Source organism: Paenibacillus sacheonensis (assembly GCF_009909195.1).
GTDB classification, from domain to species: domain Bacteria; phylum Bacillota; class Bacilli; order Paenibacillales; family Paenibacillaceae; genus Paenibacillus_Z; species Paenibacillus_Z sacheonensis.
Map to the genome: position 1 here is coordinate 1 of NZ_JAAAMU010000016.1, position 57671 is coordinate 57671.

Annotated in this window: 42 protein-coding genes; 35 read left to right on the forward strand and 7 right to left on the reverse strand. The window is 60.6% G+C overall.

Features of this window, described 5'->3' with window-relative positions:
- The 3 genes from GT003_RS23915 to GT003_RS23925 all read left to right on the forward strand — a co-directional run.
- Positions 1–428, forward strand: a 428-nt coding sequence (locus GT003_RS23915) for a family 4 glycosyl hydrolase (protein WP_487247395.1), incomplete at its 5' end; no start/stop codon positions are given.
- A gap of 15 nt (positions 429–443) precedes the next feature.
- The gene (locus tag GT003_RS23920) at positions 444–1472 is read left to right on the forward strand and encodes a Gfo/Idh/MocA family protein (RefSeq protein WP_161702657.1); all 1029 of its coding nucleotides are present in this window, start codon (positions 444–446) and stop codon (positions 1470–1472) included.
- A gap of 15 nt (positions 1473–1487) precedes the next feature.
- Positions 1488–2252, forward strand: a complete 765-nt coding sequence (locus tag GT003_RS23925; protein WP_161702659.1) for a hypothetical protein — start codon at positions 1488–1490, stop codon at positions 2250–2252.
- Between the two features lie 16 nt (positions 2253–2268).
- Here GT003_RS23925 and GT003_RS23930 read toward each other — a convergent pair whose 3' ends face one another.
- Entirely contained in the window at positions 2269–2970 is a 702-nt protein-coding gene (locus GT003_RS23930; protein WP_161702661.1) for a GntR family transcriptional regulator, read from the reverse strand.
- A 165-nt stretch (positions 2971–3135) separates the two neighbouring features.
- Between GT003_RS23930 and GT003_RS23935 the strand changes: the two genes are divergently transcribed.
- The 6 genes from GT003_RS23935 (at position 3136) to GT003_RS23960 (ending at position 9808) form a co-directional block, all read left to right on the forward strand.
- On the forward strand, positions 3136–3870 hold the full coding sequence (locus tag GT003_RS23935) for an SDR family oxidoreductase (protein ID WP_161702663.1): 735 nt from the start codon (positions 3136–3138) through the stop codon (positions 3868–3870).
- A gap of 15 nt (positions 3871–3885) precedes the next feature.
- Complete coding sequence (locus GT003_RS23940; protein ID WP_161702665.1) at positions 3886–4755, forward strand: transketolase; 870 nt, start codon at positions 3886–3888, stop codon at positions 4753–4755.
- Positions 4752–5831, forward strand: a complete 1080-nt coding sequence (locus tag GT003_RS23945) for a transketolase family protein (protein WP_161702666.1) — start codon at positions 4752–4754, stop codon at positions 5829–5831. Before GT003_RS23940 ends, GT003_RS23945 begins: the two co-directional genes overlap by 4 nt.
- Positions 5832–5929: 98 nt before the next feature.
- Positions 5930–7165, forward strand: a complete 1236-nt coding sequence (locus GT003_RS23950; protein WP_161702668.1) for a mandelate racemase/muconate lactonizing enzyme family protein — start codon at positions 5930–5932, stop codon at positions 7163–7165.
- The gene (locus GT003_RS23955; protein WP_161702670.1) at positions 7162–8178 is read left to right on the forward strand and encodes a serine hydrolase domain-containing protein; all 1017 of its coding nucleotides are present in this window, start codon (positions 7162–7164) and stop codon (positions 8176–8178) included. Before GT003_RS23950 ends, GT003_RS23955 begins: the two co-directional genes overlap by 4 nt.
- 13 nt (positions 8179–8191) lie before the next feature.
- Positions 8192–9808: a sialate O-acetylesterase gene (locus GT003_RS23960; RefSeq protein ID WP_161702672.1), complete on the forward strand. Its 1617-nt coding sequence runs from the start codon at positions 8192–8194 to the stop codon at positions 9806–9808.
- 180 nt (positions 9809–9988) lie between these two features.
- Here GT003_RS23960 and GT003_RS23965 read toward each other — a convergent pair whose 3' ends face one another.
- Positions 9989–10843 (reverse strand): helix-turn-helix transcriptional regulator, encoded by an 855-nt coding sequence (locus GT003_RS23965; protein ID WP_161702674.1) that lies wholly within the window; start codon positions 10841–10843, stop codon positions 9989–9991.
- A gap of 136 nt (positions 10844–10979) precedes the next feature.
- On the opposite strand from GT003_RS23965, the gene GT003_RS23970 reads away from it, so the two are divergent.
- The 23 genes from GT003_RS23970 (at position 10980) to GT003_RS24080 (ending at position 50973) form a co-directional block, all read left to right on the forward strand.
- Positions 10980–12809: a glycoside hydrolase family 127 protein gene (locus tag GT003_RS23970; RefSeq protein ID WP_161702676.1), complete on the forward strand. Its 1830-nt coding sequence runs from the start codon at positions 10980–10982 to the stop codon at positions 12807–12809.
- Between the two features lie 177 nt (positions 12810–12986).
- Entirely contained in the window at positions 12987–14372 is a 1386-nt protein-coding gene (locus GT003_RS23975; protein WP_161702678.1) for a hypothetical protein, read from the forward strand.
- A 203-nt stretch (positions 14373–14575) separates the two neighbouring features.
- Complete coding sequence (locus tag GT003_RS23980) at positions 14576–16051, forward strand: extracellular solute-binding protein (RefSeq protein WP_239566091.1); 1476 nt, start codon at positions 14576–14578, stop codon at positions 16049–16051.
- A 96-nt stretch (positions 16052–16147) separates the two neighbouring features.
- Positions 16148–17266, forward strand: coding sequence for an ABC transporter ATP-binding protein (locus tag GT003_RS23985; protein ID WP_161702682.1), 1119 nt, complete (start codon positions 16148–16150; stop codon positions 17264–17266).
- Positions 17260–20280, forward strand: a complete 3021-nt coding sequence (locus tag GT003_RS23990) for an extracellular solute-binding protein (protein WP_161702684.1) — start codon at positions 17260–17262, stop codon at positions 20278–20280. The genes GT003_RS23985 and GT003_RS23990 overlap by 7 nt, the downstream gene beginning before the upstream one ends.
- Complete coding sequence (locus GT003_RS23995; protein WP_239566086.1) at positions 20277–21263, forward strand: carbohydrate ABC transporter permease; 987 nt, start codon at positions 20277–20279, stop codon at positions 21261–21263. Before GT003_RS23990 ends, GT003_RS23995 begins: the two co-directional genes overlap by 4 nt.
- Position 21264: 1 nt before the next feature.
- Positions 21265–22161, forward strand: a complete 897-nt coding sequence (locus tag GT003_RS24000; protein ID WP_239566087.1) for a carbohydrate ABC transporter permease — start codon at positions 21265–21267, stop codon at positions 22159–22161.
- A gap of 15 nt (positions 22162–22176) precedes the next feature.
- Positions 22177–24399 carry a YIP1 family protein gene (locus tag GT003_RS24005; RefSeq protein WP_161702688.1) on the forward strand — a complete coding sequence of 741 codons (2223 nt, stop codon included), beginning with the start codon at positions 22177–22179 and terminating at the stop codon, positions 24397–24399.
- On the forward strand, positions 24392–26737 hold the full coding sequence (locus GT003_RS24010) for a DUF5696 domain-containing protein (RefSeq protein WP_161702690.1): 2346 nt from the start codon (positions 24392–24394) through the stop codon (positions 26735–26737). Before GT003_RS24005 ends, GT003_RS24010 begins: the two co-directional genes overlap by 8 nt.
- Positions 26734–27789, forward strand: a complete 1056-nt coding sequence (locus GT003_RS24015) for a carbohydrate ABC transporter permease (protein ID WP_239566088.1) — start codon at positions 26734–26736, stop codon at positions 27787–27789. The genes GT003_RS24010 and GT003_RS24015 overlap by 4 nt, the downstream gene beginning before the upstream one ends.
- 5 nt (positions 27790–27794) lie before the next feature.
- Positions 27795–28844: a carbohydrate ABC transporter permease gene (locus GT003_RS24020; RefSeq protein ID WP_161702692.1), complete on the forward strand. Its 1050-nt coding sequence runs from the start codon at positions 27795–27797 to the stop codon at positions 28842–28844.
- Between the two features lie 79 nt (positions 28845–28923).
- The gene (locus GT003_RS24025; RefSeq protein ID WP_161702694.1) at positions 28924–31065 is read left to right on the forward strand and encodes an ADP-ribosylglycohydrolase family protein; all 2142 of its coding nucleotides are present in this window, start codon (positions 28924–28926) and stop codon (positions 31063–31065) included.
- A gap of 280 nt (positions 31066–31345) precedes the next feature.
- Complete coding sequence (locus GT003_RS24030) at positions 31346–32086, forward strand: ThuA domain-containing protein (RefSeq protein ID WP_161702696.1); 741 nt, start codon at positions 31346–31348, stop codon at positions 32084–32086.
- Positions 32087–32354: 268 nt separating this feature from the next.
- Positions 32355–35606 carry a fibronectin type III domain-containing protein gene (locus GT003_RS24035; RefSeq protein WP_161702698.1) on the forward strand — a complete coding sequence of 1084 codons (3252 nt, stop codon included), beginning with the start codon at positions 32355–32357 and terminating at the stop codon, positions 35604–35606.
- 135 nt (positions 35607–35741) lie between these two features.
- Entirely contained in the window at positions 35742–38300 is a 2559-nt protein-coding gene (locus GT003_RS24040) for a GDSL-type esterase/lipase family protein (protein WP_161702700.1), read from the forward strand.
- A gap of 100 nt (positions 38301–38400) precedes the next feature.
- Positions 38401–40134, forward strand: a complete 1734-nt coding sequence (gene ilvD, locus GT003_RS24045; RefSeq protein ID WP_204798964.1) for a dihydroxy-acid dehydratase — start codon at positions 38401–38403, stop codon at positions 40132–40134.
- Between the two features lie 222 nt (positions 40135–40356).
- Positions 40357–41670 (forward strand): aspartate aminotransferase family protein, encoded by a 1314-nt coding sequence (locus GT003_RS24050; protein WP_161702702.1) that lies wholly within the window; start codon positions 40357–40359, stop codon positions 41668–41670.
- Between the two features lie 460 nt (positions 41671–42130).
- The gene (locus tag GT003_RS24055; RefSeq protein ID WP_161702704.1) at positions 42131–43174 is read left to right on the forward strand and encodes a Gfo/Idh/MocA family protein; all 1044 of its coding nucleotides are present in this window, start codon (positions 42131–42133) and stop codon (positions 43172–43174) included.
- Positions 43175–43208: 34 nt separating this feature from the next.
- Positions 43209–44708 (forward strand): M81 family metallopeptidase, encoded by a 1500-nt coding sequence (locus GT003_RS24060; RefSeq protein ID WP_161702707.1) that lies wholly within the window; start codon positions 43209–43211, stop codon positions 44706–44708.
- A complete protein-coding gene (locus GT003_RS24065; RefSeq protein WP_161702709.1) occupies positions 44698–46098 on the forward strand; it encodes a GH39 family glycosyl hydrolase in 1401 nt (466 codons plus the stop codon). Before GT003_RS24060 ends, GT003_RS24065 begins: the two co-directional genes overlap by 11 nt.
- A 158-nt stretch (positions 46099–46256) precedes the next feature.
- The gene (locus GT003_RS24070; protein ID WP_161702711.1) at positions 46257–47027 is read left to right on the forward strand and encodes an AAC(3) family N-acetyltransferase; all 771 of its coding nucleotides are present in this window, start codon (positions 46257–46259) and stop codon (positions 47025–47027) included.
- Positions 47028–47057: 30 nt separating this feature from the next.
- Positions 47058–49724: a CehA/McbA family metallohydrolase gene (locus tag GT003_RS24075; protein ID WP_161702713.1), complete on the forward strand. Its 2667-nt coding sequence runs from the start codon at positions 47058–47060 to the stop codon at positions 49722–49724.
- A gap of 16 nt (positions 49725–49740) precedes the next feature.
- Positions 49741–50973, forward strand: coding sequence for an amidohydrolase family protein (locus GT003_RS24080; protein ID WP_161702715.1), 1233 nt, complete (start codon positions 49741–49743; stop codon positions 50971–50973).
- Here GT003_RS24080 and GT003_RS24085 read toward each other — a convergent pair.
- Positions 50956–51744, reverse strand: coding sequence for an SDR family NAD(P)-dependent oxidoreductase (locus GT003_RS24085; protein WP_161702717.1), 789 nt, complete (start codon positions 51742–51744; stop codon positions 50956–50958). The two genes, GT003_RS24080 and GT003_RS24085, sit on opposite strands and share 18 nt — an antisense overlap.
- Positions 51745–52083: 339 nt before the next feature.
- On the opposite strand from GT003_RS24085, the gene GT003_RS24090 reads away from it, so the two are divergent.
- Positions 52084–52677: a nucleotidyltransferase family protein gene (locus GT003_RS24090; protein WP_161702890.1), complete on the forward strand. Its 594-nt coding sequence runs from the start codon at positions 52084–52086 to the stop codon at positions 52675–52677.
- 68 nt (positions 52678–52745) lie between these two features.
- Here GT003_RS24090 and GT003_RS24095 read toward each other — a convergent pair whose 3' ends face one another.
- Entirely contained in the window at positions 52746–53348 is a 603-nt protein-coding gene (locus GT003_RS24095; protein ID WP_239566089.1) for a hypothetical protein, read from the reverse strand.
- Positions 53349–53669: 321 nt separating this feature from the next.
- Here GT003_RS24095 and GT003_RS24100 point away from each other — a divergent pair, with 321 nt between their 5' ends.
- Positions 53670–54575, forward strand: a complete 906-nt coding sequence (locus GT003_RS24100; RefSeq protein WP_161702720.1) for an AraC family transcriptional regulator — start codon at positions 53670–53672, stop codon at positions 54573–54575.
- 114 nt (positions 54576–54689) lie between these two features.
- On the opposite strand, the gene GT003_RS24105 is transcribed toward GT003_RS24100, so the two are convergent.
- Positions 54690–54905, reverse strand: coding sequence for a hypothetical protein (locus GT003_RS24105; protein ID WP_161702722.1), 216 nt, complete (start codon positions 54903–54905; stop codon positions 54690–54692).
- Between the two features lie 35 nt (positions 54906–54940).
- Positions 54941–55531 carry a DUF3238 domain-containing protein gene (locus GT003_RS24110; RefSeq protein WP_161702725.1) on the reverse strand — a complete coding sequence of 197 codons (591 nt, stop codon included), beginning with the start codon at positions 55529–55531 and terminating at the stop codon, positions 54941–54943.
- Between the two features lie 128 nt (positions 55532–55659).
- Here GT003_RS24110 and pdaA point away from each other — a divergent pair, with 128 nt between their 5' ends.
- Positions 55660–56484 carry a delta-lactam-biosynthetic de-N-acetylase gene (pdaA, locus tag GT003_RS24115; protein ID WP_161702727.1) on the forward strand — a complete coding sequence of 275 codons (825 nt, stop codon included), beginning with the start codon at positions 55660–55662 and terminating at the stop codon, positions 56482–56484.
- 207 nt (positions 56485–56691) lie between these two features.
- On the opposite strand, the gene GT003_RS24120 is transcribed toward pdaA, so the two are convergent.
- Positions 56692–57243 (reverse strand): MerR family transcriptional regulator, encoded by a 552-nt coding sequence (locus GT003_RS24120; RefSeq protein WP_161702729.1) that lies wholly within the window; start codon positions 57241–57243, stop codon positions 56692–56694.
- Between the last annotated feature and the right edge of the window lie 428 nt (positions 57244–57671).

A 57671-nucleotide genomic window follows, 5' to 3' on the forward strand; every position in this document is an offset into this window, starting at 1 on the left:
ACCTGCGCAATAACGGCATGATCAAGAACCTGCCGGACGACTGCTGCGCGGAAGGCCTCGTCTACGCGGACCGCACCGGCATCCACCGGACGATCGTCGGCGAGCTGCCGGCGCAGTGCGCGGCCTTGAACATGACGAACATCAACGTTCAGCGGCTGGCCGTCATGGCGGCGAAGTCCGGCAATCCGGAGACGGTCGTGCAGGCGATCGCGCTCGACCCGCTGACCTCCTCCGTGCTGACGCTGAAGGAAATCCGCGATATGGTGACGGAGATGCTGGACGCCGAGAGCGAATGGCTGCCGCAGTTCGGCAACCGCCGTCCGCGCCCGACGCCGACGATCCAGATCCCGCAGGACGTCAAGCGCGCCGACGTGCCGATCGACCCGGCGCTCGCCATCTTCGCCCGCCTCGGCGAGCTGGCGCAGTAAAGGAGACTATGGACAATGACAACGTTCAAGATCGCGCTGGCCGGCTGCGGCGGCATGGCCAATCACTGGGTGGAGTACGCGCTGCAGCGACCGGATACGGAGATCGTAGCGCTGATGGATATTTTCCCCGAGCAGGCAACCCGAATGGCGGAACGCCACGGACTGACCTGCGGTACCTACACGGACCTCGCGGAGGCAATCCGCGAATCGAAGGCGAACCTCGTTTTCGACGTAACCATCCCCGCGGCCCGTTACGACGTCTGCATGACGGCGCTCGCGAACGGCTGCGACGTGCTGTCGGAGAAACCGATGGCCGTCAGCCTGACGGAAGCGCAGGATATGATCCGCGCCGCGGATGCGAATGCCCGTGCCTACGCGGTGATGCAGAATCGGCGCTTCCATCCGAGCATTCGCGCTTATCGGGATTTGATCGCGGAGGGCAAGATCGGAAAGGTCGGCCATTTGCAGGCGGATTTTTATATCGGCGCCCATTTCGGCGGCTTCCGGGATACGATGGACAGCCCGCTTCTGCTGGACATGGCCATTCACACCTTCGATCAGGCGAGATTTATCCTTGGCGCGGATCCGGTGTCGGTCTACTGCCACGAGTTCAATCCGCCGGGATCCTGGTACGCGGGCAATGCTTCGGCGATCTGCATCTACGAAATGTCGGACGGCTCCGTGTTCTGTTACCAAGGCTCTTGGTGCGCGGAAGGCGCGAATACGTCGTGGGAGGCCAACTGGCGCGCAGTGGGATCGCAGGGAACGGCGCTGTGGGACGGCTCGGATGGACCGCCTGCGGCGGATATCGTCGCCGCGGGGCAGGAACCGAACTTCACGCTCCGAACGGAGCGCGAGACGCCCGGGCTAACCTATGCCGGGAAAACGGGCCATTATGGCTGCTTTGACGAGATGTTCGCGGCGCTCCAAGAAGGACGCCGGGCGGAAACCGACTGCCACGATAATATCAAGAGCATCGCGATGGTGCTGGGCGCCCTGGAGAGCGCGCGAACAGGTACGAAAATCGACCTGAGCCGCATCTAGGCCCGGACGAAGCCGATGAATCCGTGGGACGTCCTGTTGATTGCCGTCGTGTCGGCGCAGGCGCTGGCCGCCTCGTATTTGTTTCATCCGAAGTGGAAGGCGCTCGTCTTCGGGCTGCCTTTCCCGTTCACGTTCGCTTACTTGGCCGTGGGCCAGCAGGTGAATATTTTGAATATCCTGTCGCTTGCCCTCATGTTTCTGTTCATGCAGGCGGTGCGTGGGCTGCATGTCGGCTGGCGGGTGCCGATCATCGCCGCCGTCGCGGCATCCGCAGCCGGGTATTGCCTCTGCGGTTATCTCATGGCTCAGGCCGTTCCGATCCGAGGCGAGCTCTTCTGGATCGGGGCGGCGGCAGCGTTCCTGCTGGCGCTGGCGCTGCTGCGCTGGATGCCCCCTCGGGAGGAGCCGGGCGAGCGAACGGCGCTGCCGCCGTGGGTGAAGGTGCCGCTCACCGTCTGTCTGGTCACGCTGCTCGTGCTGGGGAAGCAGGAACTGCAAGGCTTTATCACTTTTTTTCCGTTCGTCGGGGTATTCGTGGCTTACGAGGCGCGGCGGAGCCTCTGGACGATGGGGCGTCAGAATGCCGTCGTCATGGTGACCGTGCTCCCGATGCTGGCGGTCATGCGGCTGGTATTTCCATCGCTGGGCGCAGGCGGGGCTGTACTCGCCGGCTGGTGCGCGTTCATGCCTTCCCTGCTGCTGGTCACGCGCATGAGACGGCAGGGACGGATCGCGCCTGACATGAAGAAGCCTCCGGCGGAAAGTTCCGCCGGAGGCTAAATTGAAAAACTGACTCTTATTGCGCCGATGACTTCGCCGTCGTTTCTTCGGCTGCACGCTGCCGGTACCAGTCTGCGATGAGCTGGCGGGGAAGCTTGATTTGCTCCTCCACCAGCTGCAGCAGAACATTCAGCTTCCGATCCTCGATGGCCTTCAGAATCAGCGCGTGATTGTCCGGAATCAGCTCGTTCGCCGTATTCAGCCGGTTCGACAGCGTGAGCATGTCGGTGATGATGGGACGAAGCGTTCCCCACAGCTGCAGAAGCGCCCAGTTGTCGGCCAGCTTCATGAATTCGTAGTGAAACTCGATGTCGAGCTGCTCGAGCTCTTGCAGCGAAATCCCGTTCCTAAGCATATTCGCGATGATGCCCTGCAGCGGCTGGGTATCGATCGATTCGTTCCGCATGATCTCGCTGGCGGCCATCCGCTCCAGATTCTCGCGCATGTCGAACAAATCATTGGCATGCTTCTCCGTAAACCCGACGACCTCGGATCCGCCGTTCGGAAGCGTTTGCACGAGACCCTGTTGTTCCAGCGCGTGAATGGCGCTGCGCACGGGGCCGCGGCTGACGCCGTATTCCTCGGCCAGCTGGCCTTCGACGAGGCGGAATTTGGCAGGCAGCTCGCCGGACAGAATTTGCAGGCGCAAATGATGCAAAATATCTTTGGCAAAGACGCTGCGGGAAAATCGATCGTGTTTGCGATTCACTTTGATCATCGAAGATTCTCCTTATCATGGTACATATAAAATGTGAGTATTTACTCTTATTGACAATTATAAGCCCTCCTCCTAGAATAGTAAATAGTAAATGGTATACGGTTAACCAAATGACAGTTAACCATATTACGCAACGATTCCTGAACTCAAGAAGGAGGAAATGCAGTGATTTTCAAGGATGCAGTCGTCGTCGTTACGGGCGCGGGAGGCGGAATGGGCAGAACCGTCGCGCTCGCTTTCGAACGGGAAGGCGCTAAGTTGGCACTCATGGATGCTTCGTCTACAGGATTAATGGAAACGGTTTCAAAACTGCAAAACGGAAATGTGCCTCATGAAACGGTCGATATTCGGGACGTCTCCGCGATCCGTCTCTTCATGGGCCGGATCAGGGAAGAGCTCGGTCCCGCAAGCGTGCTCGCCAACTGCGCGGGCGTCTGGCATGAAGCGGCGTTCGACGAGGTGACGGAAGACAATTGGAATTTCGTCGTGGACGTGAATTTGAAGGGCAACTTCTTCTTGTGCCAGGAAGCGATGAAGCAGATGAAGGAGGCCGGGGGCGGATCGGTGGTCAACATCGCGTCGACGGCGGGAGAATACGGCAGCATACGTCCCGCGGCCCACTACGCCGCATCCAAGGGCGGCATCATCGCGATGAGCAAGTCGCTGGCCCGGGAAGGAGCGCCGTCGATCCGCGTCAACGTCATTTCCCCCGGACCGACGGATACGCCCATGCTGGCCAACACGGAAGAGGAGAAGAAGGAGATCGCGAAGCGTCCGCTCGTCGGCCGCTTGGGAACGGCGCATGACATGGCCTCGGCGATTCTATATTTGAGCGATCCCGGCAAAGCGGGCTATATAACGGGCGAGGTGCTGCGCATCAACGGCGGCAGCCTGATCTAACGGGGAGGGCTGGCGATGAATGCCTATATCGACATCGCGCCGGGCGGATGCGCCGCGGAGCAGCCGCTGGACGGACTCGTAAAGGATCTGAAGAAAACGGTCGTCCGCATGACGGAAGCGGCCGGCGGCGGGTACATCGCGCAGGGGCTTGGATCGGCGGAAATGATCGCGCATCTGTTCTACCGCGTGCTGCGGCTTGATCCCGCGGAGCCGGAATGGGCGCTGCGCGACCGGTTCCTGTTATCCGTCGGGCATTATGCGATCGGCGTGTATGCCGCGATGGCGCGGCTGGGATACTTTCCGGACGAACTTCTGAACACGTACAGCGCGGACGGCAGCGTTATCGAGATGATCGGCAGCGAGACGACCCCCGGCTTCGAGATTACGGGCGGCTCGCTGGCGCAGGGCCTGTCGCAGGGCGTCGGTCTCGCGCTCGCGGCGAAGCTTCGGCAGCATCCATGGCGCACGGTCGTGTACATGAGCGACGGCGAGCTGGAGGAAGGGCAGACGTGGGAAGCCGCGATGGTAGCGAAGCACCACGGGCTGGATAATCTGCTGGCGATCGTCGACGTCAACGGCATGCAGGCGGACGGCCGCATTCAGGAAGTGACGGGCATCCTGCCCATTGCCGAGAAATGGCGGGCGTTCGGCTGGGATGTCGCGGAGATCGACGGGAACGATCCGGCGGCGGTGGAGCAGGCGCTTGGCGAGGCGTTCCGAAAAGAAGACAAACCCATGATCATCGTCGCGCACACGGTTCCCGGCAACGGCGTCTCCGAGCTGCACGGCAAGCATGACGTCCATTACGTGCGATGGACCAAGGAACAGTCCGAAACCGCCCTGCGGGAGCTGGATTTCGGCATGGGAGGAGGAACGGCGCCATGATCGACGTCACGCAATCGGTTATTTACGGGGGCAAAGGGTTGCCGGAGACGCGGCTCAAGGCTTACGGCCACGCGCTCGCGGCCCTCGGGCATGCGCGTCCGGACGTGCTCTGCCTGAGCGCGGACCTGACGTCGCAGACGGAAGCGGACCTCTTCCGCGGCGAACATCCCGGCAGATTCTTCAGCATGGGCATGGCCGAGCAGAACATGGTCGGCGTCGCGGCCGGCTTGGCCCGCGCGGGCGAGATTCCGTTCGCGCACAGCTTCGCCTGCTTCATTACCCGGCGCTGCTTCGACCAGATCGCGATGTCGGTCGCTTATCCGCGGCTGAACGTCAAGCTGGTCGGCATGATGCCGGGCATCTCGAGCCCGGGCGGCGCCTCGCATCAGGCGATCGACGATCTGGCCATGATGCGGGCGACGCCGAACATGCGCATCCTCGACATCGGCGAGGCGTCCGAAGCCGAGCAGGCGCCCGAACTGGCGGCAGCCGCGGACGGACCGGTCTATCTCCGCCTTCGCCGGGGGCTGCTCCCCGCGATGTTCGACGGAAGCGCATACCGGCTGCAGTGGGGAGAAAGCTATCTGCTTCGCCGCGGCGCCGATGTCGCGCTCGTCACCTCGGGGCTGATGACCGAGCGCGCCCTTCAGGCGGCAGCGCTGCTGGAAGAGAACGGCATCGGCACGACCGTGCTGCACGTGCCCAGCATCAAGCCGCTGGACGAAGAAGGCATCGCGGCCGTCGCTTCCTCGTGCAGGGCCGTGCTGACGCTCGATAATCATTCCGTTATCGGCGGTCTCGGCAGCGCCGTCAGCGAAGTGCTCGCGGAGCGGCGGATCGCCGTTTCTTTCCGGCGGCTGGGCTTGCGCGACGTATTCGGGAAGGCGGCGTCGAACGCGTATATTTTCCGCCATTTCGAGCTCGATCCCGACCAGATCGCGCGCGCGGCGCTGGAGCTGCTGGAACATGGAACCGAGCTGCGCGGCGCCGGTAACTGGAGCCAGGCCGGCAGCGGCGATTCGGGCTGGGGCGAGGCTTGGAAGCAGGGCGGGGACGGCCGTGCACAGGGCCGTTGAATGACGAACCAGCGTTAAACGATCGGATGGCGCGCCTCGGCTCTTGGACGGGCGCAAACCCATCCGCAACCCATACAATTCGCGGAAGAGGTGTAGAGATGATCAAGCAGAATCCGGCGGCATCGCCCGGCAACGACAAAATCGTGCACATCGAAACGTACCGGTGGAAAGAGCAGCCGAACATCATTTGGGTCGAAATCACGACGGAGAACGGTTTCGTCGGGCTGGGCGAGACGTATTACGTGCCCGGCGCGGTGGAGGCGGTCATTCACGAGATGGCGGCACCGCTCATCCTCGGCAAGAACCCGTTTCATATCGAGGATATTTGGAATACGCTGTTCGTCTGCGCGAACTTCTACGGCTATGCCGGCGCCGAGATGCGCGCATTCTCGGCGATCGACATCGCGCTGTGGGATATCTTGGGGCAGGCAACCGGACTTCCGATCTACGCGCTGCTCGGCGGCAAGACGCGGGACAGCATTCCGATCTACAATACCTGCATCAATTTCGGCAAGTACCGCGATATGGATGATTCCCTGGAGCGTCCCGGCGATCTAGCGGAGCATCTGCTGTCGCAGGGCATCAAGGCGATGAAGTTCTGGCCATGGGACCGTTTCGCGCCGCAGCTCAAGGTCGAAGCGATCACGGGGCCGGCGGGCTGGGCCGCGGTCGGTCCGGCAGGCAGCTACCTCAGCCTGGAAGATTTGAAGAAAGGACTTTGGTGCGTGGAAGAAATCCGCAAGCGGGTCGGCGACAAGATCGAAATCATGATCGAGGGCCACTCCCGGTGGGATCTCAACTGCGCGATCAAGATCGGCCGGGCGCTCGAGCCGCTGCAGCCGTTCTGGATGGAAGACATCATGCAGCCCGACAGTCCCGACGATCTGGCTCGTCTGGCGGACAGCGTCCGGCTCCCGCAATGCGTCAGCGAACGGCTCTTCACGCGCTACGCCTTCCGCCAGATTCTCGAGAAGAAGGCTGCCCATATCGTTATCCTCGACCTCGTCTGGACGGGCGGCATTACCGAAGGCAAGAAAATCGCCGCGCTCGCCGACACCTATCATCTCCCAGTCGCCCCTCACGACGGCACCGGCCCCGTCACCATCATTTCCAGCATGCATCTATGCGCCAGCGTCACCAACGCCCTCACCATCGAAACCGAACGCGCCTTCTACGACGGCGGTTATTATACGCAAGTCGTCACCAATAATCTGCCGATTAAAGACGGCCACATGTGGATTTGGGATAAACCGGGCCTCGGCACGGAGCTGCTTCCGGAATTCAAATCCAGAGAAGACGTCACGAGCCGCAAATCCAAGGTTGAAATCGTATGATTTCCGAATTGCCGGATGATCGATTAAGGTCGTATATCGTTAACGGGATTACACCAAGCTTGTCCATTGCCGTCGGCAGCAAGGACGAGGAGCTCTTTACGTTCCAGGAAGGGACGATGTCCTTCGTTCAAGAGGCGCCCGTGCAGCGGGAGACCCTGTTCAACGTCGGCTCGACGACCAAAATGTTCACGGCCGCGCTTATCGTCAAGCTGGTGGAAGAAGGGGAAGTGACGCTGAACGATCTCGTGCGGCGGTTTATCCCGGAATTTCCGGTGCCGCAGATTACGATCGGCCATCTGCTGACGCATACCTCCGGACTGCGCGAGGTGAAGCTCGGCTGGCCGGGGCTCGGCGGCATCAAGGCTTACTTCGAGGCGCTCTACGGCCGGACCGGGTGGAACGCGCTGCCGGAGACGCAGTTCGCTTATTATACGGCCGGTTACTCCATTCTGATGGACGTTATCGAGCGTATCACGGGCGGAACGATCGAAGCTTATGCCAGGGCAAGCCTGTTCGATCCGCTCGGCATGACCCGGACGACCTACGACACCGCATCGCTCGTGAACGGCGAATTCACGGTGCCATGCCATAAGGACCGGCCGGGCGATGAGAGCGGCGAGTTCCGCTTGGCCACGACCGGCGACAGCGGACTGCATTCGACCGCGGCGGAGCTTATCCGCTTCGGCCGGCTGCTGCTGAACAGGGGGATATGGGAGGGACGGCGAATCTTTACCGAAGCTTCCGTGGATCTGATGTTCCGCGAGCGCACGGGCGGCCGGCACGCCTTCTCGGCGATCGGCATGATGAAGGCGGCGAACAACCCCCATGGCTGCTTCAGCGATTTGAATTCGCCGGAGACGATCGGTCATCCCGGCTACAGCGGATGCATGCTCTGGATCGATCCCGTCTACGGCTTGACGGGCGCAGTAGTCACGAACAGCGAGAATTTGCACGAGGATTGGCGAAATTACCGGACGCTGCTCGCGCTGTCGATGAAGCGGGCGCTCCACTAAAGGGGAAATCAGCATGCTGAACATAGCGCCTATTCTCGGCGACGGGATGGTTCTGCAGCGGGGCAAGACCGTGCCGCTGTGGGGCAAAGGCAATGAAGGGGCTACGGTGAGCATCTGGTGCCGCCGGGCGGAAGCTCCTGGTGCCAGGGTTACGGATGCCGGGATTACGGACACTCAGGCGCTTGCTCATGGGGCCGTATCGGATGCGCTTGCCGAGGAAGCTTGGGCCGATGGGGCAGGGATGGCATCGGCCCAGGCCGTAGGCGAGGATGTCGCTGCGGCCGGAACGGTCGTACGCGGGGGGCGATGGTCGCTCGCGCTGCCGGCTATGGAGGCGGGCGGACCGTTCGAACTCACGGTCGAATCGGAGGGCGAGCGAATGACGATTCGCGATATCTGGTTCGGCGAGGTTTGGCTGGCCGGCGGCCAATCGAACATGGAGATGCGGCTGAAGGATACCCTCGGCGGCAGGGCCGAGGCGGCACAGGCCAATGAGCCGATGCTTCGCTATTACGAAGTGCCGCCGATCAATTACGACGACGGCCGGGAGCATCGGGGGGAATGGCGGCAGGCGATTCCGGAGCATGCCGGACAGTTCTCGGCGGTGGCGTATTATTTTGCGCTGGAGATTCTGCGGACGCAGGGCGTCCCCGTGGGCATTATCGGCTGCAGCAAAGGCGCCACGTACGCGAATTGCTGGGTATCCCGGGAGACGCTGTCGGACGACGAGGACCTCTGCGTCTACCTCGACGAGTTCGAGGAGCAGACGAAGGATCTGGATCTGGAGGCGTATTACGAGGCGGATCGCCATTTTAATGCCGCGGCGATCGAATATTACGCCCGCTTGGACGAGGGCGTGCCGGCCGAACAGCTCGTCGCGCCCGAGTGGCCGCCGCCTATCGGCCCGCGGTATTTCCTGCGGCCATGCGGCATGTACGACGTCATGCTGAGCCATGCGGCGCCCTATGGGCTGAGAGGCTTTCTCTATTACCAAGGGGAAGCGGACACGGCGCGTTCGGACCTGTATCCGCGCATGATGGAGGCGCTCGTGGATAATTGGCGCGCCGATTGGGGCGACCGGGAGCTGCCGTTTCTGTTCGTTCAGCTGTCCAACTTCGGCTGCATGGGCAACGAGAACGGCGAGGACTGGGCGCTGCAGCGGGAGGCGCAGCTGATCGCTTCGCGGCGCATCCCCGGGGCGGGCATGGCGGTCTCCATCGACTGCGGCGATTTCGGGGATATCCACCCGCCGAACAAGCGGCCCGTCGGCGAACGGCTGGCCTTGATCGCCCGGGAGCAGGTATACCGGGAGCCGGTGAACAGCAATGGCCCCGTGCCGCTCGTATGCGTCGCTAGCGAGGACGGCGCTGCCGAGCTGACCTTCGGTTATGCCGAAGGCAGGCTGGCAAGCGGCGGCGGCGGTCTCCGCGGCTTCGAGATCGCCGGCAGCGACGGGCTGTTCGTCCCGGCAACCGCCGAGATCGCGGACGTGGCAACGGTCGTGCTTCGCGCCGCCGGCGTGGATGCCCCTGCGCATGTCCGCTACGGCTGGCGCAACTGGACGGACGCCAACCTGTTCGGCGGCTCCGGGCTGCCGGCCTCGCCGTTCCGGCTGAACGTCGAAGCGTAGTCGCAGCGCGGACGTGTTCGCGGAGCGAACGCGCGGCGCAAGCCTGGCGCTGGCTGAGCCTCAATCCAGCCCCATGCCATCCTCATTCCAGCCTCAATCCAGCAGGCATCCATTTATCGGCAGTTCAGCGAAGGCTCGGCGAAACCACGGCATTTTCTGTCGCTTGCCGCTTGCGTCTTCCTAACGGAACCGGCCCCGATATTCCCTCGGCGTCTGCCCCTGCAGCTTGGCGAAGCTGCGGATATAGTACGTGGCGCTGGAGAAGCCGACGTCGACGGCGATCTGCGAGATCGGCATCCCGGTGTTGATAAGCAGCAGCTTGGACTGATCCACGCGGTGTTTGGTCAAGTACTCGAGGGGGGTCATCTGATAGACCTGCTTCATGCAGCGGGCGACGTAAGTAGGGTGATAATGCAGCTGGTCGCGGTACTGCTCGTAGCAGTCGGGCTCGCGGTAGTTCTGGCGCAGGTACTGCTCGACGGCCTCGGCGATCTGCTGGGCCGGGGAGCGCAGGCTGCGATGATTCTCGTTCATGTCGAACAGCAGCGCTTGGAAGATCGTCTGCTGCTTCCACCGCGAAGAGGCGCTCGGCTCCTTCTCCGCCTCGATCAGCGCCAGTACATTGTCGTAGAAGCTCAGCGCATCGGAGAAGCCGCAGTACCGGGGCAGGTAGATCGTGAAATGCTCGATTCGCTGGTAGCGGCGGTCTTTGTCCGGATCCGTCATGGGCACGGCTTCGGACGCCTCCGACCACTCGCCCGTGCTTTGAAAGTGCAGCCAGTAGAAGTGGGTCCGCTCCGTGCAGGCCCGATAGGAGCCGTGCTGCCGCTGGGGATGCAGGATGAGCGCTTCGCCTTCCTTGACCTCCCAGCGCTGTTCCTCTTCCTCCATATAGAGGCAGCCCTCGGTGACGATGATCATATCGAAGAGGCTGATGTTTCGGCGGGTCGCGTGAACTTCGCCGGCTTGATACACGGCTTCGCCGCCGACGATATAATGCGGCAGCGGCGGTGCGGTAAACCGATAGTAGTTCATCGGAAAACTCCCTTCGATCGAGAAGTTCATATCGTACGATTATATCGTTCGTTTACAGGCTGTTTGAAACTCATTATAGCATCTATCATGGGAATAGAAACCAACCTGCGATAAGAGGTGATGAGAAGGAATGAGCATGGCCAAACAAAGCGCGGCGACCCCGGCCGATTTGGGGAAAACGTTCGCGCAGGTACCTTTTCAGCAAGTGATGTTCACGGATGCCTTCTGGGCGCCGCGGCTGGCGGCGCACAAGACGAACACGATTCCGGCCTGCCTCGGTTTCTCCGAAAGCCGCATCGACAATTTCGCGAAGGCGGCAGGGCTGAAGGAAGGCGGACACGAGGGCATCTTCTTCGACGATTCGGATCTGTACAAGATTCTCGAGGGCGCCGCTTACTCGCTCGCGCTTCAGCCGGATCCCGAGCTCGACAGGCGGGTCGACGATATTATCGCGCTGATCGCCGCCGCGCAAGAGGAAAGCGGCTACATCAACACGTACTACCAGTTGGAAAAGCCGAACGAGAAATACACCGACATGGGCAAGCATGAGCTCTATTGCGGCGGACATCTCATCGAAGCCGCGGTCGCGCACAAGCAGGCTACAGGCAAGACGAATTTCCTCGACGTCGCGATCAAGCTTGCCGACCATTGGGACCGGTATTTCGGCCCGAATCCCGATCAGCATCTGTGGGTAGAGGGGCATCAAGAGCCGGAGATGGCCTTGATCAGGCTGTACCGGGAAACGGGAGACGAGCGATACTTCGAGCATGCCAAGTGGATGCTGGAGGAACGCGGCAGCCGGCACGGCGAAGGACAGGGCTGGCATCATGAGGACCAGGAGTACTGCCAGGGCAATGTGCCGTTATTGGAGCAGACCGAACTGGTGGGTCACGCGGTTCGCACGGCGTACATGTTCTCGGCCATGGCGGACGTTGCGTACAAGACGAACGATGAACGGTACAAAACGACGCTGGACCGCATGTGGGACCGGCTGATCAACCGCAACATGTTCGTCACGGGCGGCATCGGGTCCACGCACGATAACGAAGGCTTCACGCACGACTTCGACCTGAACAACGAGAAGGCCTACTGCGAGACTTGCGCGTCGATCGGCATGGTGTTCTTCAACCACCGGATGAACCTGCTGCATGGCGATGCCAAGTACGCCGACGTCATGGAGCGCTCGCTCTACAACGCCGCGCTGGCGGGCGTCAATCTGGCGGGCGACAAGTATTTCTACATTAATCCCTTGAATGCCGACGGCCTGCATCATCGCTTCGAATGGATCGGCTGCGCATGCTGTCCGTCCAACGTGGCGAGATTCATTCCTTCCATCGGCAGCTACGTGTACGCGACGGGCGACAGGGAAGCGGTCGTGAATCTGTACGCGCAGAGCGAAGGCCGACTGGCGCTGGGCAACGGCGAGCACGTGAAGCTGACGCAGACGACCGAGCATCCGTGGGAAGACCGGGTCAGCCTGAAGGTCGAACCGGAGAGCGGCGAGTCGGAGTTTACGCTGAAGCTGCGATACCCAGGCTGGTGCCGCGACCTCCGGCTGCAAGTGAACGGCAAGGAAGTCGACCAACTTAACCTGGAGAAAGGCTACATTCGCCTGAACCGGGTATGGAAAGCCGGCGACACCGTGCAACTGACGTTCGCGATGCCGGTCGAGCATGTCCATGCCGATCCGCGCGTCGAAGCCAATATCGGCAAAGTCGCGCTGCAGCGGGGGCCGCTCGTCTACTGCTTCGAGGAAACCGATCAGCCGATCGACATCGAGAAGCTGACGATCGCCCCGGATACGACGTTCACGCTAAGCCGTAACGAACGGATCCTGAATGCGGTGCAACTAAATGAAGCAACGGTCGACGGCAGTCCCGGCGTGGTGGCCGTGCCGTACTTCGCTTGGGATAATCGCGAGCCGGGGAAAATGAAAACCTGGGTGCCGGAGCGGAACGGCTCCTAGAGCGGATGAAGGCAGCGGGATAGGTCATGGCTTTAGTATCCCGCTCTCGCCGCTCGCCAGGCGCCGCATTCCATCGCATGCCGCATGGGACATTCCGCAATATGCGGCTTGCGAACGCCTTGCATGGCATGAAATCAGATTCGGCGCTTCCAAGCGCTTATAAAGGAGGAATTTATTATGGGCGGTCTAAGCATCGGTTGGGCATCCGGCGATATTACGCCGGCGCGTCCGGTTTACTTATGCGGTCAAATGTTCGAACGTCTCTCGCAGTATGTCCGGGACCCGCTGACGGCGACCGCGCTGGCGCTCGAAGGCGCCGACGGCGACCAGGCGATTATCGTATCCGTGGATCTGGTCGTCGTCACGCGCGAGCTGCAGGACGGGCTTGCGAAGCGCCTTCGCCGCTCGATTCCCGACTTTGATGCAGCCAAACTCGTCATCTGCGCGACGCATACGCATAACGCGCCGTTCGAGGACTACGAGCAGTTCTCGCGGCTCTCCGGCGGCACGAACGTCTACGATTTCAGCGATCCCGGAGCCATGCATCCGCCGGAGTACATGGAGCAGCTGCTCGATACGCTCGATACGCTCGCTGCGGGGGCATGGCGCACAAGGGCGGCGGGGGCGGTAAGCCCGGCTTTCGGTTACGCCGTCGTCGGGCACAACCGCCGTTCCACTTACGTGGACGGACGGGCGATGCTGTACGGGGCCGTGCACCACGATATCTTTAAGGCCATTGAAGGACCAAGCGACCATGGGGTGGAAATGCTCTATCTATGGGATGCCGAGGAGCGGCTGACGGGCATCGTCATGAACGTTGCCTGCCCGGCGCAGGTCATGGAGGGCGAGCATTTCATAACCGCCGACTTCTGGGCGGAAGCGCGGGAGCAGCTGAGGGAACGGTTCGGCGCCGGGCTATTCGTTCTGCCGCTCGTCGGCGCTGCCGGCGATGCGGCGCCGCATGGCGATCTCATTCGCGCAGGCAAGGGCGCGGAGCCGGACATGTTCAAGGCCGAAGGAATGGTGGAGCTCGGCAGGCGGCTGGCCGATCTCGCCTGGAGTCAATTCGAGCGCGCGCAGTCTCGCCGGGAACGCGAACCTGAATTTCGCCACGAGGTGCACGCCATCCGGCTGCCGCTCAGCTATCCGCGCGAAGAAGAGACGGAAGCGATCGTGCGGGATTATATTGAGGATTTGTTCCGGGAGCCCGAGCGCGCGGAACGAATCAGGCGCAAGGTCGCGCAGCGGATCGCCGAAGGCGCCGAGTTTCCGTACTTCGACGCGGAGGTGCATGTCATGCGGCTGGGCGGCATCGCCATCGCGACGAACCCGTTCGAGCTGTTCGCGGAATTCGGCCTGCGGCTGAAGGCGCTAAGCCGCGCGAGGCAGACGTTCGTCGTCCAGCTGGCCTGCGATTTCGCGGCTTATCTGCCGACGGAGAAGGCAAGAGAAGGCAAAGGCTTCAGCGCGTTCGCGCTTGACGGCCTGGTCGGTCCCGAGGGGGGACATGAGCTCGTCGACCGCACGGCGGAGCTGCTGAACGACCTGTTCGAACCGAAGTAAAGACATAGAAATAATAGCTAGAAGTGTTAATATTTTGCTTGCAAAGCCTATTGGGCTGTCATATGATAGAGGTGCGAAGATTTTGGTTAACCGTCATCTGTTAACTAAATACTCGCAGTATAAAACCACATAATGAAAGCGCATACTCTAGCATTCAGATTCAGAAAAACCAATCAATATCGGAGGGGATTTTCTTGAAAAGGATGAACAAGAGAGGAACACTGCCAGCGTTGGCCGTCATCATGGCACTTTCCATGGCTTTGGCCGCTTGCGGTAACGACAACGACGGGGGAACGGGCAAGAACGAAGCGAACAACAGCGGTACGAAGAACACCGACACCACGGCACCATCCACGAATAACGCCGCTAACGACACCGCGAACACCACTACGCCGGATGCTCCGGCAGCCGACGAACCGGTTACGCTCAAACTGGCCACCTGGATCCCGGCAGACGACAAATGGACCAAAATGCTCGAACTCTTCAACGCCAAATTCCCCAACATCAAGGTCGACATGATCAGCTGGCAAGGCACGAAGACGCTGCAAGAGAACATTGCGGCCGGCGAACCGGTCGACGTCTTCTGGGCCAACACCATGTGGGAGCCGCTCTCCCAAGGCTACGTAGAGAATCTTCAGCCTTACATTGATAAAGATCCGGAATTTGGCGATTATCCATTCCTCCCCGGCATTCTCGACACCTTCAAGGTCGGCAACGACATCTACGGCTTATCCCGCGGCAACGATCTCGGCGTTATCTATTACAACAAGGACATTCTGGAGAAATACGGCATCGATCCGCCCGCAGTCAACTGGACCTTCGACGACATGAGGGAAATGGCGAAGAAAGCGACGAACGCTGCCGAGAAGACGTGGGGCTTCAACAATACGTCCTATAATATCGGTTGGCTCGCATCTACTGTTCCATACGCGAACGGCCATACCGAGGATATCTACGGGCTGAACAAGGCGCATGACAAGATCATGTGGACGGGCGACAATACGGCCGCGCTCGACGATCTGAACTATTTCTACGATATCGTAACGAAAGATCAATCCATGCTGAACTGGGGCGATTCCCAAAAGGCCGGTTATACGGGCGGCGACTTGTGGGAGAAAGGCCAGGCGCTCTTCAATTACGGCATCTCGTTCCAAATTCCGGGCTGGAGCAATCCCGACAGCGGCTTGAAATTCAAATGGGACATCGCGCCGATTCCGGCAGGTACCGCGACGCAGGCGAACTACGCTCAGAATAACCCGATGTTCATGGCGGCAGCGAGCAAGCACAAGGAAGCAGCGTGGGAATTCATGAAGTTCTGGACGACGAACAAGGACTTCCAAAACCTTTTGGCCGACAACGGCTACACGTTCCCGAACTCCAGCGACGCGGATATCCAAGCGCATTTCAAATCCATTCCTTCTTATGCGGCAGTCAACCAAGAAGCGCTGGCCTTCGCGTATAACCACCCGATCTATGATCCGTCCTTCGGCATGATCGGCGGTAATTTCGCCGGCGAAGCGACGGGCTACATCGCAGATCAGGTCATTGAGAACAAAATCAGTGCGTACGACAACCTGCCGAAATCGGCTGAGGAGAAGAACGGGCTAATCGCGCAGGCGAAAGCGACGGCGGATAAAGTATTTAAGGTCCAAGCCGAGAACGAGGCCGCGGCCAAGTAACTACATTAGTTTGCCTATGGGCTCAAACCTCAGGGTTCCTGGGGTTTGAGTCCCTTTTCCAAGATAAGCGCGAAAGCCGAAGGGGAGGCGCAGGTCATGAGCAGCGTGTCGTTTCAAAAGGTGTGCAAGCGTTACTCCGGCGAGAAACGCAACTCGGTCAACGATTTCAACTTGGAAGTGAACGACGGGGAGTTTCTGGTGCTCGTCGGGCCTTCCGGCTGCGGCAAGTCGACCTTGCTTCGGATGCTTGCCGGGTTGGAGGAAATCTCGTCGGGCGAGATTCATATCGGCAGCCGATTGATCAATTACGTATCGCCGAAAGACCGGGATATCGCAATGGTATTTCAAAACTATGCCCTGTACCCGCACATGAGCGTGTACGAGAATATCGCTTTCGGACTCCGACTTCGGAAAATGGCCAAATCCGAAATCCATGAGCGCGTGACGCGCGCGGCCAAAATCCTCGAAATCGAGGCGCATCTGCAGAAGAAGCCAAAGGCGATGTCCGGCGGCCAGCGCCAGCGGGTCGCGCTCGGGCGCGCCATCGTCCGCGAGCCGGACGTCTTTCTGTTCGACGAGCCGCTCTCCAATCTGGACGCCAAGCTGCGCGTGCAGATGCGGGAAGAGATCGGCAAGCTGTACCGCCGCCTCAAGGCGACGATGATCTACGTCACGCATGACCAAGTGGAAGCGATGACGATGGGCACGCGGATCGTCGTCATGAAGGACGGCAACATCCTGCAGGTCGCAACGCCGGAAGAGCTCTACACGAAGCCAGCCAATTTGTTCGTGGCGGGGTTTATCGGCTCGCCGCCGATGAATGTCCTGCGCGGCAAATTCATAGCAACGGGCAGCGGCGGCTACTTCGAGACGAAGGCAAGCCGGCTGGTCGTTCCAGCGGAGAAAGCGAAGCCGCTCATCGATGGAAAATTCCACGACAAGGAAGTCGTGCTCGGCGTTCGCGCCGAAAATATCGTGTACCGCAGCGACGAGTTGGCAGGCGAGGCGTTCGCGGACACGCAGCTTCAGGTGCAGGTGGAGATGAAGGAACTGCTCGGCTCGGACGTGTATTTGTACGTGCGGAACAAGGAACATAAGCTTGTCGTCCGCGTCGATCCGCGCACGCGGTTCGAAGAAGGGCAGTCCATCCGGATCGGCCTCGATATGGAGCTCGTTCACTTCTTCGACCCGCAAACGGAGGGACGATTATGTTGACGGATTCGCCGAAGGCAGCAGAAGCCGCAGCTCGCAAGGGGGCGGTATCGTCCGCCGCTCGCCGCTTGACCGCGCGCTTGTTCGCAGGGAGGCGTCTGGCGCTTGTTCTCGGCATGCTGCTGCTGTTTTCGCTGACGATGTCGTCGCTGCCGACGGTCTACATGGACGGCGCGAAGCAAGCGGCCGCTCCGGCCGAGTACGGTCTCGGGGACGGAACCGTCACTTACCTAGAGTGGCTGCACGGCGAGGCCGCCGGCGTTCCCGACGCCGTCATGGCTTCCGGAGGAATAGACGTTCCGGCTGCTTCGTATTCGTCCGTGTCGGATCAGACGCTTTTTCGGAAGCAGGAGGACGGCAGCATCGCGTGGGGGGACGGGGAAGGGTGGATCGCCTACACGGTGGACATTCCCGCGGACGGGCTGTATAACCTCGGCTTGACATACGATTCCGACGACGAATTAGGCCAGGATATCAATCGGGGCCTGTTGATCGATGGGCAGTCTCCATACTCCGAGGCGGATCGTCTCCTGCTCAAAAGGTCTTTCACGCAGACGGCGTTCCCCTTGGAGAAGGATGGCCACGGCAACGAACGCAGCCCGGATTCGACGGAGCTGAAGGGCTGGAAGAGCGTGCTGCTTGCCGATTACACGGTCAGTTCCGATCCGCTCAAGTTCCATCTGTCGGCGGGCAAGCACGAGATTCGGCTGACGTCGAAGCAAGCTCCGCTGCTGCTTAAGGGTTTGAACATCGCGGCGCCGCATGCCGTGCCGAGCTATGCGGAGGCTTCGGCCTCATATCCGGCTCCGGACATGGACGGTACATGGATGAAGATCTATGAAGCGGAGCAGCCGGCGTTAAAGTCCAATCCGTCGATCCGCGCCTTGTCGAACATCGGCACGCTGATGTCGCCGGAGACGACGGGCAAGACGATCTACAACAATATCGGGGGCGAAGGCTTCGGCGACAGCGGCCAATGGCTGGAATGGTCGTTCGAGGTGCCGAAGGACGGCCGTTACGAGATCGGCTTTCGGTATTTGCAGCTGTACGTGAACAATTCCTACGCGTACCGCGACATTACGATCGACGGCGAGCCGCTGTTCAAAGAGCTCCAGAGCGTCGGCTTCCCTTACGATCATAACTGGCAGTGGGACGGCCTGACGTTGTCGGACGGCAGCGGCAAGCCGCTGCTCTTCAACCTGAAGGCGGGCAAGCATACGATGCGCATGACGGTGACCTCGTCGCCGACCCGCTTGATCTACGAAGGACTGCTGCGCAACCTGAACCGGATCGGCGAGCTGAATCAGCAAATCCGGCGCGTGACCGGCATCTACGACAAATCGAGCTCCGGCGCGGACATGAACCGCACCTGGGATTTGGAGCAGTACATCCCGGACATTAAGCCTCGGCTGACGGAGTTCGCGAACGATCTGCGACAGCTGGCGGACCTGCAGGCGGCGAACACGATGGGCCAGGGAGAGACGGAAACTTCATTCCGCCGGGCGGCGGAAAACCTGCTGAAGCTGGCTGCCGACATCAACCAAGTGCCGAACCGGATCAATTGGTTCGAGTCGATGGCAAACGATCTTGCCAGCTGGACCTACAGCTTGATGTCGCAGAAGCTGTCGCTCGACTATTTCTGGGTCGCCGAGCCCGGCGCGAAGCTGCCGAAAGTAACGCCGACCTTCTTCGATAACGTCTCCAGCCAGTTCAAGCGCTGGGTCGGCTCGTATACGAACGATTCGAATTATCGGAGCAAGGAAGAAGGGGCGCTCGACGTCTGGGTCGTCAACAACCGGGATACGGCGGAATTGATTCAGAAGACGGCAGACGATTATTTCACGTCGAAGACGGGCATACCCGTCAGCGTCAATATCGTCAACGATCCGACGCAGAAATTCCTGCTCGGCAACATCGCCGGGGACTTCCCCGACGTGACATTGGGCTTGTCGGAAGAAATGGCAGGGGATTTCGGCATGAGGGGCGCGCTCGTGGACCTCTCCAAGCTGCCCGGTTACGCGGAGGCCGCCAAGGCATTCCAGCCGGCGGCGCTGCGCCCTTTCCATTACGATGGCGGAGATTACGCGCTGCCCGAGACGCAGGCCTTCTCGGTGCTCATGTATCGGACGGATATTCTGAACCAGCTAGGCATCAAGCCGCCGGACACCTGGGACGACGTCGTGAATATTCTGCCGTCGCTGCAGCAGAAGGGCTACGATTTCTATATGCAGTCGCTCCAGTTCCAATCGTTCATGTACCAGAACGGGGCGGATCTGTACACGCCGGACGGCTTGCAATCCGGTCTTGATTCCGACGCGGCGTATAAGGGCTTCAAGCAATGGACCGACATGTTCTCGCTCTATCAGATCCCGAGCAACGTGCCGAGTTTCTACACGCGCTTCAAGATGGGCCAAATTCCGATCGGCATCGCCGATTATTCGACGTATCTCTCGATTGCCAACGCCGCTCCGGAGCTTGCCGGAAGATGGAAGATACTCCCGATCCCCGGAACCAAGCAAGCCGACGGAACGGTCGCGCGCTGGTATCCCGGCTATATGACGACATCCGTCATCTCCGAGAAATCGGGCAAGCAGGACGAGGCGTGGAAGTTCCTGCAATGGTGGACGTCAGCGGAAACCCAAGCCCGGTTCGGGAACGAGGTCGAAGCGGTGCTGGGTTCGAAATACCGCTGGGTGACGGCGAACTGGGAGGCGTTCAAGCAGCTCCCATGGTCGCGGGAAGATTTGGCGGTCATCGGAGAGTCGCGCAAGTGGTTCAAGGAAATGCCGATCGTGCCGGGCTACTACATGACCAGCCGGATGATCACCGATGCCGAGAAGCAGGTCGTGCTGGCCAAGCAGAATCCGCGCGAGTCGCTGGAGAAGGCCGTGGCCGACATCAACCGGGAGCTGGAGCGCAAACAGCGCGAATTCGGCCTCCGCGACGACAGCGGCAAGGTGTTGAAGAAGCTTGACGTACCGCAAATAACCGAGCCTTGGAAGGAGGCGGCCCCATGAGTGCAACCGAAACCGCGACAGCCCCGGCGGCAGCGCGAGCCCAGCCGCTCGGCACGCCTCTGAAACGCAAGTCGGTCCTGAAGCGGATGCGCGAGAACGCGTCCGCCTACGTGTTCGTCGCGCCTTTCATGATCACGTTCATCGTATTCATCGCGGCGCCCGTCTTCCTGGCGCTGGCGCTGTCTCTCTTTCAATTCGATTCCGTTACCGCGCCGAAGTTCGTCGGCTTCGATAACTTCCTGTCCATCTTCACGGAAGACCGGCTGTTCCTGCGCTATGCGCTGCCGAATACGTTCTTCTATGCGGTTATCGTCGGTCCGGTCGGTTACGCGCTCTGTTTCTTTCTCGCCTGGCTCATCAACCAGCTGCCGAAGAAGTGGCGGGATTACTTCACGCTGGCGCTCTATATCCCTTCCATGGGTACGGCCGTCAGCATGGGCGTCGTGTGGATGGCATTCTTCGGCGCCGACGAGACGGGGTATCTGAATCGGCTGCTGCTGCAGTTCGGGTTCATCGACCAGCCGATCGCATGGCTGTTCGATCCCAGGTACTTCATGTGGATCATGATCCTGATCTCGCTCTGGCAGGCCATGGGCATCGGATTTCTCGCCATGCTGGCCGGGCTCCAGACGATTAATACGGAGCTGTATGAAGCGGGCGCCGTGGACGGCATCTCGAACCGGCTGCAAGAGGTCTGGTACATTACGATTCCTTCCATCCGTCCGCAGATGCTTTTCAGCGCCGTCATGTCCGTCGTCGGCACGTTCAAGGGCGGCATCGTAGGCTCGTCGCTGATCGCGTCGACCAACCAGGATATTACGCCAGGTAATTCCGGCCTGCTCATCAGCAACCATCTCGAGGACTACTTCCGCAATCGGTTCGAAATCGGCTACTCCGCGTCGTTGACGGTAGTACTCCTGGTGATGATTTACGCCATGACGCGCTTCTCCTTCCGCTTGTTCGGACCGAAGGGGGATGAGTAGCATGGCCAATCCGTTCCGCAGGCGCATGAAGCTGAAACGGCTCAGCCCTTTCATGCTGATAAACTTGGCCTTCCTGACGCTGCTGGCCGTCATTATGCTGCTGCCGCTGATCTTCACGCTGAACCAAGCGTTCAAGCCGGTAACGGAGCTGTTCCTGTTCCCGCCGAATTTCTTCGTGCATCATCCGACGCTGTCGAACTTTCGTTCGCTGCTCATGAGCGAATCGGTCATCCCGTTCACGCGTTACTTCACGAACAGCGTGCTCATGTCCGCCATTACCGTGACGGGCGTCGTCATGGTCAGCGCGATGGCGGCGTTCGGTTTCTCGAAGAAGAAGTTTCCCGGGAGCGCCGCGATGTTCTCGATCATCATCGTGTCGCTCATGTTCTCGCCGGACCAGGTGTGGATCACGCGCTACGTGGTCATCGCGAATCTCGGCATCATGAACACGTATTGGATTCATATCCTTCCGTTCCTGGCCATGCCGGTCTGCGTCTTCCTGATGAAGCAGTTCATCGACCAAGTGCCGGAGGCGCTTATCGACGCGGCCAAGATCGACGGCGCCAAAGAACGGACGATCTTCCTGCGCATCGTGCTGCCGATGTGCATGCCCGCCGTGTCGACGATCGGCATTCTCGCTTTCCAGCAGATCTGGCCGGAGACGGAATCCTCGCTGCTCTTCACGAGCGTCGAGTCGCAGCGGCTGCTTAATTTCTTCGTCGGCTCGCTGACGAACGGATCGGGCACGACGTCCTCGTCGGTCGGCTCCGTGAACGGCGTCGCGGGGCAGGGCATTCAGGCCGCCAGCGCGCTGGTCGTCTTCCTGCCGTTCGTGATCGTGTTTCTGTCCTTCCAGCGGAAGGTGCTGCAGACCATGGCAAATTCGGGAATCAAGTAGAAGGAGGCAGCTCATATGCGAATGCGAATCCGCACCGTTACCATCAGGCTGCTCTGCCTGACGTTCCTGGCCCTGCTCGCGCAGTTCGCCGCGAACCCGCGACAGGCACACGCCGTCGTGCCGTATCCCACGCTTTCGATCAATGCCGACGGGGATTTCATCAAAGCGCCGAACGCGTTCGTGCCGGGGCCGGTATGGCGGGGTTTCAGCGATCCGGAGGATCTGTTCATCGCACAGGACGGCGGCATCTATGTCGCGGACACGGGCAACGACCGAATCGTCCAGCTGAACGGGAAAGGCGAGTTCGTCCGAACGATTCCGGCCTCGGCGGCGGAGGGCAAGGACGCGAAGCAAGCGAAGGACGGCAAAGATACGCTGCGCGGACCCGAAGGCGTATTCGTCGACAAAGACGGGACGGTCTACGTCGCGGATACGAAGAACCGCCGCATCGCGGTGTTCGATAAGGCCGGAACGTTCGAGCGCGAGATCAAATCGCCGGCCACCGACCTGCTGCCGAAGACGTACACGTACGTGCCGTCGAAGGTCGTCATCGATAAGAGGGGCTTCATGTATCTCGTCAACAAAGGCGGGTACCAGGGACTGCTGCAGCTTTCGCCGGAAGGCGAATTCATGGGCTTCTTCGGCGCGAACAAGGTGAAGACGGATTGGCTGACGGCGCTGAAGCGCAAATATTTCACCGAGGAGCAGCTGAAGAAGGAGCAGCAGGATTTGCCGGGCACGATCGGCAACGTCACCGTCGACCGCAACGGCTTTCTCTATACGGTCAATGCCCGTTTATCGAACGGCCAGTTGAAGCGGCTGAATTTTGCCGGAGACGATCTGCTCGGGGGCAAGAACTTCGCGTGGTGGATAGCGCCGCAGGAGGTCGAACAGTTCGCCTTCGCCGACGTATCGGTCGACGACGACGGCATCATGACGCTGCTCCAGCGGCAGAACGGGCAAATCTATCAATACGATACCAACGGCAAGCTGATCTTCCGCATCGGGCTGGACGGCGTCGGCTCGCAGCGGCTCGGCCTGTTCAAGTCGCCGACGAGCATCGCCACGCTGCAGGACGGGACGATCCTCGTCGCCGATTCCGAACAGAACATGATCCAAACCTTCAAGCGAAGCCACTTCGGCGACCTCATGCACGACGCGATTACGGCTTACAACGACGGCCGTTACGAGGAAAGCGAAGGTACCTGGAGCGAGATTCTGAAGATCGACGCGCTGTTCGACCGGGCGTATCTCGGGATTGCCAAGCGCGACCTGCAGGAGGGGCGCTTCGACGAGGCCGCCGAGCATTTCAAAATCGCGTCCAATAAACAGGGCTATTCCGATGCATTCTGGGAAATCCGGATGAAATGGCTGTTCAAGTACTTCGGCTGGATCATGCTCGGGGTGGTCGCGCTGCTGGCCGCAGCCTCCGCCCTAAGCATCGCGAAACGGTTTCGCAAGAAGAAGAAAGCCGCTTTGCAGCAGATACTGGCTTCCGGCGACGAAGACCTCGGCCGCATGCGCTTCGGCGCGGGAGGGGACGACGCTCCGAAGCGGGCGGTTCCGGAAAGCGGCATCGATCCGTTCACGGGACTCATCCGCTCGAAGACGAACAACCGCTGGCTCATCTCGGTGCAGCGGACGTTCAGCCTGCTGAAGCACCCCGTCGGCACGATGAACGATATCGTGGAGAAGGAACAAGTACGGTTCTGGTATGCCTTTATTCTCATGGCGGCCGGCCTTCTCGTCAGCATCTTCGGCAAGGCCATCATCAGCTATTTGTTCAGCAGCGGCGAGTTTGTCGACTTGAATCTCAAGAACGAAGCGCTCTATTATCTGCTTCCCTGGTTCACGTGGGTGCTGGCGAACTATCTTATCGGGTCCATCATGAAGGGCGAAGGCACGTTCGCGAAGGTATTCATCGTGAATGCCTACGCCATGGTGCCCGCGATTCTCTTCACGCTGCCGCTTGCGGCGTTCTCTAACCTGCTGACGCTCGACGAAGGCGTAATTTATAACTTCCTGCATCTGGTCATTCGAATCTGGGTGGTGGCGCTCATGTTCTTGGGGACGCAGACCGTTCACAACTACAACATGAAGGAGTCGCTCAAGATGATCGCGGTATCCCTTCTCACCTTCGGCTGCTTATGGGTATTCGGCTTCGTCCTCGTCGGATTGATGTACATGACGGCCGACTTCTTCACCGGACTCGGAAGGGAGCTGTTGAACCGTGTTTAAGTCAATCGGCAAGGCGTTCGTGCGCTGGCTGCGCAGCAAGGTGCCGGCGATGGCTGTCCTAATCGTCATTGCCGGCATCATCGTCTTCGTCCTGACGTCCGCAGAGCAGAGCCGATCGTTCCCGACCAGTTATACGCCGGATAAAGCGGCTGCGTATCTGGCAGGACTCGAATTCCAAAGCGGCAGTCCCTCCGGCGCGACGATGAGCTATGGCGGCATGACATGGGTTCAGGCCGCGCAGGACGGCGACGCGTCCTTATGGGTGGACCCGCCTACCGGCAAAGTGGCACTTGAGAGCGGCGGCATCATCCTGACGAGCAATCCGACGCCCGAGGAGCTGGCGGAGGAAACGAGCAAAGGGCAGAACCGTTCGAACCTGGAGTCGCCCTTGCTGTTCCGCTACCAACCCGAGGGACGGACGGCCGATACGTCCTCCAACGTGACGGCGGCCAAGGCCAAGGTCAAATGGCGTACGATCGATGACGGGATCGGCTTCCAGTACGAGATGGCGGACCTCGGCTTCACCGTCTATATCGAATACAGGCTGAATCAAGGCCAACTCGTGGCGCATATTCCGGAGCTCGGCATCGCCGAGAACAAGAAGAACGAGCTGACGAGCCTGGACGTACTGCCGTATTTCGGCGCCGCCCGTAACGATGCGAAAGATGGCTATCTGCTCGTTCCCGACGGCCCCGGCGCTTTGATCCGCTTTGGCAAAACGGTGCTCGATAACGTGCAGCCGTATAATTTCCCGATCTACGATCAGGATCCATCCGCTCCGTCGGGCGATCTGCTGAACGGCGATATGGGCAGCCGCACCGGCATTGCCTACCCGGTCTTCGGCATCAACCGGGGAAACGGCGGTTATATCGGCATCGTGGAAGAAGGAGTGGGGAAGACGAATATCGTGGCGTCGCCGGCAGGCATCGGCACCGGCTTCAATCAGGCGAATGCGCGCATGATCCTTCGCAGGTTCTACGAGGAGAAGATCAGCACGACGAAGTCGAATTTTCAATTCGAGGAGCAGCTGATCTCCCAGTCGTTCACCAGCCGGTACGTGCCGCTCGGGCAGGGAGCCTCCGACTATGTCGCGATGGCGAAGGCGTATCGCGAATACTTAATCGGGCACGCCCACGCCGCACCGCTTGGAGATCCTTCCGGACCGCCTCCTTTGCAGCTGAACGTGCTGCTTGGCACGAAGGAGATGAACGCCAACGGCAGCAGGTTCGTTGCCGCCACGACGCTGGCGGAAGCGGGGCGTATGGCGGAGAAGCTCAAGAAGGACGGGATAGACGCCATGCAGGTCGGGCTCGAGGGCTGGCAGAACGGCGGGTATCCGGGCGATCTGCCCGATCGCTTCCCGGTGGCATCGGCGGTCGGAGGAGATGCCGGCATGAAGAGCCTGGCCGCGAAGCTGAAGAGCCTCGGGGTGCCGCTCTATCTGAACGACGCGCTCCAGGTCGCGATGGAGAAATTCGGCAACGGCTTCTCGGTCGGCAAGGAGGCGGCGAGAGGCATATCCGGCATCTCCATTAATCCGAAGCTGTTCAATCAGAGCGGAGAGGCATCCTCTTATTACCTGCTTAATCCGCAGCGGATGCTAAACGATACGATTCCGGCAGCGATCAAGGGCTATAAGAAGCTCGGGGTGAGCGGCGTTAATCTGCTGGGTCTGGGCGGCTTGGTCTACGGCGACTTCAACGCGGCCCAGTACGTCGATCGCGAATCCGCGATCAAGCTCGAGCGGGAGGCGATGGCGAAGCTGAAGGAGGCATCTCTGGCGGTCACGGCTTCCGGCGCGCAAGAACTGCAGGGCGGCACGAACGGCGCTTATGCGTACGGTCTCGGCATCGCGGGCCACTTGGCGCATTTTCCGATGGATTACAACTACGACATCGTCGTCGACGAGCAGGTGCCGTTCTATCCGATCGCCGTGCATGGCTTGGCGACCTATTCCGGGACGGAAGGCAATCTGCATCCCGATCCGCAGGTCGACTTCCTTCGGGAAATCGAATACGGCGCGCTGCCGACTTACCTGGTGACGGAGAAGAATCCCGGCACGCTTGCGCGCACGAGCTTCTCTTGGCTGTACAGCTCGCAGTTCAGCGTTTGGGAGCCGCGCATCGCCGAGACGTACCGCGCGTTCGAAGAAACGTCGAGCGGCGTCTGGGGAAGCTTCATCGATAATCACCGCAAGCTGGCTGACGGCGTGTACGAGACGACCTATGCGGGCGGCCGCCGCATATGGGTGAATTACAACGACGCGGACTACACGGCAGAAGGGCATTCGGTGAAAGCCATGTCCTACGCCGTCGTGGAGAAGGGAGGCGCGCAATGAACGAACGGAGCGATATCGGCACAGCGTTTGGCACAGGCGCGCCGGGTGCAGGTACGGCTAGTGCGGGCATGACAGGTTCAGGCGCGGCGATGGCTGCAGGTCCCGTGCCGGCAGCGGGATTGTCAGGAACGGCGGTGGATGCCGCCGCGCCTAGGCAGTCGCTGACCGAGCGGGAGCACCGCAGCCGCAGGCGCAGGCTGAATGCGGCGGAATCGCTGCGCGGCCTTCTCTTCCTGCTGCCCTGGCTGTGCGGCGTGGCCTTCTTCCTGGCTTACCCGTTGATCTACTCGATCTATGTCAGCTTCCAGAAGATCGGCGTGAAACCGGACGGCTCCGGTCTGTCGTATACCTATGTCGGCTGGAGCAACTTCCGAGATGCGTTCATCTTGGATAACGAATTTCCGGTCGAGATGCTGCAGTTCGTCTACCGGTCGGTGCTGACGGTGCCCGTGTCGGTCATCTTCGCGCTTCTCGTGGCACTGATGCTGAACCAGCGTTTTCCAGGCCGGATGGTGTTTCGGACGATCTTCTTCCTGCCGGTTATTTTCGCTACGGGCGAGGTCATCCAGGAGTTGAATGCCCAGGGCCAGGGTACGATACCGTTTCTTCAGCAGTACAACGTAACCGATTTGCTCTATTCGACCTTCTCGCCTTCGGTCGCGAAGGCCATCACGGGCATATTGGATCAATTCGTCATCGTGCTGTGGTACTCGGGCATCCAGATCCTCATCTTCTTGGCGGCCTTCCAGACGATCGCGAAATCGACGTACGAGGCGGCTCAGATCGACGGGGCTACGCCATGGGAATCGTTTTGGAAAATCACGTTCCCGGCAATCGTGCCTTTTATCGTATTGAACCTGATTTATACCGTCGTCGACCTGGCTACGTATCCGTTCAACCCCGTGCTGAAGCTCATCACGCTGAATATGGAAGACGTGGATACCGGTTACGGCTATGCCAGCGCGCTGGGCTGGATCTACTTCATCATCCTGCTCATCCCGATCGCCGTCTTGGTGATCTGGTCGCGCAGACAAACTCGGGAGAAGAGGTGAGGCGCATGGCTTCAGGCAGCAACGATTTATGGAACGCTGAGGTGAGGAGCGGCGATGCGCCTCCGGTGGAAAAGAGCGGCTGGCGGTCCGGACTGGCCGGACTCCGCTGGAACGGAGGGACGGCCGCTAGGGCGAAGCGGATTCTGCTGGGGCAGAACATCAACGACGGGGTCCTGTTCAAAATCGCCTTGTACATCGTGCTGCTGTCGATCGCGGTCATGTATATTCAGCCGGTGCTCTACATGCTGGCCACGTCGTTCAAGTCGATGAGCGACCTGCTCGATCAATCGGTGACCTATATTCCGCGGCAGTTCGACCTGCAGGGGTATGACGATGCATGGATCGGGCTCGATTATTTGAAGGCGCTGTGGCAGACGACGTATATGTCGCTGTCGGCGGCTATTTTGCAGGTGCTTTCTTGCGGCTTGACCGGCTACGCGTTCGCGCGGCTGCGCATTCCGTTCAAGAACGTGCTGTTCTTCATCGTCCTGCTGACGTTCCTCATTCCCCCGCAGGTGCTCGTCATTCCGCTGTACGTCACGTACGCCAAGCTGAATTGGACGAAAACGGCGCTGCCCTTCATCATTCCCGCGATCTTCGCGGCCGGTCTGAAGGCGTCGCTGTTCATCATCATCTACCGCCAATTCTTCGCGACGCTGCCGAAGGAGCTGGAGGAATCGGCCAAGATCGACGGCGCAGGTCCGTTCCGCACGTTCGTCAAGGTCATGCTGCCGCTCGCGCGTCCGGCGATCCTGATCGTATTCCTATTCTCGATCGTCTGGCACTGGAACGATTATTTCGAGCCGTCGGTTTATTTGCAGGCCTCGCAAGCGAACGACTTCGTGCCGCTAGCCTTGCGGCTCGATCGAATGCAGGAAGCACTGAACCTGCACAAGTCGCTCGCGACAGGGCAGAACGTGCACCTTATCTTCGACATGAACGAGCCGCTCAAGATGGCGGGGGCGATTCTGATCATCGGACCGATGCTGTTCCTTTACATGTTCGCGCAGCGGTATTTCGTGCAGGGCATCGAACGTTCGGGCATCGTGGAATAGAAGCTGCGGCAGCGGTTCGCGGACCGGATCTTTCAACGGCCGGGCGCACTAAGACCGCCGCCGGGAGGGAGCGTGAGCAGTGGTGCTTCAACTGAAATACGAGGATTATTTGGATCAGGTGCACGGGGGCTGGATTGGCAAATGCATCGGCGGCGCGATCGGCTTCATGCAGGAGAATAACAAAGGCATCCTGCACTATACCCCAGAATCGGCCTTCCCGCCGGAAATTCCGGCCAACGACGATTTGGATCTGCAGGTGCTGTGGCTCCAGGAGCTGCTCGAGAAGAAAGGTTCGCGCTTCTCGCCTGCCGATGTGGCGGAAGTGTTCGCGAAGTATAACCTCCTGATGTCCAACGAGTACGCGATCGCGGTGCGCAACGTCGAGCTCGGCATTGGACCGCCGCTCTCGGGCAGCTTCAACAACAGATTGTGGATCCATTCGATGGGCTGCCCCATCCGCTCGGAGATCTGGGGCTTCATCTGTCCCGGCAATCCGGACGCGGCGGCTCGCTACGCTTATATGGACGGCATCATCGACCATGTCAGCGAGAGCATCTACGGCGAGCAGTTCTATGCGGCCATCGAAGCGATGAGCTTCGTGGAGAAGGATCTGCGGACGCTCATCGACACGGCGTTGGCGCGTTACGTGCCGGAATCGTCGAAGCTGAGCCGCTGCCTGAGGTTCGTCATCGGCATGTACGACGACGGCAAACCGTGGGAAGACGCCCGCATGGCGATGCTTCGCCGGTTCGGTTCGTCCGATGCCGCCGACGCGGTATCGAATATTAGCCTGACGGTCATGGCCTTGCTGTACGGCGGGGGAGATTTCGGCAAAACGATGATGCTGGCCGTCAACTGCGGCTACGACACGGATTGTACCGCCGCGACCGCAGGCGCCATCATGGGCGTCATCGGCGGAGTCTCGTCGATACCCGAATGGTGGCTGGAGAAGGTCGGCAAGCAGTTCGTGATCGGCACGGTGGACATCAAGCGGTATTCGTACGAGATTCTCGACCTCGCGAAGGATACATGCGCGGCCGGATTGTCGCTCGCCCGGGACGGCGTCATCGACGTCGACTTCATCAAGCTTCCGGAGGGCGCGCGGCCCACGCTGCCGCTTCCGGAGAAGCCGGCTTCAGTCGCGTTCGAGGTCGACTACGACGGCCTGCCGAGCATTGGCTTCGAAGAGCCGAAGACGGTGACGCTGACGGTGTCCAATGAGACGGCAGTCGCGCGGATCGGCAAGCTGACGTTCGCCTTGCCGGCGCATATGGAAGCTCGGATCGAGGCGGTCGAACCGCAAAGCGCGGGCGCGACCGATGCCGATGAAGTCGCGGCTTCCCGGGCGGAGACGAATGACGGCGCCGAGCCGAAGGCGGGGGCAGACGAGGCGACCGCAGCCGAGGAAGCTGCCGGGGCCGGATCGCCTGCAGCGGCTGCGAATGCGGCTGACGAAGGGCATGCGCCAGGGAATGCGCCAGGGAATGCGGCGGCAGACGTCTCTGCCGGGCTGGCGCTCGCGCCATTCCAAATCGCGCAGGTGCGGGTAACCTTTGCCGTGAAGCAGACGGCTGCCGCGCTCCCGCAGAAGAACCTGATCGGCGTGTCCTTCTTGGAGGAGGACGGATTATCGCACGATCATCGGTTCGGGCTGTCGGGCGCCGCCCGCGTCAAGCTGATCGGTCCCTTCTGGGACGATTACGACACGATGCGATTCGATGCCGATCCATACGGCGAGAAGTCGCAGAAGATGAACGGCATTCCGGATCCTAAGGCGATGTTCAACTCCTTCGTCAATATCGACCGCGCCTACATCGACGAGACCGACGCCGGCCTGGACGCCGCCGAAGGCGTCTACGTTAATCTGCACGAGGACCGGATCGACCTTCGGGAGCATGTCGGCTATTACGGCCCGTGCTGCTTCTACCTCGTGCACGAATTCCATATGCCGTTCCGCAAAGAGGAATCGGAGATGTTCATCGGCAACGACGACGCGTACCGGATATGGCTGAACGGGGAAATGCTCATGGAGGGCCGCGAGTCCGACATGTATATGCCGTACAACAATTTCCGGCTGGACGTCACCTACAAGGAAGGCGTCAACCGCGTCGTCGTCAAGCTGGTCCGCAAGGGCGAACGCTTCGACTTCAGCTACATGATGCGCACGCCGTCGCTCGGATTCCGCTGGTACACGGACATGGAACACGTCATCCGCGGCTAGCGGAGGGCCGGCAGTAGTTAAGTTTTAAAGGGGGTTGAAGCAAGGCGCAAGGGTCAAGTGAAACTGAACCCTAAGCCCGTGCCCCAAAATGAGCGACACGAGAATGGCGCGATGCGAGGTGGCCGAAGGCCGGCGTGAGCCGGAGCTCGCCTTTGTAGTGGGAATTCTACCGTTAAATGTTTATCCAATTCATGAATTCCCAACTACAACAGCGAGCGCAGACCGCGCCGGCCGCAGGCCATTCCCTCCATAACCGCCATGCGAAGGAGAGCGACCACCAATGATCAGAACCAGAGTCTGGGGCGAGAATTTTCACGACCGACTGAACCATATTTGTCAGCGCAATTATCCGACGGGGATGCACAATTGCATCGCCGACGCGCTGCGAAGCGACGAGATCGAAGTAAGCGTCTCGATCTTCGAGGACCCGGAGCACGGACTCTCCGAAGAGAACCTGAACAATACCGACGTGCTTATCTGGTGGAGCCATTCCCGCAACGAGGACGTCCCCGACGAGGTTTCCCAACGCGTGCAGCGCAGGGTGTTGGACGGCATGGGCTTCATCGCCCTGCATTCGGCGCATCTCGCCAAGCCCTTCCGCAATCTGATGGGCACGGGCTGCGGGCTCACGTGGCGGGAGGCCAACGAGAAGGAGCGCCTATGGGTCGTCGATCCGACGCATCCGATCGCAGAGGGCATCGGCCGTTATTTCGAGCTGGAAGAGGAAGAGATGTACGGCGAGCACTTCGACATTCCCGCGCCGGATGAGCTCGTGTTCATCAGCTGGTTCGAAGGCGGCGAGGTATTCCGCAGCGGATGCACGTTCAAGCGCGGCAGGGGCAAGATATTTTATTTCCGTCCCGGACATGAGATGTATCCGACCTATCATGACAAGAACGTGCAGCGCGTCATCTCGAATGCGGTCAAGTGGGCGAAGCCGACGAGTAACGAGCGGCCGAACTATTGGGCCAACGTACCGCCGATGGAGCCGCTGAAGAAGCCGATTACGGTCTTCGAATAAGCAAAGGCATCATGATGCCAAGGGGGTGATTCATGTAGGAGAACCGCCCAGCTAGAATCCGCAAGTGCGTTCGTCGACCCGTTAATGCATGCATTTCACACCAGTTTGGGGGGAATTGAAGCCTTTCATAGCAAGACGCGATCACGTTTATCAATGCCCTCGGAAGGATTCTCGCATTAGAAGAACATGCCGGCGATGGCGGGGTCCTAACGGCCGACAGGCCAAAGGATCAACGACATCCAGCCAGGCGATGGAGGGATTTGCGAAGATGACCGTATCCTTGTTTAGACCGAACGTCAGAAGATTGGTGTCCGCGGCGCTGGGCAGTGCCATGTTCCTGCTGCTGTGCATCTATTTCTCCGCTCCGGCGGAAGCCTCGAACACGACGTACTACGTTAATAACCAATCCGGCTCGAATTGCAGCGACTCCGGATCGGGCACCTCGACCTCGCAGCCATTCTGCTCGTTTACCCCGATTAACAATATCGGCACGTTCAGCAGCGGCGACCAAATCCTGCTGGCGCGCGGTTCGTCGTACAATCAGCAGATGGTCGTGAACGGCACCGGCTCGTCCGGCAACTGGATCACGATCGGAGCGTACGGCTCCGGCGCGCGGCCGATCATCAGCCGCAATTCCAACGAGTCCGATCGCGCGATCCGGCTCACGAATCCCGACTACTGGCGCATTCAAGACCTCGAGATCAGCAACGCCGGTACCGGCATCCTCGTCGGCTTCACGAATTCGGGCCACCAAGGGCTGGAGTTCCGCAATATTTATCTCCACCACATCAAAGGCATTCATCAAGGCTCCGGCAGCGGCGCCAATACGAGCAGCGGCGATTACATCTGGAATTCCGCGGGCATCGAAATCACGCTCAAGGACGGCTTTACGGAGTCCCCGTACTGGAACCAGCCGGTCATCAACAACATGCTGTTCGATTACATTTCGGGCGACAACAACCTGGATACGATCCGCATCGACTGGTTCGGCGGCGGCTACTCCTACGTCACGAGCGATATTCAGCGCCACGACGCCGCCACGAACGTCGTCATGAACCATCTCGACATTCGGGATAACGATCAGGGCGGCGGCACGACGGGCTGCGACGATTCCATGGCGATCAAGGGCGTCTACGGGTTCACGATCATGAACTCCACCTTCGACGAAGGCGGCAAATGCTATTCGGCGTCGGGGACGGCGAGCTTCATCCTGCTCTTCGTCAAGGACGGCAACTTCTTCAACAACGTCTTCACGAACGTGCCGAATACGGGCTCGCCGGACCAAGTGGCGATCGATTACGAGCACAGCTCCGTGAACATTAACGTCAATAACAACTATTTCGGCAACCATGCGGGCGCGGGTCCGTCGATCCTGGCGTTCAACTCCAACATCGCCGGCATCACGAACCACCTCGACAACCTGCATATCGACAGCAACGTCATGGTGAACAACGGCGCGTCCATCCGCATCGCGGGCGGCGGCCTGACGCCGAACGGACGCATCGGGGATAACCTGTACGGCGACTCGACGTTCATGACGATCGAGAACGGCGCGAACGCCGGCAGCATGAACCAAACGAACAACAAATCGATCTCGGCGTCGAACATTTATCATTCCGGCTTCCAATTCAGCGGCACGCAGGGCAGCAACAACTGGTCTTATCAATCGTACAACGGTTCGTCCTGGTCCAACCTGTCCTACTACGATTCGAGTGCCAAAGCATGGCAAACGAATTCCTCGACGTCGGTGCCGAGCGTCAAGCAGTTCGAGCAGGCGCCGGGCACGAGCGGCAAAATCGCCCGCGCATGGACCGCGCCTTCCACGGGCCAAATCAGCATTCGCGGACGCATCCTGAAGTCGGATTACTCCGGCGGCGACGGCGTCACGGCGCGCATCACGAAGAACGGCACGCGCATCTGGCCGTCCGGCGGCGACCAATCGATCGGCTACAACGATAAGGTCGGCGTCGAGCAAGTGCTGGACAGCATTTCCGTCAATGCGGGCGATGTCATTCGCTTCGAAGTGGACGGCAGCGGCAATAACACGGCGGACACGGTCAGCTGGTCGCCGGCGGTGGGTTACACGTCGTTTACCTCGGGCGGAACGGCGCCAAGCGCACCGACGGGCCTCTCGGCTTCGGGCGGCAACGGTCAAGTCAGCTTGAGCTGGAGCGCAAGCGGCGGCGCGACGAGCTACACGGTCAAGCGCGGCACGTCTTCCGGCAGCTACGGCACGACGGTGGCCAGCGGCGTCACGTCCACGAGCTACACGGATACGACGGTGAGCAACGGCACGACGTACTACTACGCCGTGACGGCGACGAACAGCAGCGGCACGAGCGGCAATTCGGGCGAAGCGTCGGCGACGCCTTCGTCGGGCGGCGGCGGTTCGTACGCGAAGGAATGGAACTTCGACACGTCGGGCAATTTGGAGAGCTGGAGCTTGGCGCACGACGTCAACGGTTCCGTGGGCAGCGGCTCGCTGCACGTCAACCTGACGGGAACCGATCCGTACATCATCTCGCCGGACAGCCTGAACGTATCGGCGGCCAATAACCACGTGTACCTGCGCTTGCAGAACAGCACGGATTCGCAGTACTTGGACGTGTACTTCAAACGCAGCGGCGACGGCGGCTTCTCCGAGACCTATAAGAAGACGATCTCCATCTCGCCGAACAGCGGCTACAACGTCTACGACATCGACATGAGCACGGTTTCCGGCTGGTCGGGCAGCACGGTCAACCAGCTTCGCCTGGACGTGTACGCCAACACGGGCAGCCTGGATTTCGACTACATCAAGATGGGCGGCGCCACGGTCAGCGCCCCGAGCGCTCCGACGGGACTGACGGCTTCGGGCGGCAACGCGCAGGTAGCCTTGAGCTGGACGGCCAGCTCCGGGGCGAGCAGCTACACGGTCAAGCGCGGCACGTCTTCCGGCACGTACGGCACGACGGTCGCGAGCGGCGTGACGTCCACGAACTACACGGATACGACGGTGAGCAACGGCACGACGTACTACTACGTCGTAACGGCCACCAACAGCGGCGGCACGAGCGGCAATTCGGGCTCGGCATCCGCGACGCCTTCTTCCGGAAGCAGCTACGCCAAGGAATGGAACTTCGACACCGACGGCAACCAGGAAGGATGGTCGCTCGGCAATCAGCTGACGTCCAGCGTTTCCGGCGGCTCGCTGCACCTGAGCTCCAGCGGCACGGATCCGTACATGTTCTCGTCCGATAACCTGGGCATCGCGGCGAGCGGCAACGGGCACGTGTACGTGAGACTGAAGAACACGTCGAGCTCTACGGGCATCCAGATCTACTTCATCACGAACTCGGATACGAGCTACGGCGAGAGCAAGGTCGTGAATTTGCCCGTTACGGCGAACAGCGACTACACGGTGTATGACCTCAACATGTCCGGCAACGCCAACTGGACGGGGACGATCAAGCAGCTCCGCTTCGACCCCGCCAATGCCAGCGGCACGATCGACGTGGACTACATCAAAGTCGGTCCTTGATTCGCGCAATCGCCGTAAACCCTCGCGGCCGCGGAACGCATCGTGCCGCCGGGGTTTCGGGTTCCTGAACCAGCACGTTCCGGCCGGCGAGCTGCCGGCCGGAACGATTTAAGGGGAAATGGGGAGATACCGGACATGTCCGTTTCTAAAGTACCGGGCAAGCTTGCGGCGGGGCTCGCATTCGCCCTGCTGTTCACGTTGTTTTACGCGAATCGGCCGGCTTCGGCCTACGATCTGACGAACAACATGACGCCTTTCTGGTCGTCGACGACGATGTACAACGAATCGGTGACGATGGTGTCGACGAACGGCGGATTGCCGGAAGCGCAGCTGCTGTTCACGCCGACGTCGATCATCTCCGTGCGCGACAGCGCGCTCGGCGTCACCTACCAGCAAGGCACGGATTGGACCTACGACAGCAGCACCAACAAGATCAAGCTGACGAGCACTACCAGCGCGGTCTACCTGACGAACGGCGACATGTACCCCGTCGGCGGAGCCGACACGCAGCCCAAAGTCGGCGGGGGTTATGTCATCTTTCACGAAGGCATATGGTTTCACGAGCATCAGTTGGCGGTCACGTACACGCATAACGCGAACGTCTGGAACGGCCCGGTGCCGACCTACGACGCCTCCAAGCTGCCGAACACGCTCGGCAAGCTGCAGAACGGCAATCCCGTGAAGATCGCGCTCTTCGGCGACAGCATCTCCGCCGGCGCCAACGCGAGCAACTACTACGCGCCGAATCTGCCGAGCTTCGGTCAGCTTGTCGCAGACAGCCTGGCGGCCCGTTATTCGTCCGCCATCACGTACGTCAATCCGTCCGTCGGCGGCACGGATTCCGGCTGGGGCGCGGGCAACATTCACAATTTGGTCAGCACCGGCAATCCCGATCTGGTCATCCTCGGATTCGGCATGAACGACGGTTCGGGCTATGTCTCCGGTGCGTCTTACAAGTCCCACATACAGTCGATGATCAACGACGTCAAAGCGTCGAACCCGAATGCCGAGTTCATTCTCCTTGCGCCGATGCTGGCGAACCCGGAGACGTATTTCGCCGGCAACCAGAGCGCGTATCTGGCGGAGCTTCAATCGCTGTCGGGCACGGGCATCGTTACGGTCAATATGACCGGCGTTCACCAAGAGCTGCTGAATCATAAGAAATACGCCGACATGACGGGCAATAACGTCAATCATCCCAACGACTTCCTGATCCGCTGGTACGCGCAGATGATCGCCGGCACGCTTATTCCGGGTTCGACGACGGGCAGTCCGCCGGCGGCACCGGGCAGTCTGACGGCGACGGCGGGCAGCGGGCAGGTCGCGCTGAGCTGGAGCGCATCAAGCGGCGCTTCGAGCTATACGATCAAGCGCGGAACCTCATCCGGCAGCTATGGCACGACGGTCGCTTCGGGCGTGACGTCCACGAGCTACGCGGACACGACGGTGAGCAACGGCACGACGTATTACTACGTCGTTCAGGCGGCGAACGGATACGGTACGAGCGGCAATTCCAGCCAAGCTTCGGCAACGCCGGCGTCCAGCGGCGGCGGCTCGTATGCCGCGCAGTGGAATTTCGACGGAAGCAGCTTGGAGGGCTGGAACCTGGCAAACGACGTGAGCGGGTCCGCTACGGGCGGCGCGCTTCACGTTAATTTAACCGGAGGCGATCCCTACATCCTGTCGCCCGATAATCTCGGCATCAACGCTTCCGCCAACGGGCATGTGTACGTGCGGCTGAAGAACAATACGGGTTCCACGAACCTGCAGATTTACTTCTCGACCGCTGCCGACGGGGGCTTCTCCGAGAGCAAGGCGAAGGTGACGCCGATCTCGGCGAACAGCGGTTACGCCGATTACGACATCGACATGAGCGCGGTGTCCGGCTGGTCCGGGACGCTTAAGCAGATCCGCATGGATTTCTTCGACAGCTCGAACAGCGTCGACGTCGATTCCGTCAAAATCGGCGGCGCCGGCAGCAGCGGACCCGAGGCGCCCGGCGCGCCGACGGGATTGAGCGCAACGGGCGGCAACGGCCAAGTGGCGCTGAGCTGGAACGCGGCGAGCGGCGCGACGAGCTATACGGTCAAGCGCGGCACGTCGAGCGGCACCTACGGCACGACGGTCGCGACGGGCGTGACGTCCACGAGCTACACGGATACGACGGCGAGCAACGGCACGACCTATTATTACGCCGTGACGGCTTCGAACAGCGCCGGCACGAGCGGCAATTCGGCGCAGGCGTCGGCTACCCCCTCGGGCGGAGGCGCGTACGCGGCGCAGTGGGAGTTCAACGGCGACGGCAATTACGAGGGCTGGAGCCTGGCTAACGAGCTGACGGGCTCCGTGTCCGGCGGTTCGCTGCATCTGACCTCCAGCGGCTACGATCCGTACGTGGTCGGGCCGGATAATCTCGGCTTGTCGGCGAGCGCCAACCCGACGATTACGATCAAAGTCAAGAACAACACAGCCAACACGGCGGGACCGCGGATCTATTTTACGACCGCGGGAGATCCGAACTGGAGCGAAGGCAAACACGGCGAGTTCACGCTCGTCGCGAACAGCGATTACACGATCTATACGATTAATATGGGCGCGGTCAGCGGCTGGAGCGGCACGATCAAGCAAATCCGCCTCGATCCGATCGCGAACACCGGAACGGTCGACGTGGATTACATCCGAGTCGGCAGTTAGGCCAGGCGGCCATGACGCCCGGCCGGCCCGCTGGGCCGGCCGGGCGCATGCCCGCAAGGCATAGAACGACAGCCAGACCAAGGAGGAGAGGGAGAGACAGATGGAAACGATGCAGGAACTCGGCAGTCAGAAGGTGCGCAAGATCAGCTTTGAGGGCGATGCGCTCCGCATGTCCATGGATTGGACCGTGGAGGATCTGGAGAAGGTACAGGTGCTCGTGGAGAGCACGGACGGGGCCAGCCACCCCAGCTCCTATCATTTGGGCGAATTGGTGAGCGAGATGGAGAAGGGCGTCTTCCAAATGGGAGGCAAGCCGGCCATCTATACGACAACGGACATTTGCGACGGAGTGGCGCAGGCGCATGACGGCATGCGATACTCGCTTCCGTCGAGAGATATGATTACGAACATGGTCGAAATTCACGCGTTGGCGACGCCTTTCGATGCCATGGTTCTCGCTTCCGCGGGCGACAAGGCCGTGCCGGCGCATCTCATGGCGATCGCGCGGCTTAATATTCCCGCGATCCATGTGCCTGGCGGGGCAATGGGCGCCGGGCCGTGCATGCGTTCGAACGAAGAGCTGTGGCATATGAGCGTGCAAGTCGACGAGAACAAGATGACGAAAGAAGAATTTCTGGCTTTCCAGCGTGCCTGCTGCCCGACCTGCGGCGCCTGCCAGTACATGGGCACGGCGGCGACGATGCAGGTCATGGCCGAAGCGCTGGGCCTCGCCATGCCTTGGTCGGCGCTCATCCCGGCGACGAACGCCGAGATCAAGCGCGCCGCGCGGCTGGCGGGCCAACAGGTCATGCGTCTCGTGCGGGAAGGGATCACGCCATCGCGGATTCTGACGCGGAAAGCGTTCGAGAACGCGATCATGATCCACTCGGCGATCGGCGGCTCCCTGAATGCCGTCATGCACTTGATCGCCGTCGCGCGGGAGGCGGGCATCGAGCTGACCGCCGAGACGTTCGACGAGATCCACCGGCGCGTGCCGGTGCTCGTCGACACGAAGACGGCGGGCAAATATCCGACGGAGCTGTTCTGGTACGCCGGCGGCGTGCCGCAGGTCATGCTGGAGCTGAAGGAGATGCTCCATCTGGACGCGCTCACGGTCTCCGGCAAGACGGTCGGCGAGAACTTGGAGGATTACGCGAAGAACGAGATGCCCCGGTTCGCCGAGATGTTCCTCGCCAACTACAAGCTGAACCGCCGCGACGTCATCTACTCGATCCGGAAACCGCTCAAGGAAGAAGGCTCGCTGGCGGTGCTGAAGGGCAGCCTGGCGCCGAGCGGGGCGACGATCAAGAAGTCGGCCGTGGATGCGGCGATGCAGGTGCATCAGGGTCCGGCCAAGGTGTTCGACACGGAGCGGGGCGCGGTCGACGCGCTGCTCGCCAAGGCGATCGAGCCGGGCGACGTCGTCATCATCCGCTACCAGGGACCGAAGGCGATCGGGATGCCGGAGATGTTCTTCATGTCGGAGCTGATCGCCTCCGATCCCGTGCTGTCCCGCACGACGTCGCTCGTTACGGACGGCCGCTTCTCCGGCGCCACCCGGGGGCCGTGCGTCGGTTATCTCGGACCGGAGGCGCTGGACGGAGGACCGATCGCGTTCGTGCGGGACGGCGATCTCGTGCGGATCGATATTCCGGGCCGCGCGATCGATATCGTCGGCACCGAGCGGGAGGAGCGGCCGGCTGCGGAGATCGAGGCGATTCTCGCGAAGCGCCGGTCCGAGTGGACGAAGCCGGTCATCGCGAACAAAGGCGTGCTCGGGCAATACACGCGTCTCGCGCGGCCGGCGCTGGAAGGCGGTTCGAGCTCGAACTGAGGCGGGGCCGGCGAGGGCGGTGCTTGAGCGCAGGTGGAGCCGAGATAGGGCGATTGGCAGGCTTAGTTCGTATTTTAGGGCCTTAATTCATGTGATGAATTGTGGATGTTAAGTAATCTGCGCGGTGCGATTCGTAAGATCCGACAGCCCATTTATGGCCATGTCGATATGTATGATCAATCATTGCAGACAATGGTGAAGCAAACGAATGGAGGTTAAACGATGACAAGTTATTCCGAATCGCAACGCCTGCTCGCGGAGGCGAGCAGCTGCTTGGCCGGCGGAGTCGCGAGCTCGCTGCGCGCGGCGATGAAGCCGGTGCCGCTCTATGCGGCGAGTGCCTCGGGGTCGCGCATCCGCGACGTGGACGGCAATGAATACATCGATTATTTGCTCGCGTACGGACCATCCGTGCTTGGCCACGCGCATCCCGGCTTGATCGAGCGCATCCATCGGGCCATGCAGCACGGCATCACGTTCGGTTTGCAGCATGAAGGCGAGCTTGCGCTGGCGAAACGGCTGACGGAGATTCTCCCCTGCGCCGACCAGGTCGCGTTCAGCGGCTCCGGCACCGAAGCCGTCATGCTGGCGCTGCGCCTCGCGCGCGCGTATACCGGCAAGCGCCGAATCGTCCGGTTTCACGGCCATTACCACGGATGGTCGGATGGCATTTTTACGTCGTTCCCGAGCGCGGACATGAGAGTATCCGGTGCCGTTGGGGGAGCCGCAGACACGATCCTCCCAGGGACAGCGGGACAAAGCGAGAGCAGTCTCGAGGATATTATCCTGCTCCCGTGGAACGACGAGCAGGCGATCGAAAGCCTGCTGCGGGATTCCCACGCGGACATCGCCGCCGTCATCACGGAGCCGGTCATGTGCAATTCCGGCTGCATCGCGCCGAAGCCGGGGTATCTCGAGAAGCTGCGCGAGCTGACGGCGGAACTCGGCGTCGTGTTGATCTTCGACGAAGTCATCACGGGGTTCCGGCTCGCCTTGGGCGGCGCGCAGCAGCGCTTCGGCATCACGCCGGACCTGATGACGATGGGCAAAGCGCTCGGCGGCGGCATCGCCCTCAGCGCCGTCGGCGGCAAGCGGGATATCATGAAGCTGATCGAGGACGGCACCGTCAGCCATCTCGGCACGTTGAACGGCAGCGGCGTCGCCATGGCGGCGGGACTCGCGACGATCGACGAGCTCGAGCGGAATGACGGGGAGGCGCTCGCGCGCATGGAGCGGCTCGCCGACTCGCTGACGGGCGGACTCCGCACGCTGCTGGAGCAGCACGGGATACAGGGCGTCGTGAACGGCATCGGCCCCGTGTTTCATTTCATGTTCGTTCCGCTGGCGGAGGTGACCGACTTCGACGCCTTCTCCAAACGGGACTCGGCGCGTTATGCCACGTTCGCGGAGCTGATGCTGCAGGAAGGCGTGCTCGTGCGGCCGAGCGGACTCTGGTACGTGTCTGCGGCGCATACGGAGCAGGATATCGCGGCCACATTGGCTGCGGCTGACCGCGTGCTCGCGAGGCTGGCCTAGCGGCTATACCGCAGGCTGTGTAGAGGGAAGCTGCCAAACAGCACAAATCTCACTCAAAATGGCAGGCCGGAGCGTGAAAAGCTGCAGATTAGCATAAATTCGCTGCGATTTCGCCGCCGGGCGCTCGAAAAGCTGCCAACCAGCACAAATTTCGCTCAAAATGGCAAGCCGGTGCATGAAAAGCTGCAGATCAGCATAAATTCGCAGCGATCTCGCCGCCGGGGGCCCGAAAAGCTGCCAACCAGCACAAAATTCGCTCAAAATGGCAAGCCGGCGCGTGAAAAGCTGCAAATCAGCATAAATTCGCTGCGATTTCGCGCCGGGAGCCCGAAAAGCTGCAAATCAGCACAATTACACCGCATGCTGGCCCGAGCCGGCGGTTAAGACGCCAACGGTTCATTCCTTTCCACAACGAACTTTATTGATTAACCATCTTAAATGGAATGCGAGGTTATATACAATGAACAACATTATTCGCGGAGCGGTGATCGGCTACGGCGGCACGCTGAACATGGGCAAGAGCCATGCGTTTCATATGCGCGACAACGGAATTCAGTTCGTGGCGGCGTGCGACATCGATCCGGTACGCTCGGCGCTGGCTAAGGAAGATTTTCCGCATATCGAGAGCTATACGCGCGCGCAGGATATGCTGGCGAGGGAAGATATCGACCTCGTCTCGATCGTGACGCCGCATCACGTGCATGCGGACATCGCGCGCGAAGTGATCGCGGCCGGCAAGCACTGCGTCATCGAGAAACCGATGTGCATCCGCGCGGACGACGCGTTCGAGCTCGTCGAGCTGGCGAAGGCGAAGGGCGTCATGCTGTCCGTCTATCACAATCGCCGCTGGGACGGCTGGTATATGACGGTGCAGGACCTGATCGCGAAAGGCATCCTGGGGGACATCTACAACGTGCAGATGTTTTTCGGCGAGTACGGTCATCCCGGCTCGTGGTGGCGGGCGGACAAGACGATCTCGGGCGGCGTCTTCTACGATTGGGGCGCGCATTATATCGACTGGCTGCTCACGATCGTGCCGGGGCCGATCCGTTCCGTTCGCGGCTTCATTCATAATCGCGTGTGGCACGATATTTCCAACGAGGACGAGATCGAGAGCCTCGTCGAATTCGAAAGCGGCGCCGTCGCGCACGTGCAAGTCTCCAACATCGCGAGAGCGCGCAGAGCCCCGGTCGTCATTCAGGGGACGAAAGGCTCCGTCGTCGTGAACGACCTCTTCAAGAACGATGTGACGCTCTATACCGATGTCGAAGGCTTGAAAGTAGAATCGAAGATTTACACCAAGAGCGATCTTCCGCTCGCCTACTACGGCAACATTCGCGAGCATCTGCTGAACGGCGCTCCGCTCGCGGTGCGGCCCGAGGAAGCCGCGCGCAACATCGCGCTCATCGAGACGACGGAGCGTTCCGCGCTGAAGCGCGAGCCGCTGCCGCTTGCTTGCGACGCGAACATCGGCGTTCCGGCCGCGGGCGGAATGGCAGGCTGAGGACGGGCAAGCAGCAGACAAGGAGGGAATGCGCATGAAGATCCTGGTCGGCGCGATCGTGCAGGAAAGCAATACGTTCAGTCCGTACCGCAGCGGGCTGGAGGACTTTCGCGGCAATATTCATCTGCTCGGCGAAGAGATGCTCGGCCTCGAGATCGAGAACGAGGTTCGCGGCAGCCTCCAGGCGCTGCAGGACAACGGGGCGGAAGCGCTGCCGACGCTGTGCTTGTACGCGGTGTCCGCGGGGCGCTTCGGCGGGGCGGATTTCTCGGCGCTCGAGCAGCTGATGACCGAGCGCGTGCTTGCCGCGGCCGAAGAATGCGATGGCGTTTTCTTCGCCATGCACGGCGCGATGTCGGCCGAAGGCTGCGACGACGTCGAGGGACGGCTGTCCGGCATTATCCGGTCGTTAATCGGCGATAAGCCGTTCGTGCTGTCCTTGGACCTTCACGCCAACATCACCCGGGAGATGGTCCGGCATCCGGATGCGATCGTCGGCTATCGGACGTTCCCGCATACGGATTTCTACGAAACGGGCTACCGCGCGACGGAGCTGCTGCTGTCCATGCTGCGGACCGGCCGCCGCCCATCGATGGCCTACCGCAAAATTCCGATGATCATTCCCGCCGAAAACCAGCAGACGATGTACGGTCCGTTCGCGGAGCTGTGGGCGGAGGCGAGCGCGGGCGAAGCGGACGGCATGTCGGCGGTCACGTCGATTTTTCCCGTGCAGTGCTGGCTGGACGTCGAGGAGTCGGGGGCTTCAGTCATCGTCGTCGGGGAGGATCGCGAGAAAGCGGAACAAGAGGCCGATCGGATGGCAGCGCTCTTCTGGGACAAACGCCATGCGTTCGACGTGCAGCTTCACAGCGTGGCGGAGATCGTGGAACTGGCCCGGCGGCTGCGCGGCACGGAAGGACCGATCGTCATATCGGACTCCGCGGACAGCCCCGGCGCGGGCTCGACCGGAGACAGCGCGGCCGTTCTTCGGCAGCTGCTGGCCTGCGGGGCGGAGAAAGACATGAACGCGCTGCTCGTCGTGACGGACGCTCCCGCGGTTGCCGCGGCGATCGATGCCGGCGTCGGCCGGGAGGTATCGCTGTCGATTGGGCATACGCTGAACCCGGCGGGCGAGCCCATCGCCGTGCGGGGGACGGTCGTTCGGATCGGGGACGGACGCTTCCGGCTTGGCGGCGGACACGCGAAGAACACGGTAGCGCGCATGGGCCGCTGCGTCGTGCTGGAGATCGGGCGGATCAGCCTGCTCATCGGCGAACGCGCCGTGTTCTCCGGCGACCCGTCCATGTACCGGACGATGGGGCTCGAGCCGACGGCCGCCGACATCGTCATGGTGAAGTCCGCAAGCCAGTTCCGGGCGGATTACGACGCGCTGTCGCGCCATATCTATATTCTCGATACGCCGGGAAGCAGTCCCGCGAATATCCGGTCGCTGCCGTTCGAGAAGCTTGCACGTCCATTCTATCCGTTCGACGACGATTTCGATTGGAGGAAGAGCCAAGGTTATGAAAATTGAGCTTCATCTAGACCGTACCGCGGCAGGAAACGGCGGCATCATCAAGCCGCTGCACGGGGTGAACAACGGACCGATCGGCTACGGCTCGCTCGTCGACGTCTCCCATCACTACAAGGCGGCGGAATTTCCGCTCGTGCGGCTGCATGATCCCAATTTCCCGCATCCGCGGGAGATCGATATCCATACGATTTTTCCGGATTTCAGTCGGGACCCCGAGGATCCGGCGAGCTACGATTTTGCCAAATCGGATTACTATGTTCGCATGGTGGCGGACACCGGCGCCCGTATCTTATGGCGGCTTGGCGAAAGCATCGAGCATACCCCGACGAAGTACTACGTTTACCCGCCGGAGGATTACGCCAAGTGGGCCGGCATCTGCATCGGCATTATCCGGCATTACAACCAAGGCTGGGCCGACGGCTTTCATTACGGTATCCAATACTGGGAAATTTGGAACGAGCCCGAAGGCGGCGGCGGCCTGATGTGGAACGGCACGGAGGAGCAGTATTACGACCTGTACCGGGTCGCGGCTCCGATTATCAAGGCCTATGATCCGACGCTGAAGATCGGCGGCTATTCCGCGGCGCAAGCGAAGGCCGTGCCGCATTTCTTCGAGCGTTTCCTCGGCATGTGCAGGGAGGAGCGGCTCCCGCTGGACTTCTTCTCTTGGCATTCGTACAACGACGACCCCGAGCTTGTCCGCGAGCTGAGCCTCTACGTGCGTGAAGGGCTGGACCGGCATGGATTCGCGGAGACGGAGAGCCATTTCAACGAGTGGAATTTCTTCGACGCGCAGTGGGAGACGTTATTCCTTCCCGGGAACGAGTACTACCGGCGGGATTTGTTCGAGCGGGCCAAAAACGAACAAGGCGCCTCTTATGCCGCTGCCGTGCTGGCCGTGCTGCAGGACTGCCCCGTGGACGAAGCCAATTATTACGACGGCCAGCCGACCGCGCTGTGGTGCGGGCTGTTCGATTATTACGGCGTTCCGACGAAGACGTACTATACGTTCCTGCGCTTCAATGAGCTTCGCCGCTTCGCGCGGCGGGCGGAAGCGAAGAGCGAAAGCGAGGGCATCTACGTATGCGCGGGCGTGAACGGGGTTATCGGCGGAAGCGAAGACGACAAGGAAAACGGCAGGGAAGGCGGCGAGGGAGCCGTCGAACCGGCTGCGGCGGCGATGATCAGCAATTATCGCGGCCAGTCCGGCTTCTATGTGATCGGCATCCGCGGTCTGCCGGAGGGGGAGCGCTGGATCGCCGAGGAGTACCGCACGGACCGGGAACGCACGGATCGGCTGGCTGCCCTGCACGAGCTCGATCGCACGGGGCTGCTGAAGCTGTTTATTTCGAGGCATACGGTCGTGTATTTGAAGCTGAGGCGCGCGTAAAGCGTGGAAGTCTGTTTGATATCGTTAACGTTGTAAATTGTGCATTAAATCTCGCTGCTCGCAGACGGCATTGCGCTCAACATCGCGGATTTGCGAGTGAAGCCGGCCGCCCGCGCAGCGTTATGCGTCAACATCATCCAATCAAGGAGCGCTGCCCTATGCACACCAAACAAACCCTTCTCCGCGATTTGGAGAACATGCGGATCGATCCCCGCGGCACGCTGTTCGTTCATTCCTCGTACAAAGCGATCGGTCCCGTGGAAGGCGGGCCGGATACGGTGCTCGATGCGTTGACGGAATACATGCAGGACGGACTGCTCGCGCTGCCTGCCCATACATGGTCCTACATCAACGGAAGCAATCCGCGCTTTAACGTGCAGGACTCCGCCACTTGCGTCGGCATCCTGACGGAGCTGTTCCGCAAGCGCCCCGGCGTGCTTCGCTCGCTTCATCCGACGCATTCCGTATGTGCCCTGGGCAGGGACGCCGCGGATTTCATCGCGGGCAACGAGCTGTGCGATACCCCTTGCGGGCGGCAATCATCCTATGGCAAGCTGCTTGACCGCGAAGCGACGATCTTGTTTATCGGCGTCGATCTGTGCAAAAACACCTTCATCCACGGCGTCGAGGAATGGAACGACATCCCGAACCGGCTGACGGACCGCATCATGCCGTACGTGATCGAGCTGCCTGACGGCTCGGAGATCTCCGCGCCCTCGCGCAAGCACTGCGGCGAGCTGTGGTCCTATTATTTCTGGAAAGTAAACGATCTGTTCATTCGGGAAGGCATCATGTACACGGGGCATTTCGGCTATGCGGACACGCGGGTGACGAATGCGGCAACGACGAACGAGCTGCTGAGCCGGATGCTGAAGGCCGATCCGGAGCTGTTTTCGACGAACGAGCCGCTCGCCCGGGTTGGAGACTAACGGCTTCGGCCGACAAGGAGGCGCGAACGGGTGGAACCGGCAGGAAGCGCGCAATTCGTCCCGCTCGACTTGAGCGGGGTTAACAATTACAACGTCGCGGAGCTGCCGGAGGGCGTGCTCTCCGCGAATGCTTACGCGCTGCGGGGAGCGTTTCTTCGCGGGGAGCAGCAGCTGTGGGGGCTGCCTTTCCGCTGCGGCGGCGGGGAGCCGCCCGACCGGAAGGACCTGCAGGGTTTGAAGGGCCGGGAAGGGCAGTCGGACGGGAACGACCTGTTCGTGCTCCGGGAGGCCGCCGAGCTGAAGCTGCGGGAGCCGATTCGGGCGCGCTACGTGCTGTTCCTGCACGCGGCGGATTTTCCCGAACGCCGCTTGCGCGAGGACGGCTTGTACGCGCGGCCGATCCGCGGCACGACGGAGCTTGGCGACGAAGCCGGCCGTTACGTGCTGCATTACGAGGACGGGACCTCGCACGCCATTCCCATCCGCCGGCGAATGGAGATCAGCCAGCTCGGCGTCTCCATGGGCGAGAGCAGCTTCGGCTGCGTGCCGCATGCCATGCCCCGCGCGCGGCCGGAGACGTCGGAGTCGATCCGGTCCGGCGGCGCGCCGGATACGGCGTGGGGAGAATCGCAGAGCAGGGTGACGGCGGATTTCGGCCATCCGCTGGCCTACCATTGGATCTATGCGCTGGAGAATCCCCGTCCGGAAGCGCGCATTCGTTCTCTGGGGTTTCTTCCGGGATCGGGCGCGATCCTGCTGTTTGCCGTCACGCATACGGAGGAGGCGGAGCATCCGCTGCGGCTGCTGCCGCGTGCCAAGTTCGCGCTGCGGACGGAAGCGGGCGCCAAGCCGCCGGAACTGGCGATCGACCGCGGGCGCATCATTTCGGTGCGACCGGCCTTCGACTACCCGGGCGCCGAAGAATGGGAGCGGTCTTACGCGTTGAAGCCGCCTTCGCTTTCGTCCGAACGGTGGATCGTAGAATACGCGGCGCATCCCCGTGCGCGTATATACGGAAGCGAACGCTGGCCGCATGGGCTTCCGGCAAGCGAGCTTGCCCTTGAAGCCGGCGTAACCGTCATTCCGGAGCGAGCGCGGCCGGTGACCTTGCATGTCCGCGAGCGCGGGGCGAGCAGCCCGGCTGCCAAAACGGCGGTCCGCCTCCATATCCACGGCGAGCAGGGGGAAACGATCGTGCCGCTGAACCGGCACCGCCGGCCGAACGGAGAGTGGTTCGAGGATTACGGCGCGGACTGCACGGAGAAGGGACATTTCACGACGTATATCGACGGACGGGCGGAGCTGCGCCTGCCGATCGGGAGCGTCTACGTGGAGATTACGAAGGGCTTCGAGTACGTACCGATTCGGCGCCGGTTCGAGATAAGCGAAGAGACGGACGTTCTCGCGATCGAGCTGGAACGAGGCCTGGATTGGCGGAGCAGGGGCTGGGTGACGGCGGATACGCATGTCCACTTCCTCTCCCCGCAGACCGCGCTGCTGCAAGGCAAAGCCGAGGACTTGCATATGGTTCATCTGCTGGCGAGCCAGTGGGGGGAGCTGTTCAGCAATATCGGCGATTTCGACGGCGAGACGACGGTCGGCGCCAAGGATGCGGCAGGGCGCGGGCCTTATCTCGTCCGCGTCGGGACGGAGAACAGGCAGGCCGTGCTCGGCCACCTCTCGCTGCTCGGCTACGACGGGGACATGATCATGCCGCTCTGCACGGGCGGCCCGATGGAATCCGCGCTCGGCGACGCGCTGGAAGCGACGATGCTGACTTGGGCGGCAAAGGGTCGGGAGCAGGATGCGCTCGTCGTGCTCCCGCATTTTCCGAGTCCGCGCGGCGAAGAGGCCGCCGTGTATATCGCTGGGCTGGCGGATGCCGTGGAGGTCTGTGCCTGGTCTTGCCCGCATGGGGGAATCAGCGCCTATTCGCTGAGTGAATGGTACCGATTCTTGAATTGCGGCTATCTGCTGCCTGTCGTAGGCGGCACGGACAAAATGTCGGCAGGCGCCGCTGCCGGCAGGCTGCGCACCTACTCCCGGCTCGCCGGCGGCGCGGCGGCATCCGAGTCCTTCAGCAACGACGAGTGGAAGGCATCGGTCCGCGGCGGCGAAACGTTCGTTACCGTCGGTCCATTGCTGGCGTTCAGCGTGCAAGGGCAGCCCATGGGATCGAGGATCGATATCGGCGGCAATAGTAATAGCAATAGCAATAGTAATAGCGATAGCAACGGCAATAACATTGGGAAGCCGTCATCGTCAAACGTCCTCGAGGTTCGTTGGGAAGCCGCTTCCGTGACGCTCCCGATGACGCGCGTCGAGCTCGTGCAGGGCGGCGAAGCGGTCGTTCGGCAGGAATTCTCCGGGGTCAGGGCCGGAACTTTCTCCGGATCCTGGCAGGTATCCGTCTCGGAACCGACGTGGTTCGCGCTGCGGATATGGGGATGCCAGGAGGGGCAGACGGAAGCGATCACGGCGCATTCCAGTCCGATCCTGGTGTCCGTGGAGGGCAGGACCTGTTTGAATGCCGTCGACGCCGCCTCCATCATGGAGCAGGTCGAGGGGGCGCTGACCTTCTACGAGACGCTGGCGACCCGGCCGCCGGAAGCGGATTATCTCCGGATGCGCGGCGCATTGGCGAATGCCTGCGATGAGCTTCGGCGGCGGTGTTTCGAGGAAGGGCAGCATAATTGAAGGGAGTTGGGCTGGCATGAGCCACGGAAACGCAACCTATCGGATTTGGCTGGAACTGTTATCCGAGAAGCCTGTATACAGCACGCACGAGCATCACATGGAGTCGCATAAGCAGCAGCAATTGAATCTCGACCGTCTTTTTAATCAATCGTATGTAGGCTGGTGCAAGCCGGCGCCGGCCAACGATCGGGATCTGCGGGCGGCCTGGCTGGACGGCATTCGGACGAATACGTATTTTAGCTGGCTGCAGAAAGCGCTTTGCCGGATTTACGATGTCGACGAGATCACCGCGGACAATTGGGACGACCTGTCCGTCCGGATCTCGGCCGCGCACCGGAATCCCGACTGGCATCTGGACGTGATGAAGGAACACGGCGGCTATGCCGGTTTTCTCGAGGATTGCTATTGGGACAGCGGCAGCGACGTCGGTTATCCCGAGTTCGTGACGCCGATCTACCGGCTGGATATGTGGATGATGGGCTTTCATGCGGAGTCGCTGACGAACGAAGGCACGAGCGCGCACGCGCTATTCGCGCAGCCGCCTTCCTTCGAGGCTTACATGGAGCGCTTCGAAGAGGAGCTTCGCGGGCGGCGCGGGCGGATCGTGGGATTGAAATGCGCCTCGGCCTACCAGCGTACGATCGGCTTCCAAGCGGCTTCGAGGGAGGAGGCCGCGAACGTCTTCGGCAAGCATCCCTCCGAGACGACGCAGGCCGAGCGCAATGCTTTCGGCGATTACGTCCTAGCCCGCGGGCTCGAGCTTGCCGAAGCCTTGGAGCTGCCGGTTCAGTTCCATACGGGACTCGCGCAGCTCAGCGGCTCGAGTCCGATGCTGATGGAGCCGCTGATCGCGGCGCATCCGCGCAACCGGTTCGTGCTGTTTCACGGCGGCTTTCCCTGGATCTATGAGACGGCTGCGCTTGCGCATAACTACGGTAATGTCGTGATCGACATTAACTGGCTGCCGCTTATCTCTACTTCCGCGGCTATCCATGCGCTGAATACCTATATCGACGTGCTGCGCGACAACGGCTCGATCGCATGGGGCGGAGATACGTGGACGGGCGAAGAGGGCGTCGGCGCCTCGATGGCGTTCCGGCACATTCTGGCCAAGGCGCTGTCGGAGCGGGTGGAGGACGGTTCCTGGACGGCCAAGGATGCAGAGCGGTTCGCGGACAAAATCATGTTCGAGAACACGCTCCGCATCTACGGTCTAGAGAGCAAGCGCAGCCTATTCGTCTACGAGTAACGGCTTCTGCCAGAGGAAGAACCGCGCGCTGGAGCCGCCATCGACGGTAATCGTCTGGCCGGTAATGAAATCGGAATCGGACGACGCGAGAAAACCGACGAGCGGCGCGACGTCGTTCGGCATGCCGACGCGGCCCATCGGAATCTTCCGGCCTTCGATATCGCGGTTGTACCACGGAATGTCGGTAAAATATTTCTCCACCTCGATGACGCCCGGCGCCACGCCGTTCACGTTGATGCGGTGCGGCGCCAACTCCAGGGCGAGCTGGCGCGTCAAGGCGTTCATGCCGCCCTTCGAGGCGGAATAGGCCCCGTAACCGCGCATCGTCGTGTTTCCGTGCACCGAGCTGATGTTGATGATCTTGCCGCTTCCGCGCCGCTTCATCTCTTCCGCGCATGTCTGCGCGCAGAAGAAGGTACCCTTCAGGTTCGTGTCGACGACCCGGTCCCAGATCGCTTCGGTCATCTGCGACATCTCCACGACGGGATCGATGGCGGCATTGTTGACCAGAATATCGAGCGCGCCGAATTCGGATACGACCTTTTCCACCATGCCTTTCACTTGGCTGACGTCGGCGACGTCGGCGCGATGGGCGAAGACGGCATGTCCCTGCGCGCGCAATTCCTCTACGAGCGATTCGGCGGATGCTTCGCTGGTTGCGTAGTTGATGCATACCGATGCGCCCTGCGCAGCCAGCCTTCGTGCGATTTCGCGGCCGATACCCCGCGCGGAGCCTGTGACGAGCGCGATTTTGCCATTCAGATCGGACATCGTTTCTCGAACCTCCAATTAGAAATAATAGGATGAATATCCTTATTATAAGAGATTGAAGTGTTTTCGTAAACGATTAACTGTTAACCAAATGATAGACAGTTTTGATTGCCGGCTATAAACTTCGCTGTCGATCATGCTAGAATGAGGCCGACAATAAACAGAGCTCTTCTCGATGTTAAACCAACATCGGGAAGAGCTATTTTTTCAAAATATAGGTAGAAATAGAAAGGGATCTGCGATAGAATACGAATATATGTTCCTGTATTGATAAGGAAAGAGGTGGAATGCAGAGTGGAAGAAAAGGACATCCTTGCTCTAGTCGCCGAGGATGCCTGGATGATGGATGTCCTGCGCGCCGCGCGGTCGCTGGAGCTGCCGGACTGGTGGGTATGCGCGGGATTCGTTCGTTCCAAGCTTTGGGACGTGCTCCACGGCTTTGCGGAGCGTACGCCCTTGCCTGACGTGGATGTCGTTTATTTCGATCCGGGTTGTCTGGACGAGGCAGCGGAGAAGGAATGGGAACGCGAGCTTCGCGTGAGCATGCCCGATGTTCCATGGTCGGTCAAGAACGAAGCCAGAATGCATGCCGTGAACGGGTATCCGCCCTACGCGTCGACCGTCGATGCCATCTCCAAGTTTCCGGAGACGGTAGCGGCGCTCGGATTGTCGCTGAACGCGGATGGCGAAGTCTTGTTGGCGGCGCCCTGCGGCATCGGGGACGTCATCGCTATGACTGTCCGTCCGACGCCGTTCTTCCGCGGTCATCCGGCGCTCGAAGACGTGTATCTGGCACGGATCGCGAAGAAGAATTGGCAGCGGATCTGGCCCAGGGTTCGCATCCTGGCGTATGACGCCACTCGACCCCGGGTAGCCGGGGGCCAAGATGGCGGTTATGCCTCGGTAAGCCTAGGGTCGAGGGGGGCCGAGTAGTGAGCCGGTTCTGCCTTGGCAGGGTCCGAGGGGCTTGATGCCCCAGCTTGCCGGAATCATTTGCTTTCTCAGCTGCCCGTGCTGCCGCGCCTTTTGAGTCGGAAGAGCTGCTGCTGCAGCACGTTGTTGCCGGTTTGCGGCGCCATCGGCTCCGAGCTTAAGCCGGTTACGTTCAGGATGACGTTGCGGTTAAAAGCCGCCCGCGTAATGCGCACCTCGTATTTGAACGCGACGCCGGAGACGTCCGCATAGGCGAAGCTGGAGGTGCCCGGAGCCAGAGATACCAGGCATTTGGCCGAATTGCACGGTGTCAGATCCAAGGCGACGGGCAGTCCGCTCGACCAGTCGAATATTTGGACGGTTATCCTTTTCGCGCTCGTAGAGCCCAGATTTACGAGATCGACAAGCGCATAGCTCGTACCGGGGTTGCGGCGAAGAATGCCTGTCGAGAACACGGTCCGTTTGGTTGTCGCCCGGGCGCCGACCATGCGTGATTCCAAGTCGTGGTTGCGTATCCCGCAGCTTCCGCTGGAAGCTGCCTTGCTCGAAACGCCCTTGACGGAGGGACCGCTCATCATCGATTCGGTTCTGACGGGACTGCCTTTGATCAGGCAGCCTCCTGCTGCGCCATGCTTCACGGTTTGACCTGCCGGTGTTCTATGAATCGCCATCCTACATCTCCTCTTTCTCCTCCTTAATAGAAGGCTGATCATGCAAGCTTCTACTAATAGATGCAGTCGCGAGAAAGTTGGTCAGGGGGATTTGTCTCCTATTATTTGGAATATTTCCCGGCTGTCATAGCTCGCTTACGCGCGATAATAGCAAGAATCATCAAACGTTGGCCATAAAGTTGGTTTACAGTAAGTTTAAGTTTGGGGCAAACCGCATGCGCTACCGGGAGCAAGCCGGCGAAGAGAGCAAGCATCGTCAAGATTCGTCCGGTATTGCCGCGTTACAATAGCAGCAGCACGGAGAGGGAGGCGGGAATCCGAATGCGGACGGACTACTTGAAGCAGGTTCAAGCGACGGTCGACTATATCGATACGCATTTGGCAGAAGAGCTTTCCTTGTCGCTGCTCGCGAAGGTAGCGCTGCTGTCGGACTATCATTTCCACCGCGTCTTCCAGACGCTCGCGGGGGAGACCGTAATGGAGTACGTCCGCAAACGGCGGCTGGCCCGGTCGGCGTATCAAGTCTCCCAGACGGAAGAACGGCTGCTCGACATTGCGCTCGCGAACGGATTCCAGAATCACGAGACGTTCACGCGCGCTTTCAAGCGGATGTTCGAGCTGACGCCGGCGGAATATCGCAAGCGCGGAATCCGGATTCCGGCATATGCCAAGCTTAACGTGCTGCAGCGCAAGTACAATCCTTATTTGGGAGGTATTCAAATGGACTATCGCATGGAGACGAAACCGGCTTTCAAGGTGATCGGCTATGAGATTCAAACGACGAGCGACGGGGAGAACCTGAAGCAGATCCCGGCTTTCTGGCAGACTTACATCCAGAACGGCTTAGGCTGCAAGATTCCGAACCGCGTTCACCAAGACAGCCCGATCGAGCTTGGCGTATGCCATGGCTTCAATATGGATGAGGGAACATTCCTGTATCTGATCGGGATGGAGGCAGAGAGCTTCGATAACGTACCGGCAGATATGGTATGCCGCGAGTTCGGGGAAGCGGAGTATGCGGTGTTCACGACGCCGAAGGTGCCGGAAGATCAGTTCTCGCCATCGATCCAGAGCACCTGGCAGGCAATCTTCAGCGAGTGGTTCCCGCATTCCGGCTACGAGCATACGGGCAAGCCGGAGTTCGAGCTGTACGATTATCGAAGCGGCCCGGGCAACGAACTGTGGCAGATGGATATCTATGTGCCGGTGAAGCGCAAGGATCAGTAAATCTCAGACATGGCGTGGCGATTGTCATGCCGACGGCCGATGGCAGTAACAAAAACAGCTGCAGCCGGGATGCGGTCTTGATCCGCGTTCCGAGCTGCAGCCGTTCTAGTAACGCTATCGCTTTCGAATCTCGAAAAATTCGCAGGCCGCGCGATCGTGGTAGGCGACGTCGCTGACGCTGGATTGGCTGACGACCGTCGTGTCGTCGAACCGGATGATGACGCCGCCGGAGTCAACGATGTGGTCATCTTTAAAGACGCGCAGCCTGAACTGCCGCTCCATCGCTTCCTCGAAGTCTTCGTTCGTTACTAATCGTCTGTATAACGCCATGCCGCTCCTCCTTCATGAATCCGCGTTGAAGCTCGCTACAGCTTGCGTTCGAAATGGTACTCCATGCCGCCGTCCATCGCGGCGGGAGTGTCCCCTGCAGCCCGGTAGTCATGGCTGTACAAGAGCTGAAATTCACCGAAATCGACTTGCTTGTAAAATTCGAAGCATGGAAAACCGTCATGGCTGCCCGTGATCTCCACGCTGCCATCCTCGCCGTCAACGGTCACGCGCAGCAAGTAGTCGACTGCCGGTGCGCCAGGCCGCAGCGGGTTAGCGACGCTTGCGCGCATCGTGAACGAGACGGTCATCGCTTCCCAGGCTTCATCTTCCACGCGCACGCCGTCCACCGATGCTTTGTCGCGCGTGATCTGCGCTTTGCCATCGGCAGAGGTCTGCTTGACCGCAGTGAGACCGGTATCGGCATATGCGAACAGCTTGCGCCTCGCAAAATCGACGACGACCTCCTGCTCGATCTGGGAGCGTCCCGTGTTGACGGCGTGCGGCGTGAATTCGCGGGCATCGCCTGCGTATTCGAAGGTGACGCCCGTCTCCGGATCGCGGACGGCAGGCAGCCAATGAAGACCGCCGATAAAGACGCCGGCCCGGATTTTCACAAGATCAGCCATACCGATCATTGCTCCTTTATTGTGGAAGTGTCCATTTATTTTAGCACAAACCCGGCCCGGTTTGGTTCTTGCTTACGGCATCCGTGCATCCTCACATATTTTCCCGCGGGATGAGCCATATTACGAGCATGGACAAAGCTGGGAAAGTGGTGGAGACATTGATTAAACGTCGAGAGTGGATCATCCTGTTGGCGGCGCTGCTTCTTGCGTCGGGACTGGCGTATTTAAAGCCCGCGGCTGCATCGCCCGGCGGCGGTGCGTTTCATTTTGGCTTCAAGCGAAGCGTCGGGGGCGCCTTGCCCTCCATCAAGGAGGAAGGCTTTCAGAGCATCCTGCAGCAGCACGGGGCGATTTTCCTCGGGGATACTTCGCAGCGCGAGCTTTATTTGACCTTCGACAACGGCTATGAGAACGGCTATACGCCGGGCATTCTGGACGTGCTGAAGGCAAAGGGCGTGCCCGCGATCTTCTTCATCACGGGGCATTACGTCAAGGACAAGCCAGAGCTCGTGAAACGGATGGCTGCCGAGGGCCATCTCATCGGCAACCATTCTTGGAGCCACCCCGACATGAGCGCGATTTCACGCGAACAGATCAGTACGGAGTTGGCCAAGGTGAAAACCGCCGTCAGCGAGCTGACGGGTCAGCAGGAGATGGCGTTTCTGCGTCCGCCGCGGGGGATATTCAACGATCGGGTGCTTGCCGTCAGCAAGGAGCATGGTTACACCAGCGTGTTCTGGTCGGTTGCGTACCGGGATTGGGAACCGAATGCTCAGCGTGGCTGGAAGTATGCCTACGACAACGTAATGGCGCAGCTCCATCCCGGAGCCGTTATTCTGCTGCATTCGGTGTCCAAGGATAATGCCGAAGCGCTCGGACGGATCATCGATTCGGCACGCGATAAAGGGTATACGTTCAAGCCGCTGAACGAGCTGGAGAGCAAGACGTACTAGAAGCTTCGGGACCGGCCGGCTTCCGAAGCATTCATGCGACTGCGCATGTCGGCAGGCAATGAAAGGCTGATCCGAAAAGCTCGCATGACGCGAGACTATCACTGCCCGGCTAAATGCTGGCGAACGCGAAGAGCCTTGTTCCTCCCGGGAACAAGGCTCTTCATAATGCTTGCGTCTGCTGCGGGCGGACGGCGGCCGCGATGAACCTCAAAACCACATGAACATCGATTTGAATAAACCGCGTCTGCGGGAGCTGGCGGCAGGAGCAGGGGAGGCGGCTTCGTTCTTCCGTGGCTGGTCTGCGACTGCCGGGAGGGGCTGACGCGCATGCTCCATCGAAGCGGAGAGCTGCTCGATCATGCGGCGCATCTCCTCCAGCTCCTGGCGATGCTGGCGGATTTGGGCATTGACGACCTCGTCGGCCTTTTGCTCGAGGCGCTGTTCCAATTGAAGGATGCGCGTCAGCATATCATTATCCGCGGTGCGCAGCAGCTCGGAGCTAGCCGCCGTCTCGAGGAATGCCTCGTCGAGCCGCGGCTGTTCCATGCCAGGAACCGGCAGCTTGATCTGCTCCATCGTTTCTCCGCGTTCGATCGCAGCTTTGATCAGGCCGAGCAGCTCAAGGTCGCGCCCATTGAACATATAATGACCAAATCGGTCTTTGCGAAACACATTGGGATAGTAGGAGGCCCATCGTTTAATCGTTGTTTGACTCACGTTCAGAGAGAGGGCAGCGTCTTTGCTTTTCACGGCTTCCATTCCTCATCACTCCGCTTCCGTTGGGATTGATAAGGTTATTCGAGACACTGCGGCCGCCCCCCTGCAAGGGTGACAAAGGTAGTGTCGATTCGCTAAACAAAGTGGTTATACGCGATTGCTCGCGCGAAAGGAGAAGTAGGCGCTCCTCAAGAGGACCCACGCACTCCGGGCTGCATGGGCCGGAAGCGGACTGGCGATAGGTCGGGAGGCTGAACTGGCAGCCCGTAGGATCAAGCTCGAGCCAATAATCGGTCGTTAGAAGTGTTTCCAAGAAGAGAATTGCAAGTTAGGCATTCATAAGCGTTCAGGCTTAGAATTTTCAGAAGAGATTTCGTAATGGGGAATCGAGCGCGAGTGAAGCCAGAGTGGCGAGCCGACCCGTAAAAATGTCGAAACCGGCCTGGAACACGCCCGGGCCGGTCAACAAT

What these genes read in the sequence shown, in the direction of transcription:
- GT003_RS23920 (WP_161702657.1), top strand. Translation starts at nt 444, where the DNA reads ATGACAACGTTCAAGATCGCGCTGGCCGGCTGCGGCGGCATGGCCAAT.
- GT003_RS23925 (WP_161702659.1), top strand. Translation starts at nt 1,488, where the DNA reads ATGAATCCGTGGGACGTCCTGTTGATTGCCGTCGTGTCGGCGCAGGCG.
- GT003_RS23930 (WP_161702661.1), bottom strand. Translation starts at nt 2,970, where the DNA reads ATGATCAAAGTGAATCGCAAACACGATCGATTTTCCCGCAGCGTCTTT.
- GT003_RS23940 (WP_161702665.1), top strand. Translation starts at nt 3,886, where the DNA reads ATGAATGCCTATATCGACATCGCGCCGGGCGGATGCGCCGCGGAGCAG.
- GT003_RS23945 (WP_161702666.1), top strand. Translation starts at nt 4,752, where the DNA reads ATGATCGACGTCACGCAATCGGTTATTTACGGGGGCAAAGGGTTGCCG.
- GT003_RS23950 (WP_161702668.1), top strand. Translation starts at nt 5,930, where the DNA reads ATGATCAAGCAGAATCCGGCGGCATCGCCCGGCAACGACAAAATCGTG.
- GT003_RS23955 (WP_161702670.1), top strand. Translation starts at nt 7,162, where the DNA reads ATGATTTCCGAATTGCCGGATGATCGATTAAGGTCGTATATCGTTAAC.
- GT003_RS23960 (WP_161702672.1), top strand. Translation starts at nt 8,192, where the DNA reads ATGCTGAACATAGCGCCTATTCTCGGCGACGGGATGGTTCTGCAGCGG.
- GT003_RS23965 (WP_161702674.1), bottom strand. Translation starts at nt 10,843, where the DNA reads ATGAACTACTATCGGTTTACCGCACCGCCGCTGCCGCATTATATCGTC.
- GT003_RS23970 (WP_161702676.1), top strand. Translation starts at nt 10,980, where the DNA reads ATGGCCAAACAAAGCGCGGCGACCCCGGCCGATTTGGGGAAAACGTTC.
- GT003_RS23975 (WP_161702678.1), top strand. Translation starts at nt 12,987, where the DNA reads ATGGGCGGTCTAAGCATCGGTTGGGCATCCGGCGATATTACGCCGGCG.
- GT003_RS23980 (WP_239566091.1), top strand. Translation starts at nt 14,576, where the DNA reads ATGAACAAGAGAGGAACACTGCCAGCGTTGGCCGTCATCATGGCACTT.
- GT003_RS23985 (WP_161702682.1), top strand. Translation starts at nt 16,148, where the DNA reads ATGAGCAGCGTGTCGTTTCAAAAGGTGTGCAAGCGTTACTCCGGCGAG.
- GT003_RS23990 (WP_161702684.1), top strand. Translation starts at nt 17,260, where the DNA reads ATGTTGACGGATTCGCCGAAGGCAGCAGAAGCCGCAGCTCGCAAGGGG.
- GT003_RS23995 (WP_239566086.1), top strand. Translation starts at nt 20,277, where the DNA reads ATGAGTGCAACCGAAACCGCGACAGCCCCGGCGGCAGCGCGAGCCCAG.
- GT003_RS24000 (WP_239566087.1), top strand. Translation starts at nt 21,265, where the DNA reads ATGGCCAATCCGTTCCGCAGGCGCATGAAGCTGAAACGGCTCAGCCCT.
- GT003_RS24005 (WP_161702688.1), top strand. Translation starts at nt 22,177, where the DNA reads ATGCGAATGCGAATCCGCACCGTTACCATCAGGCTGCTCTGCCTGACG.
- GT003_RS24015 (WP_239566088.1), top strand. Translation starts at nt 26,734, where the DNA reads ATGAACGAACGGAGCGATATCGGCACAGCGTTTGGCACAGGCGCGCCG.
- GT003_RS24020 (WP_161702692.1), top strand. Translation starts at nt 27,795, where the DNA reads ATGGCTTCAGGCAGCAACGATTTATGGAACGCTGAGGTGAGGAGCGGC.
- GT003_RS24030 (WP_161702696.1), top strand. Translation starts at nt 31,346, where the DNA reads ATGATCAGAACCAGAGTCTGGGGCGAGAATTTTCACGACCGACTGAAC.
- GT003_RS24035 (WP_161702698.1), top strand. Translation starts at nt 32,355, where the DNA reads ATGACCGTATCCTTGTTTAGACCGAACGTCAGAAGATTGGTGTCCGCG.
- GT003_RS24040 (WP_161702700.1), top strand. Translation starts at nt 35,742, where the DNA reads ATGTCCGTTTCTAAAGTACCGGGCAAGCTTGCGGCGGGGCTCGCATTC.
- ilvD (WP_204798964.1), top strand. Translation starts at nt 38,401, where the DNA reads ATGGAAACGATGCAGGAACTCGGCAGTCAGAAGGTGCGCAAGATCAGC.
- GT003_RS24050 (WP_161702702.1), top strand. Translation starts at nt 40,357, where the DNA reads ATGACAAGTTATTCCGAATCGCAACGCCTGCTCGCGGAGGCGAGCAGC.
- GT003_RS24055 (WP_161702704.1), top strand. Translation starts at nt 42,131, where the DNA reads ATGAACAACATTATTCGCGGAGCGGTGATCGGCTACGGCGGCACGCTG.
- GT003_RS24060 (WP_161702707.1), top strand. Translation starts at nt 43,209, where the DNA reads ATGAAGATCCTGGTCGGCGCGATCGTGCAGGAAAGCAATACGTTCAGT.
- GT003_RS24065 (WP_161702709.1), top strand. Translation starts at nt 44,698, where the DNA reads ATGAAAATTGAGCTTCATCTAGACCGTACCGCGGCAGGAAACGGCGGC.
- GT003_RS24070 (WP_161702711.1), top strand. Translation starts at nt 46,257, where the DNA reads ATGCACACCAAACAAACCCTTCTCCGCGATTTGGAGAACATGCGGATC.
- GT003_RS24080 (WP_161702715.1), top strand. Translation starts at nt 49,741, where the DNA reads ATGAGCCACGGAAACGCAACCTATCGGATTTGGCTGGAACTGTTATCC.
- GT003_RS24085 (WP_161702717.1), bottom strand. Translation starts at nt 51,744, where the DNA reads ATGTCCGATCTGAATGGCAAAATCGCGCTCGTCACAGGCTCCGCGCGG.
- GT003_RS24090 (WP_161702890.1), top strand. Translation starts at nt 52,084, where the DNA reads ATGATGGATGTCCTGCGCGCCGCGCGGTCGCTGGAGCTGCCGGACTGG.
- GT003_RS24095 (WP_239566089.1), bottom strand. Translation starts at nt 53,348, where the DNA reads ATGGCGATTCATAGAACACCGGCAGGTCAAACCGTGAAGCATGGCGCA.
- GT003_RS24100 (WP_161702720.1), top strand. Translation starts at nt 53,670, where the DNA reads ATGCGGACGGACTACTTGAAGCAGGTTCAAGCGACGGTCGACTATATC.
- GT003_RS24105 (WP_161702722.1), bottom strand. Translation starts at nt 54,905, where the DNA reads ATGGCGTTATACAGACGATTAGTAACGAACGAAGACTTCGAGGAAGCG.
- GT003_RS24110 (WP_161702725.1), bottom strand. Translation starts at nt 55,531, where the DNA reads ATGGCTGATCTTGTGAAAATCCGGGCCGGCGTCTTTATCGGCGGTCTT.
- pdaA (WP_161702727.1), top strand. Translation starts at nt 55,660, where the DNA reads ATGGACAAAGCTGGGAAAGTGGTGGAGACATTGATTAAACGTCGAGAG.
- GT003_RS24120 (WP_161702729.1), bottom strand. Translation starts at nt 57,243, where the DNA reads ATGGAAGCCGTGAAAAGCAAAGACGCTGCCCTCTCTCTGAACGTGAGT.